The following is a 57,671-nucleotide window of genomic DNA, read 5'->3' on the forward strand; positions in this document are numbered from 1 at the left end:
CAGAGCCAGAGCCAGAGCCAGAGCCAGAGCCAGAGCCAGAGCCAGAGCCAGAGCCAGAGCCAGAGCCAGAGCCAGAGCCAGAGCCAGAGCCAAGCAATGAGCGTGACTATGAGTTTGACTCCTTCTCACTTGATGAGTTGGGCGAGTTTGGCGAGGATGACGCACTAAGCGCTGCGCTTGAAGAGCAGCGCGAGCTAGAATCTTATTTAGATGAGCAGCAAGAGGGTGACGCCGCCAAGGAAACGGAAACGCCTGAGCGTGATGAGCGAGATATCAGTGATCTCGACGATGACGATCACCAAGTGGGTGGCTTAAACATGGAGGCACTGCTCTCCGAGTCAGACGATGACACGCCACTGGATCTTTCCTCACTGTCCGATGAAGAAGCGGCAGTGTGGCAGGCTGATAATGAACCTGAGCCTGAAGCAGAGAGTGAAGACTGGAGTCAGCAACCCGCAATAGATCCTGCCTCACTGGAAACCTTTGAACTCGAAGAAGCCTTAGACGAGGATCTACTGGGTGAGGGGGAAGCAGAAAGTGAGCTGATTGGTGAAGAGCAAGAAGAAGATGACTACATCAGCATTGAAGAGCTTATGCGAGATGATGGTTCTACGCCAGATATCGATCCTGATAAAGCGGAAATGAACCTGAATGTGGGTTTAGATGAGTTTCCTGATGTGTTAGAAGATATTAGTGCCATTGATGTGGACGGTGATACTGCAAGTACTGAAGCATCAACGAATCTTGACCTCGCCAAAGCGTATTTGGAAATGAACGATGTCGATGGGGCGATTTCTTTGCTTGAAAAAGTGATGCAATCGGGCAACAAGACCTTGCAGCAAGAAGCGCGTCAGTTGTTAGAACAGCTGAGGTAGTGAAAAAAACAGGTAGCGAGAGCTGCCTGTTTCTTTATGACGGCAGTGATGGCGAAGCACGCGCTTTTAACCTGCAACTCGAAGGCTTTATGGGTATAATGCGGCGCCTTATAGACGAGTAACGAGAAGGCAGGGCATGAGATTCGCGTTAGGCATTGAGTATGATGGTGCTCAGTTTTACGGTTGGCAGAGGCAACGAGAAGTCACCAGTGTGCAGGAACACCTCGAGCGTGCTTTATCGACGGTTGCCAATCACCCTGTCGCCGTACAGTGTGCGGGACGTACCGACTCTGGCGTGCATGGAACAGGACAGGTGGTGCACTTTGACACTGACAATCAACGTCCTTTAAAAGCTTGGACGATGGGTGTCAATGCGAATTTGCCGGATCCGATTGCAGTGCGATGGGCTAAGCCCGTGACAGACGAGTTTCATGCCCGTTTTAGTGCCACTGCGCGACGCTATCGTTATGTGATTTATAATCATCCCTTGCGCCCGGCGATCTTAGCCAAGGGAGTCAGTCACTATCACGCTGAACTTGATGAAACCTTAATGCACCGAGCCGGTCAGTATCTACTTGGGGAGAATGATTTTTCCTCATTCCGTGCCGCTCAGTGTCAATCGAAATCCCCTTGGCGGAATTTGATGCATTTATCGGTCAACCGTCAAGGGCGCTTTATCGTGATTGATATTAAAGCCAATGCGTTTGTGCATCATATGGTGCGCAACATCGTGGGGAGTTTAATGGCGGTCGGTCGTCAAGAGCAGCCTCCTGAGTGGGTGGCTTGGCTGCTGGCACAAAAAGATCGAACCCAGGCTGCTGCGACCGCGAAAGCTGAAGGCTTGTATTTGGTTGAGGTGGACTACCCCGAAACATTTGGGTTGCCTCGCTCACCCATTGGCCCCTTGTTTTTGCCGGATTAGGTGATTGTGTCGGCAAGTACGCTGTACGCATACAGCACGGAGACAGAATAGGTAGTACCAGTTTTTTATCCCAAGTCTGACGGACTTGTGATTTAATTCGGTCTAATTTGTTACGAATCCAAGATAGCTGTCCGTTCGCGAGAGCTATCACTAAGTAAAGGTTGTCCATGAGCTGGCTAGAAAAAATATTAACCAAAAGTAATATTGGTTCATCACGCAAGGCGTCGATTCCAGAAGGTGTGTGGACCAAGTGTACGTCGTGTGATCAAGTCCTCTATCACGCTGATGTCGAGCGTAACTTGGAAGTCTGTCCAAAGTGTGAACACCATATGCGCATGCCAGCACGCCGCCGGCTCGACGTGTTTTTGGATAAAGACGGGCGTGAAGAGATTGCCAGTGAGCTTGAACCTAAAGATGTGTTGAAGTTTCGCGATTCGAAAAAGTACAAAGATCGCTTAGTGTCGGCGCAAAAAGCGAGTGGCGAAAAAGACGCCCTTGTGGTCATGAAAGGCAGTGTGTTCGATGTACCCGTGGTGGCCTGTGCCTTTGAATTTAAGTTTATGGGCGGTTCGATGGGAGCCGTTGTGGGCGCTCGCTTTGTGAAAGCGGTGGATGCTGCGATCGAAAATAACTGCGGTTTGGTGTGTTTTTCTGCCAGTGGCGGTGCGCGTATGCAGGAAGCGCTAATGTCACTGATGCAAATGGCAAAAACAAGTGCCGCATTGGAACGCCTTTCTCGCCACAACCTGCCGTTTATCTCGGTATTAACTGATCCGACATACGGTGGTGTGACGGCAAGTTTTGCCATGTTAGGTGATATCAATGTAGCCGAGCCTAAAGCGATTATCGGTTTCGCGGGGCGCCGAGTCATTGAACAGACCGTGCGTGAGAACCTCCCTGAAGATTTCCAAACCAGTGAGTTCTTGCTTGAGCATGGCGCGATTGACATGATTGTCGACCGCCGAGAAATGCGTCAACGCTTGGCGGGGCTGCTTGCCAAATTGAATAATATTCACTCACCGCTTGTGGTCGATGTAGAGCAAGACAAGCCTGATCTTGAGCCCGAAGCGGCACCGCCTTCTCAAGACCAATAATTGACCGTGTCCCACAGCGCTATCCTTGGTATCATTTGCCCATCATGGAGTAACTGACCAAGTCAATGTCTGAACTACAACATCCAACAGCCACGTCCTCTTTAACGACGTGGCTGTCTTATCTCGAAAGTATCCATACCAGTGCCATCGATCTTGGCCTTGAACGCGTCGCCGCTGTGGCTGACCGCGCGCAACTGACTAAGCCTGCGCCGACAGTGATTACCGTTGCGGGAACCAATGGTAAGGGCACAACCTGTGCGTTGCTGGAATCAATTTTGCGGCATGCGGGTTATCGCACGGGTGTCTATAGCTCCCCGCATCTCATTCACTATAATGAGCGAGTACGCATTAATGGCAAATGGCTAGACGATGCTGCGCACAGTAAAGCGTTCGCGACGATTGAAAAAGTGCGTGGTGAGACCAGCCTGAGCTTTTTCGAGTTCGGCACCTTGGCTGCATTGCAGCTGTTCAAGCAGCACGCACTGGACGTCGTGATTTTAGAAGTTGGCCTTGGTGGACGCCTTGATGCCACCAATGTGGTTGAGCATGACGTATCGGTGATCACCAGCCTTGCGCTCGATCACTGTGATTGGTTAGGTGATGATATTAACCAAATCGGCTACGAAAAAGCAGGTATCTTCCGAGCGGATAAACCTGCTGTTTGCGGTCAGCCTTTTCCACCGGCGAGTGTGGCTGCACACGCTGACAGTATTGGCGCCGAGCTACACCAGCTGGGTTATCAATATCACTATACGCTCACTGATGATACCTGGTGTTGGGCGGCAGGGGCGTTTGAACTGACTGCGTTGCCTATCCCTGCAATACCATTACAAAATGCCGCCACTGCATTGATGGCTTTGGGCGTTGCCGATTTGGAGATTGCAGACACGCACATCTCTGACGGGTTAGCCTCGGTGTCGGTACCGGGGCGAATGCAGGTTGTCGCCAAGGCGCCTTACACTGTGTTTGACGTTGCTCATAATCCGCACGCGGCCGCTTATTTGGCAGAGAAGTTGGCTGAGTGCAAAGCGGAACGCGGCGGGCACGTGCATGCGGTGGTGGCCATGTTATCCGATAAAGACATGGCGGGTACCTTAGCCTGCTTGGACGGTATCGTGGATCACTGGTATCCCGCATCGTTATCTGTGCCCCGAGGCGCCCCCGCCGACAGCTTGCCTGTATCGGCATCACAACAGTTTGCGTCACCCAGCGAGGCCTATCAGCATGCGTTAAAACACGCTGAACCTGCGCGAGACTGTGTGGTCGTATTTGGGTCGTTTCATACCGTTGGACAGGTAATGAGCGAGCTTAACTAAAACGGAGTCATTGTGGCCAGTAAGTTACAAAAAAGAATCGTTGGTACCTTGGTGTTGGTGTCTATCGGTGTGATAGTGCTGCCAGATGTGCTTGATGGCAAAAAAGAGCATTATCAAGAGAGCTATGAGAGTATCCCGCTACGGGATGATTTTGACAGTGAGGTGAGCCAAACACCGATTCAAGCACCACAAGTGGTTGAGGTGGAGGCGCCAGACACCAAGGTTAAAGAGCGTCAAACAAACGCAACGGACAGCGAGCCTGCGTCTAAACCGGTGTCTAGTGAAACAGCCTCTTCGTCAGTCAGTGACCAAAAAGGGGCGTGGATGATCCGGCTCGGTACCTTTCGTAACCAAGACAACGCACGACGTTTGGTCAAACAATTACGCGAAAAAGGTTACCAAGCACATATCTTACCCAAAGACATTCAGCCAGATGACTTAGCCAAGGTGGTCGTAGGGCCTCACGTCTCCAAATCGGCGCTAGAATCGCAACTGACTGATTTGCAATCTTTGACAGGATTGAAGGGTCAATTGCGTAAATTTGACCCACTCACTCAATAAGAAAACGTTTGCGTGAGCATTTTTTCTGTTAGAATGCGCACGTCTCGAGCAAGTGAATACGATGAATTGGATTGATTACCTCATTATTGGCGTCATTGGTTTTTCGGCGCTAGTTAGTGTGATTCGAGGCTTTGTTAAAGAAGCATTGTCATTAGTGATATGGTTTGGTGCGTTTTTTATCGCCAGTCAGTTTTATACGCAACTGGCGGTTTACCTGACCAATATCGAAGATGCCGTTATTCGTAATGGTAGCGCAATAGCCTTGTTGTTCATTGCCACCTTAATTGTGGGGGCGGTGGTCAATTATGTGATTGCTCAGTTGGTAGAGAAAACCGGGTTGTCTGGTACCGATAGGGTGCTGGGTATGGTGTTTGGGAGTGTGCGTGGTGTACTCATTATTGCCGCGATGCTCTTCTTTCTGGATGCCTTTACGTCGGTGGCTCACACCCAAGCATGGGGGCGGTCGCAACTTATTCCTAACTTTGCGGTAGTGATTGAATGGTTTTTCCACTATCTCGAGAACAGTTCCAGTTTCTTACCTGAGATCGCCGGATCTTAGGATGATATTCGCGTAACAAGGAATCGCTGACATGTGTGGTATTGTTGGAATCGTTGGTAACACCCCGGTCAATCAGTCCATTTATGATGCACTGACGGTGCTACAACACCGGGGACAGGATGCTGCCGGGATTGTCACTATTGACGACAATCGTTTCCGGCTTAGAAAAGCCAATGGCCTCGTAAAGGATGTGTTTCAACTTAAGCATATGCAGCGCTTACAAGGCCAAGTTGGCATTGGGCATGTGCGTTATCCAACCGCGGGGAGTTCGAGTGCGTCAGAAGCGCAGCCTTTTTATGTGAATTCTCCTTACGGTATTACCCTGGCGCACAATGGCAACCTCACCAACGCGCAAGACTTGCGTCAGTCGCTATTCGAGAAAGATCGTCGCCACCTTAATACCACCTCTGATTCTGAAATCCTTCTTAACGTCCTTGCCCACCAGTTATCAACCGCGACATCGCATCCATTAACGGTTGACGATATGTTTGCCGCGGTAGCGTCGGTGCATCGACAAGTGTCGGGGGCTTATGCGGTCGTGGCCATGGTCATTGGTCACGGTGTGATAGCGTTTCGTGATCCTAAGGGCATTCGGCCACTCTGTTTAGGTAAACGCGATACGGAGGCCGGCACTGAATACATGGTGGCGTCGGAGACAGTGGCGTTGGATGCGGTCGGGTTTGATTTTGTCCGTGATGTGGCACCCGGTGAAGCTATCTATATCACGCTGGATGGACAACTGCATACCAGTCAATGTGCGGATGCGCCGAGTTTAAACCCCTGCATCTTTGAATTTGTCTACTTCTCTCGCCCTGACTCCTTTATAGATAAGGTTTCCGTATACGGTGCACGCATCCGTATGGGACAAAAACTGGGGGCTAAAATCCAACGAGAGTGGGATGATGTTGATATTGATGTAGTGATCCCCATTCCAGAGACCTCCTGTGACATCGCCTTGGAGATTGCCCAAGTGCTCGGTAAGCCTTACCGCCAAGGCTTTGTCAAAAACCGTTATGTCGGTCGGACCTTTATTATGCCCGGGCAACAAATGCGTCGGAAATCGGTGCGCCGTAAACTCAATGCTATTCGTTCTGAATTTAAAGACAAACGCGTTCTGTTAGTCGATGATTCGATAGTCCGCGGCACCACCTCGGAGCAAATTATCGAAATGGCGCGCGAGGCCGGGGCAAAAGAAGTGTATATGGCATCAGCCGCCCCCGAAGTGCGTTTTCCTAATGTCTATGGCATCGACATGCCCAGCGTTAACGAGCTGATCGCCCATGGTCGTGAAGTCGATGAAATTGGTCAATTGATTGGTGCGGATGGCTTGGTCTACCAAGATCTTTCTGACTTGGTGGCAGCGGTTGGCGAAGCGAACCCGGCTATTGAGCGCTTTGAGACGTCCGTATTTAGCGGTGAATACGTCACTCAGGATGTCGATCAAGCTTACCTCGAGTATATACAAAGCTTGCGGAACGACGATGCAAAAACGGTACGCGAGCAGCAGCAAGAGCTGGCTAACTTAGAGATACATAACGAGGATTAATTGAAAACGCCGCGATATCTATCGCGGCGTTTTTCAGTGTTAGCCCGCTGAGTGTATGTCGATTAATGGGTAAAGACTGGGCCCATGCCGACATTCCAAAGGATGACAGAGGCAGCAAGGATCGCGACCAGCAGTACTAACCCGCAAGTGACGACAGAGCTCGCATAGATAAACCCTCGCTCTTCAGGGATCTCCATCAATATCGGTACCCCCGTGTAGAGGAGGTAGACAGAGTAGGCAATGCCAATCAAGCCGACGATCATCACAAACCAAACCACCGGGTAGAGCGTGGCCAATCCTACCATAAAAATGGGCGTCGCGGTATAGGCTGCCAGTTCAAGGCACTGAGTGTAAGTTGGGGCAGAACCGAACGTGCGACTCATCCACAATGTGAGATAGGCCAACGCGGCCACGCCACCCAATAACGCGAGATACATGGCACTGGCGATGAACAGTGCGCTTTGTGGGGTCATAAAGATGGGATCCCCTGCGCCGATCTGCCAGCCAATGTGGACGCTCGCGTAATAGGCACAAACAGGCGGGATTAACGCAAGTAACAACGCGTGACCAATGCTGTTTGAGGCGGCCTCGTGGCGCTCGCCAATCGCTTTCCATTCCTTTTTGGGATGGGTATATAACCCCAATAAATGACTTAATATCATAGTAACCCCGCTCGTTATTCCCTCAGTGAAGTCAGGTGCAACGGTCGGCGCACGACGCCTCAAGTAAAACGTCTTCTCTGCTGGCGTGCGGAGACAGATGCCGTATACACTCTCCTTTAATAAGGAATAGTTGTTGGTGTCTCAATTGGCAAGTTTTCCTCCCGACAAAAAATCGCCTTGCTGCGCTTTTCTGACTGGCTCGATATTTAGACAATACCGATATACATTCTTGTGATAGACATCATGTATTAATTGTTATAAGTCTTACTTTTAATACAGAGTGGCGTACTCTTATAGTGTCATTGATTTTCAAGCCTTTTTTATGCTGCCGATAAATGGCTTTGACGATTCACCTGCTTGAATGCTAAGAAAATTATTATTTTAAACAGCTGTTTATAGAGCGCTACTGAATTAAATCTCATTAGCGGTCACAGGTGTGTCTGAATTCAACTACGATTAGTGCAGTGAGAATGAAAACAGCCGCTGCTTTGCAGTCCTGGAGGAGAGCGTCGTGTTGCATAATAAAGAGATCTTAATCGTTGAAGATGATCCCGTCTTCAGTCGGATGATTGCGTCTTTTCTCGAAAGAGAGGGAGCGGTAGTACGTGAGGTTGAAAATGGTTTAGAAGGGTTGCAAGCGCTAAGACAGTCGATTCCTGACCTATTGATCAGTGACCTGTCGATGCCAGTGATGACAGGCTTAGAATTCGTTGAGGAGGTGAGCCTTGAATATCCAATGCTACCTATGATCGTGATCTCTGGCACTGGGGGGATGGCTGACGTCGCCCAAGCGCTTCGCTTTGGGGTGAAAGACTTTCTGATCAAACCGATTGAAGATATTAATGTGGTTAAAAAAGCCATCGAGGCGGTGGTTGATGATGCGAACGACGATGTTCACGCCAGCGATGATTTTAGTCAGCAATGGTTTAAAGTGAGCGAGGATACGGATCGCGGGGCATCAGAGACAGAGCTCAAGTGGCACCTTGATGCCTTACGCCATAACCCAGGCAGCGCACGTGAGTTATTAATGGGGCTGATGCCAGAGCCCGATTCGCAACAAGGTGCTTGGCGTCTTTCTTACCATTCACTGCAATCGGCAGATGCCAACCCCATTGTATTGGATTATGCGTGGTTGATGGGCGGGAAAATGGCCTTTTATGTGGTCGACTCTGCCTCCGCAGAGGAAGACGGCACCGCGACCACCTTGATGATCCGTGCGTTTTTTAATGATTTTGTCCGCTCAGGTGATGTCAATGAAAGGGGATTTCTCACCTTGGTAAAACGGATCGAGGATGCGATTCGAGCCTCAGCCTACACATCGCCGGTTCGTGCGATGTTCGGTGTATTAAACACCACCGATAATCAGCTTGATATTTTACCGGCGGGGATAAAAGCCACGGTCGATAGCTGTGGAGCGACAAGCCTTGTTCACAGTGATCATTGGTTGGGGCGCGATGCGTTCTCGAGCCAATTTCAAAGCGTCGATCTTCAATCAGGTGATGCACGTGTGTCGCTGAATGAAGTTGGCTTAAACAGTTTTAGCGTCGATATTCAAAAAATCGCCTAACGATTCAGCGGTACCATGTCGAATCGTTAACCCTAAGCAAAGGTGAGTGGCTTTGATTAGCGCTCGCCTTTGTTGCTGTGTGGGCCTAACATCCGTATACTCTCGTCGCTCTGGACAGGCTGCCACTGTCGATAGACATCAGGGACAGAACGACATGAAACATTGGTATTTACTTTATTGTAAGCGCGCGGAACAGCAACGCGCAGAGCAAAATTTGAAGCGCCAAGGCGTTGATTGTTACTACCCGACCGTGACGGTGGAAAAGTTGCGTCGAGGCAAGTGTCAGCAAGTTGAAGAGCCACTCTTCCCCAACTATGTGTTTGCCTGCTTTGATCCCGACCTTGTGCAGTATACAAGCGTTCGCTCCACGCGTGGTGTGGTTGATTTCGTTCGCCAAGGTGCGTACCCGGTCAAGGTCGACTTGGCGTTGATCCAACAGCTGATGATGATGGAAGACTGTGACGAACAACGTGACGCACTCTACCAAGGCTTCAAGCCTGGACAGTCGGTGATGATTGAGCAGGGGCAGTTTGCTGGAACGGAAGCGATCTTCAAAGAAAAAGACGGCGAGAAACGCTGCATTTTGCTGATAAATATACTTAGCAAGCAAACTGAACTTTGTATCAATAACTCCGATATCAGCGCCTCCAGTTAACACGCTCTCCCGGTTTGGCTGCTACACTCATCAAGGTATAGCTTTGAATGAGGGAGGCAGTCGTTGGAGTCGGTGCTTATCGTTGAAGACAGCCGGTCGTTTCGCATGCTGGCTGAACAACAGGTGAGAAAAGCGGGTTTTGCCACTGTGACCTGTACCTGCCTAGCAGAAACGAGGGATGTGCTAGATCACCACACAACCTTTCTCTGTGCGATCCTCGACTATAATTTGCCGGATGCTCACCACGGCGAAGTCATCGATCTCTGTTTAGCCGTCGGGCTTAAAGTGGTTGTCCTCACCGCCTCGCAAACAGAGAAAACGCGTGATGAGATACTATCAAAGCCCGTTATCGATTATATCCCCAAAGACAGTAGTCATTGTATTGATGCGGTTTGCCGACTCGTTAAGCGATTGGCTGACAATCAAGTGCACCGTGTGCTGGTGGTTGATGACTCTGCCTCGATACGTAAACGCATCTCTGCGTTGTTAGCGCGTCAGTATCTAACCGTATTGGAAGCTGAAAATGGTGAGCAGGCACTTGACGTGCTGGAAAAAACGCCAGATATATCGCTGATTATCACTGATTACGAAATGCCGAAAATGGATGGCCTTCAGCTTGTGTATGCGCTTCGTAAGAAAGATACCGAGTGCTCACAGGCGATCATAGGCTTGTCTGGACATAATGATAGTGCGCTAACGGCACGTTTTCTCAAAGCAGGGGCGAACGATTATCTGCCCAAACCGTTTAATCAGGAAGAGTTCTTCTGCCGCGTGCATAGCTGTTTGAATGCGATTGATACCGAATGGCGGTTATTTCTTTTAGCCAATACAGATTTTCTCACGCAGCTTTGGAATCGACGCTATTTTTTTGAGCGGGGTGACCAGCTTGCAAATGAAGCGCGTAAGCATTTGGCGATTATTGATATTGATTACTTTAAACGTATCAATGATGACTTTGGTCATCATATCGGTGACGATGTGTTGGTTGAGGTCGCGCAAATGCTGGCAGACGCCTTTCCGGAAGACACGGTCGCCCGATTGGGAGGAGAAGAGTTTTGTGTATTATCGCTTCGTGATTTGACGGTGTTTCAGCAATCGCTAGACTCTTATCGCCAGTCAGTCGCCGAACGCCCCGTACGAGTGTCAGATCAGACGCTGAAAGTAACGGTGAGCATTGGCGTGGACTCTCAAGCGGCCTCTCTCTCACGCCTTTTACACACTGCAGATCAAGCCTTGTATCAGGCAAAAGCATCTGGCCGGAATCAAATGGTGGTGCATCAAGGGTAAATGTCTATTTTGTCTAAAAAGTGACACGAAATAACGCATAAAGTGTGCGATCGGTTGTTGGTGTTGCGTCAAATATCTGCGAGATGTGTGTCATTGTTGAGAAATTTGCGCAATTTCTGTCTACACGCACTCAATTGCCCTTACCCTGTACCGCTTCTTGCCCCGTTGCGTGCATTGTCGCGCAAAATTAACGTGAAGACGTGGTGCGTTGCAGATGGAATATAAAGTGTTGGTTGTGGAAGATAGTCGACCTTTCAGGCGGTTACTTGAAGCCGAGATACGAAAGGCCGGATACATCCCATGTATAGCAAACTCAATCGAACAAGCAGAGACGATCCTCAACCAAGAGACCGACTTTCTTTGTGCTATCCTCGACTACTGCCTGCCTGATGGGCAGGACGGTGAAATCATTGACGTATGTTTGTCGTTGGACATAAAAGTGATTGTACTCACTGCGATGATGGATGCTCGGACTCGGGAACGTGTGCTAGCCAAAACCGTGATTGATTACATCCCCAAAGATAGTCCCTCGTGCGTGTCATCGATAGCGCCGTTACTCAACCGCCTAGAAAAGAACCATCAGCACCATGTGTTAGTTGTGGATGATTCGCTGACAGCCCGTCGTTACGTGCGCAGCTTATTAGAGCGGCAATACCTCAATGTCCTTGAGGCCCAAAATGGCCAAGAGGCATTGGCTATGGTGCGGCGCGATAAGCGAATTTCTTTGGTGATTACCGATTACACCATGCCAGAAATGGATGGAGTGAGTGTGGTTAAGGCATTACGCAAACTGAAAACAGACGGCCAGTTGGCGATTATAGGCTTATCGGGTGAGGAAGATCCCAGCTTAACGGCGCGGTTTTTAAAAGCGGGTGCGAATGACTTTTTGGCCAAACCGTTTAACCAAGAGGAATTTTATTGTCGCTTGCACAGCACACTGAATGCGCTCGATACCGAGCGTCGCCTATTCAATATGGCCAATACGGATTATTTAACCCAAGTGTGGAATCGACGTTACTTTTTCGAGCACCCTCACACACGCTCACACAAGGGACCGAGGAGTTTGGCGCTGGTCGACGTCGATCATTTTAAAAAGATCAATGATCAATTTGGGCATCATATCGGCGATATTACGCTGATTGAGCTGGCAAAGATGATGAAACGCTATTTTCCGGAGGACATGGTCGCTCGCTTCGGTGGGGAGGAATTCTGTATCCTCTACGGCAATGACGAGCAGAGCTTTGTGCGCCGGCTTGAGGCGATGCGAGAAGAATTGGAAAAGACCGTTTGGTCACCCTATGATAAGGCGTTTTCAATCACCATCAGTATAGGGATGGTCCATGCCGATGCCCGTATTGATGAACTTGTTCAGCGCGCAGATAGGTGTTTGTACCAAGCCAAGGCAGGGGGACGAAATCAGCTCATCCAAGATGGACAAACGGATTTAGTATCCTGAAAAAAAGAGGGCCAGTTTGACCCTCTCTCATGCTAGTGACCATCGTGGTATTGCTCACAGGCCATGAGCGTATTTTCAATCAAGGTCGCGACAGTCATGGGGCCCACGCCACCTGGGACAGGGGTAATATGGCTAGCCTTTTCATAGGCGAGCTCATATTCGATGTCGCCGATAAGCTTGCCGTTTTCCATGCGGTTAATGCCCACATCAATCACAATAGCGCCGGGCTTGATCCAGTCGCCAGGAATAAACTTAGGCTTACCGACCGCGACAACCAGCACATCGGCTTGTCGAACATGGGCTTCTAAATCCTGGGTAAACCGGTGGCACGTTGTGGTTGTACAGCCCGCCAATAGCAGTTCTAACGTCATCGGGCGGCCAACAATATTGGAGGCACCCACGATCACCGCATGTTTACCACGAAGAGGGACATTGTAGCGGTCTAGGAGGGTAATAATCCCTTTTGGTGTGCAAGAACGCAGGGTTGGCATGCGTTGACACAAGCGACCGACATTGTAGGGATGAAACCCATCGACATCTTTGTCTGGGCGGATGCGCTCCAATACGGACGTGGCATCAATCCCTGCAGGTAAGGGCAGTTGGACGAGAATGCCATCAATGCTGTCATCCGCATTTAAGGTGTCAATGAGTGAGAGTAACTCTTGTTGAGAGCACGAAGCCGGGAGGTCGTAAGACCTTGACACAAAACCGACTTCATCGCAGACACGACGTTTACTGCCAACATAAACCTGGGAGGCAGGATCGTCTCCGACCAGAATTACCGCCAATCCGGGGGCTCTACGTCCCGCTTGAGTGCGAGCGGAAACGCGGGCGGCAACCTCTCGACGCACGGTTTGCGCGATCAGCTTTCCATCAATGAGTTGTGCGGCCATAACTATCCTTCGGCTAAAGCAATGTTGGCAATAGTGTGACAAAAAACGCACCTAAAAGCTATTACGCAAACGTTTGCTAATGCAGTTTAATGAGGGGGAAGGCAAAAAAAAGCACTCAGCCGATCATGCTCGCACGATGCTTGACGAGACTGAAACACGAAAAGCATCAATTTCGCGTTCTCGGCTCACCGCGTCGCATGAATACATAGCCAGTAAATGATGTGGTTTTGAGCAACCACGTCAATATTTTAGGGAAAAGCGTTGACGACGCCTAACGTCGCTTTATAATCCACGCTGCGTAAAGACAGTGCGCCCTTAGCTCAGTTGGATAGAGCAACGGCCTTCTAAGCCGTGGGTCACAGGTTCGAATCCTGTAGGGCGCGCCATTCTGCTTTCTTCCCTGTTTGTCTCACCGAACTGCTCTGAAAATAACCAAACACACATAAAACCGTAAAAAGTGTGATCCTACGCGGTTGAATTGTGAGATATCACCCCAATTTTGATATTGAAACGCCATCGGTCGCCCCTTGTCTCGACTCAGTTGACGGGTGCCGCTATAATAGCGCGTCTTAATTTTCAGTCTCGGATGAGATAGCTCGATACGCCATTTGCGTGTATCCGGATTCGCAGGGGCTATGACGGATTCATAGCTCAGATGATGCCACCAGTAAAACTGGTAAACATCACTCAGTACCCCTGAGTAAATTTGAGGTTAAATTTATAATGCAAGTTACCGTTGAAACCACCGAAGGCCTTAAGCGCCAAATGACCATCACAGTGCCTGCTGCCAACATCGATGACGCAGTCACTAAAGAGCTACGCAATATCGCTAAGAATCGTCGTTTTGATGGTTTCCGTAAAGGTAAAGTTCCATTGAAGATGGTGTCACGCATGTACGGTGACACAGTACGCCAAGACGTGCTGGGCGAAGTGATGCAGCGTCACTTCATCGAAGCCATGATTCAAGAAAAAGTGAACCCAGCAGGGGCGCCAAGCTTTACACCCGTTGAAAACGAAGCGGGTAAAGATTTGGTCTTTAAAGCTGACTTTGAAGTGTACCCAGAGGTTGAGCTTCAAGGCCTAGATGCTATCAGCGTTGAGAAGCCAAAAGCAGATGTTCAAGAAAGTGATGTGGACGAGATGCTTGATACCCTGCGCAAGCAACAAGCGAGCTGGGTTGAAGCAGAGGGTGAAGCGAAAGAAAACAGCCGTGTCACCTTGGATTTTGTTGGTACCATCGACGGTGAAGAGTTTGAAGGTGGTAAAGCTGAAGGCTTCCAACTAGAAATGGGCCAAGGTCGTATGATCCCAGGCTTTGAAGACGGCCTAGTGGGTAAAAAAGCGGGTGAAGAATTCACTATCGATGTGAACTTCCCAGACGACTACCACGCTGAGAACCTAAAAGGTAAAGCGGCGCAGTTTGCGATTAAACTGCACAAGGTGGAAGAGCAAGAGCTGCCTGAGCTGACAGAAGAGTTCGTACAGCGCTTTGGTATTGCCGATGGCAGCGTAGAAGGCCTGAAAGCGGAAGTGCGTAAAAACATGGATCGCGAGCTCAAGCAAGCGATCAAGAACAAGGTGAAAGAGCAGGTACTTGACGGCTTAGTTGAGCAAAACCAAATCGACGTACCGTCTGCGCTGATTGAGCAAGAAATTGGCACCTTGCGTCAGCAAGCGGCACAACGCTTTGGCGGCAACATGGATAGCGCTTCTCAGCTACCACGTGAGCTGTTCGAAGAGCAAGCTAAACGCCGTGTAAGCGTCGGTCTTCTGCTTGGGGAAGTGATCAAGTCAGAAGAGCTTGAAGCTGATGATGAGCGTGTTAAAGCACTGATCGAAGAAATGGCATCTGCGTATGAAGATCCATCAGAAGTTGTCGCTTACTACGAGAAAGACGAGAAGCTGATGGAAAACATGCGCAACGTCGCGCTAGAAGAGCAAGCGATTGATGCGCTACTGGCAAAAGCCACTGTCACCGAAGCTGAAGTCGGCTTTAGTGACTTGATGAACGCTTCTCAGCAAGCTTAATCAAGGTTAAAAAACGTTTGTGTCGCATTGACACTGCGTAAATGGATTTGCTTACAATGGCCCTAATGACTTGTCATTTGGGCCATTTTTTCCATCTACTGAGTCGCTATATTGGCCGCTTAACCGTCAAGAGTGCGAGACGTTTTAGCCATAAAAAACCTCGCTGGATCATTAAGCTGCGTGCATCGATTTAAGATTTTAGTGACCTGTTACAGCGTTTTGTGCTAAACCTTGGTTAAGGCAAGAGTTATAACGAATTCGATTAGGGATATTACGCTATGAGCCAACAACACAATAATGCCATGCCGCCAATTATGGACGCCCTTGTTCCTATGGTGGTGGAACAAACCTCGCGCGGCGAGCGCTCTTACGATATATACTCTCGCCTGCTAAAAGAACGCATCATCTTCCTCACTGGGCAAGTGGAAGATCAAATGGCAAATTTAATTGTGGCGCAGATGCTGTTCTTAGAGTCAGAAAACCCAGAAAAAGACATTTATTTGTACATCAACTCGCCAGGTGGCGTGGTCACGGCAGGCATGGCGATCTATGACACCATGCAGTTTATCAAGCCTGATGTCAGCACCCTGTGTACTGGCCAAGCGTGCTCAATGGGATCGTTCCTGTTGGCGGGTGGAGCCAAAGGCAAACGTTATTGCCTACCGAATTCACGGGTCATGATTCACCAGCCGCTGGGGGGCTTCCAAGGCCAAGCGTCTGATATTGAAATTCATGCCCAAGAAATGATCAAAACCAAGCACCGCCTCAACACCCTGTTGGCTGAGCACACAGGCCAGCCGATGGAAGTGATTGAACGTGACACCGACCGTGATAACTTCATGGCGGCACAGGAAGCGGTGGACTATGGCTTGGTTGACGCCGTATTAAGTCAACGAGACTAAACCCAACATGCCTTAGGGCGTTGAAATCAAGCAAGCTGCGTGAACAAGCGCAAAGCTTGTCAGTGGTTGGGTCGGAAAAAGTGGCCGATTTGTTGTAAACTCAACATAAGGCAACGACGGGCAAATGCCCCAAAGAGGTTAGCGAATGACAGACAAGCGAAAAGACGGTGGAAGCGGAAAGCTGCTTTACTGCTCATTCTGTGGTAAGAGCCAACACGAAGTTCGTAAGTTAATTGCCGGGCCATCGGTCTACATTTGTGATGAGTGTGTTGACCTGTGTAATGACATTATCCGTGAAGAAATTAAAGAAGTGATGCCAAAGCGCGAGGGAGATAGCTTACCCGCGCCGAGTGAAATTCGTGCACACCTTGACGATTATGTCATTGGCCAAGAGCAAGCGAAAAAAGTGCTCTCGGTTGCAGTCTACAACCACTACAAACGCTTGCGAAACGGTGACAAAAGCGCAGATGGTGTGGAGCTGGGCAAGAGTAACATCTTGCTGATCGGCCCTACCGGTAGTGGTAAAACATTACTGGCCGAAACGCTTGCGCGCTTTTTGGATGTGCCATTTACCATGGCAGACGCCACCACATTGACCGAGGCCGGTTATGTCGGTGAAGACGTGGAAAACATTATCCAGAAGCTGTTGCAAAAGTGCGATTATGATGTCGCCAAAGCGGAGCGTGGTATCGTCTATATCGATGAGATTGACAAGGTCTCTCGTAAATCCGACAACCCATCTATTACCCGAGACGTTTCTGGGGAAGGGGTGCAACAAGCACTGCTTAAATTGGTAGAAGGGACAGTCGCGTCGATTCCTCCTCAGGGAGGACGTAAGCATCCACAGCAGGAATTTTTGCAAGTGGACACGTCGAAAATCCTGTTTATCTGTGGCGGTGCGTTTGCGGGGCTAGATAAAGTGGTTGAGCAGCGTGTCGATACAGGCTCTGGCATTGGCTTTGGTGCGCAGGTTAAAGGCGCCACGGACCGTTCAGCCGATGAGTTCTTCGGCAAAGTTGAGCCCGAGGACATGGTGAAGTATGGCCTGATCCCTGAATTTATTGGCCGTCTACCCGTCACCGCGGTGTTGAGAGAGCTTGACGAAGATGCCTTGGTGCAAATTCTGCGCGAGCCGAAAAACGCGTTGACCAAGCAGTATGGCGCGTTGCTTGAACTCGACGGGGTGGAGCTGGAGTTTCGAGACGACGCACTGCGTGCTATCGCCAAAAAAGCGATGGAGCGTAAAACGGGTGCACGTGGCCTACGCTCGATTGTCGAAGCTGTCTTGTTGGATACCATGTACGACTTACCGTCAATGAAAGACGTGAGCAAAGTGGTGATTGACGATTCAGTGATCCGAGGCGAATCTGCACCTCTACTGATGTATGAACACACGGATAACCAAGCGGCGGGTGGCGAGTAATATCGTTACACAAGGTTATCAGTGATATAGAAAAAGGGAGTGACAACTCCCTTTTTTATTTTCTGACGGTTGAGCCGTTGAAACCTGTCCAACAGACCCCATATACTCATAATCAGATTGAACGGAAGAGAGAAGCATATGAACTTGGAGCGTTCCGAGCGCATTGACATTCCGGTGCTGCCACTTCGGGATGTGGTGGTTTATCCTCACATGGTGATCCCGCTTTTTGTGGGAAGGGAAAAGTCGATACGCTGCCTTGAAGCGGCGATGGACAACGACAAACAGATTCTACTGGTTGCGCAAAAAGATGCCGCCACTGATGATCCAAGTATCTCAGATTTATACACCGTTGGGACGGTGGCAACCATTCTCCAGCTTCTTAAACTTCCAGATGGCACGGTGAAAGTGCTGGTTGAAGGGATGCAGCGTGCGCGCATCGATCAGTTTAGTGAAGATGATTTCTTCACTGCGCAGGCCGAGTATTTGACCACGCCAAGCTTGGATGAGCGTGAGCAGGAAGTGTTGGTTCGCACGGCGATCAGCCAGTTTGAAGGCTTTATCAAGCTCAACAAAAAGATCCCGCCAGAAGTACTGACATCCTTAAATGGCATTGAAGAGGCGGCGCGTCTTGCTGATACCATTGCTGCCCACATGCCGCTTAAGCTTGAAGACAAGCAAAACGTGTTGGAAATCGTTGATATTTCCGAGCGTCTCGAATACCTGATGACCATGATGGAGTCTGAGATTGACTTGCTTCAGGTTGAGAAGCGCATTCGTGGACGCGTTAAAAAGCAAATGGAAAAGAGCCAGCGCGAGTACTACCTCAATGAGCAAATGAAAGCCATTCAGAAAGAGCTGGGTGAGCTGGATGATGCGCCGGACGAGTTTGAAGCGCTGAAGCAGAAAATCGAAGAATCAAAAATGCCGCAGGAGGCGCGGGAAAAAACCGAGCAAGAACTGCAAAAGCTGAAAATGATGTCTCCGATGTCGGCGGAAGCCACCGTGGTACGCAGCTATATCGATTGGATGATTAGTGTGCCATGGGCAAAACGCTCAAAAGTGAAAAAGAATTTAGCCCGCGCGGAAGAAGTGCTCAATGCCGACCACTATGGCCTTGAGCGCGTCAAAGACCGTATTTTGGAATACCTCGCGGTACAAAATCGGATGAAGAAGCTGAAAGGCCCGATTCTTTGCTTAGTGGGACCGCCAGGGGTGGGGAAAACCTCGCTAGGGCAGTCTATTGCTCGCGCCACTGGGCGTAAATATACCCGTATGGCGTTGGGTGGCGTACGTGATGAAGCGGAAATCCGTGGCCATCGTCGCACCTATATCGGCTCATTGCCCGGCAAGCTTATCCAGAAGATGTCGAAAGTGGGCGTCCGTAACCCGCTGTTCCTGCTCGATGAAATCGATAAGGTGTCGTCTGACATGCGTGGCGATCCCTCATCGGCGCTGCTTGAGGTGCTTGATCCTGAGCAAAACAATGCGTTTAACGATCATTATCTAGAGGTTGACTACGATCTCTCGGATGTGATGTTCGTGGCCACATCTAACTCGATGAATATCCCCGGCCCACTGCTGGATCGGATGGAAGTGATCCGCCTGTCTGGTTACACCGAGGACGAGAAGCTCAACATTGCTAAGCAGCATTTGATTGACAAGCAAGTGGCTCGTAATGGCTTGAAACCGCATGAGATCACGATTGAAGACTCGGCCATTGTCGGCATTATTCGTTACTACACACGCGAAGCGGGCGTGCGTAACCTTGAGCGCGAGATTTCTAAACTTTGTCGCAAGACGGTCAAAGAAATTCTGCTTAATAGCGAGCTCAAGCAAGTGACGGTGACGGATGAGAACTTGCAAGATTACTTAGGCGTCCGCCGCTTTGATTATGGTAAAGCGGATGAGCAAAACCGGGTGGGCCAAGTGACTGGGCTTGCTTGGACCGAAGTGGGTGGTGACTTGCTCACTATCGAGACGGAAGCGATGCCAGGTAAAGGCAAACTGACGCACACAGGCTCGCTGGGCGATGTGATGCAAGAATCAGTGCAGGCTGCTATGACCGTGGTGCGCAGCCGTGCTGAGAAGCTGGGTATCAACAGCGACTTTTACGAGAAGCGTGATATTCATGTCCACGTCCCAGAAGGCGCAACGCCCAAAGATGGCCCAAGTGCGGGCATCGCGATGTGTACTGCCTTGGTTTCAAGCTTAACCGGTAACTCAGTGCGGTCCGATGTCGCGATGACGGGAGAAATCACCTTACGCGGTGAAGTGCTCCCGATTGGTGGCTTGAAAGAAAAGCTACTCGCGGCACGTCGCGGCGGCATAAAAACGGTGGTTATCCCAAAAGAAAACGAGCGTGATTTAGAGGATATTCCTGCCAACGTCAAAGAGGACTTATCTATTCACCCTGTGCGTTGGATTGATGATGTTTTGACCATTGCGCTAGAGAATAATCCGCTCGGAATTGAGCTGGTTAACGCCGAAAAGAGTGACATGCAGCAAAATTAAGCAACGTAAAACGCTGACAGGCAGTAAAAGGCTTGTCAGCGTTTTTTTTGCTCGCTAACGTTGCTTTGACGCATTGCCTGCATGGGGCGGGCAAGCGCGCTTTCAACGTCTTTCGTCGACAAAGCGTCTGTTATTGAATACCGCAACATTGATAGGTTTGCGGAGATGTAATCTAAGGGGATGAAAAAGTGAATAAGTCGGAACTGATTGATCATATTGCAGAAGGTGCGGATATTTCTAAGGCCTCAGCAAACCGTGCATTGGATGCCTTCGTAGAGGCGGTGTCTGACACATTGAAGTCAGGCGACCAGGTCGCGTTAGTGGGCTTTGGCACCTTCTCTGTACGCGAACGCGCTGCACGCAAGGGCCGTAACCCACAAACGGGCGCTGAAATTGATATCGCGGCGGCCAAAGTACCAGGCTTTAAAGCGGGTAAAGCGTTAAAAGACGCCGTTAACGAGTAATCCTCGTGACTCGCTGCCGAATTATTCGCGTTTGACGGGGCGCTAGAGCTGCAAAGCCACTAACAACCGCGTATAATTCGGCGCACAAGAGCGTAAAGGCGCATCACATGATGCGCCTTTTTAGTTGAAAGACAACCAGCCCAAACCAGTTGGAGTACCGGCCAGTTATGATGGAACGTATACGCGAAGGCACCAATAGTCTTGCGGTGAAGATCATTTTAAGCCTTATCATCTTTTCCTTTGCTTTTGCCGGTGTCGGCAGCTATCTGGCAGGCGGTTCCAACCCGCCCGCTGCAACCGTCGGTGATAAAGAAATCAGCCGTGCAGAGCTCGATCGAGCTTATCAAAACGAACGTGCTCGTATGCAGCAACAAGCCGGAGAGCAGTTTAACCAACTGCTGGGCAACCCAGAGTATGTGAAGCGTTTTCGTCAAAACATCTTAGATCGAATGATCAATGACTTGCTGTTAGAGCAGGCGGCTAGCGAACTCGGTTTGCGTGTGAGTGATGCGCAGGTCAAAGCAGCGATTAGAGCGATGCCACAGTTCCGTCAAGGCGGGCAGTTTAATAACGATCGTTATCAGGCCGCTCTGCGCCAAACGGGCATGAGTGCCGATGAATTTGCCAACTATATGCGCACAGACTTAATGCGTCAGCAGCTGGTTAATGGCCTACAAGGCTCAGGCTTTGTCTTGCCCAGTGAGTTAGAGAATCTGTATCGCTTAGAGGCGCAAAGCCGCCAAGTGCGCACCATCACGCTCCCAGTGGCTGATTTTGCAGAGCAGGTATCGCTAACGGACGACGAGCTGGAAGCATACTATCAAGCTAACCGAGACGATTATATCCAGCCTCGCATGGTCAAAGTCGCTTATGTAGAGCTCACGGGAGAGGGACTGGCTAATGAGGTTCAGATCTCGGATGAAGCCATCGCGACTTATTACCAAGAGAATCAGTCTCAGTATGGCTCACAAGAACGTCGTAAAGTGAGCCACATCCTGATTGAAGGGACAGGTGATGAGGCTAAAGCCAAAGCCCAGCAAGCGCTAGAGCGCCTGAATCAAGGCGCCGCATTTGCTGCTTTAGCGAAGGAAATGTCTGATGACACCTTCAGTGCTGAGCAGGGTGGGTCGCTGGACTGGATTGAACCTGATGTGATGGATCCGGCGTTCGAGAAAGCGGCGTATGCGCTGTCAGAGAAAGGCGATGTCTCTGGGCTCGTTCAATCTGACTTTGGCTATCATATTATCCGTTTAGACGATATTGATCCGGCGGATGTGACACCGCTTGCAGAGGTAAAAGACGATATCCGTACCGAATTGCAACAAGCGCGCGCGGCGGATCGTTTCTACGCGCAGTCTACCACACTGGCTGAAGTCGCTTTTGAAGAGGCGAATGGTTTGGAGCCTGCGGCTGATGCGGTGAACAGCAAGGTGCAGTATACCGATTATTTTGCGTTAGACGCGGCGACTGGCTTGATGGCTCGTCCTCAGATCCAGCAAGCACTTGACAGCTATGACGTACGTGAAAACGGGCTTAACTCAGAGTTGATTGAGTTGTCGGGTGAGCATGCGATTGTTGTGCGCCTTGATGATGTGAAGCCGGAAAAACAGCTTAGTTTTGCGGAAGTGAAAGACCAAGTTCGCGAAACGCTCGCCGCCGAGAAAGGCCAAGAGCAAGCAAAAGAAACCGCCGGTGACTTGATTGCCCAACTCGAAGAAAGCGGTGAGATAACGGGGAGCGATTACACCTTCAGTGCCCCCATCACACTCAACCGTGTTTCTCAGCAACAAGCCGTCGCTGAGCTGGCGTTTTCTCTGCCACAGCCAGCATCTGACAACGCCAGCTATGGCGTGACGCAAAACCGTCAAGGTGATGTGGTGGTTGTCGCACTGGATAAGGTGATGGTGCCTGAGGTGCCAGATATCAGCCCGCAAAGCCAAATGGCGGCGCGTGTTCAACGCGCGATGAGTAACATGTCACTGTCTGCGACCTTACAAGCGTTGCGCGAAGAGGTGGATGTGACTTACGCGGAGTCAGATACCCAGTAAGCGAGTGGGCAGCAGGAGTTCGATCTCTCTCGCACCCTCTTTGCTTGAGTAAGAAAAACGGCGCTAGGACTTTGTCCTGCGTCGTTTTTCTTTTATCGTTCACATGCAAATAGGCGAGCGCGGACTTAGGGTAAGGCTGACATTTCTACAAGGAGTGAAATCATGAAACACCTTTTATCCTGTCTGTTCTTTGCCCTTGCGTTGGTGACGGCGCCGGTGAGTTGGAGTGCTGATGAAAACGCCGCTCAAGCGACTGAGCAAGTTGAACGTCTTTCCGTTAACATCAATACCGCGAGTGAGCAGCAATTATCAGAGCAACTCAAGGGGATTGGCCCGGCGAAGGCCAAGGCCATTATTGAGTATCGCCAAGCCCACGGTGAATTTAGCTCGCCAGACGCACTGATGGAGGTCAAAGGCATTGGTCCCTCAACATTGGATAAAAACCGAGACCTCATAAAGGTGTAACCACGCTCGCGCAAAGTGGTGTTTGGCGCTTTGCGCGAATAATACTTGTGTCTGCTGGCTTGAATGCACACAATGACAGCGATGTGTAGCATGGTAGCAGGATGCGATGACTCAAAAACAAAGCCACTTTTTTGCCCACCTTGCGCGAATGAAGCTGATTTATCGTTGGCCACTGATGCGCAATGTTTCCGCCGAAAATATCTCTGAACATAGTTTACAGGTTGCCTTTGTGGCGCATGCGTTAGCGTTAATCAATAACAAACGCTTCAATGGTCACTATCAACCCGAGCGTATCGCAGTATTAGCGATGTTCCATGACTGCAGCGAAGTGATCACGGGTGACTTGCCTACCCCAGTAAAGTACTTCAATCCATCCATTGCGGGGGAGTATAAAAAAATAGAGAAAATGGCTGAGAAAAAGCTTATCGCGATGCTGCCGCCTGAGTTACAAGAGGAATATAGCGGGCTAATAGACTCAGACCACATCGCGCCGGATGATTACCAACTGGTGAAACAGGCCGACACCTTATGTGCTTATTTAAAATGCCTGGAAGAGATTGCTGCAGGGAACCATGAGTTTGAGCAAGCGAAGAAGCGGCTGGAAGCCTCGTTAGAGAAAAGGCGCTCTCCGGCGAGCGATTACTTTATGGCCACTTTTGTGGATAGTTTTACACTGTCGTTGGATGAGATCAGTGATGATGGATTTTGACCTATCTGACGCCTGGCAAATTCGCCAGATGACAAATGAGCAGAAAAAGCGTCGTCATGATAAACGCACGGCGTACCAACGCGATCGTGCGCGGATTCTGCACTCAGCTGCCTTTCGACGCTTGCAAGCAAAAACCCAGGTGCTCGGTGCCGAGCACAGCGACTTTTATCGGACTCGGTTAACCCATTCACTTGAGGTCTCGCAAATTGGTACCGGCATCGTCGCGCAGCTCAAAGAGAAACAACCAGCATTTCGCCCACTACTTCCGTCGACCGGTTTGATGGAAAGCCTCTGTTTGGCTCACGATATCGGTCATCCTCCTTACGGTCATGGCGGCGAAATCGCACTGAATTACATGATGCGCAATGGCGGAGGGTTTGAGGGCAATGCGCAAACCTTTCGCATTGTCACGCTGCTTGAGCCCTATACACAAGAGCATGGGATGAACTTGGCACGTCGCACCTTGCTTGGTGTGATGAAGTACCCCGCATTGATCAGTGCCGCTCACAATGGCAATCAGCCTGCCTCCGTTAACGACTTTCGCCATCTCAAAGCGCGGGAGTGGCAACCCGCCAAGGGCATTTATGATGATGATAAAGCGCGGCGAGATTGGGTGCTCGCGCCATTAAATGAGGCGGATCGCGCGTTATTTTTAGCGTTTCGCGATCACACGGCCACGGATCAACACCGCAAAACACGTTATAAATCACTCGATTGCTCCATCATGGAGCTGGCCGATGATATCGCTTATGGCGTCCATGACTTGGAAGATGCCATCGTGATGGGCCTAGTGACGAGGGAGCAATGGCAAGAGTCAGTAGCAAGCTATTTGGCAGAGTGTGGTGACCCATGGCTCGAGGCCAACATTGGTGAGCTAAGTGAGCAAATGTTTGGCCCTCCGTACGAGCGTAAGGACGCGATTGGCGCTCTGGTCAATACGTTATTGACCTCAGTGGAGATCGCGCCGACCAATCAAGATGGCACCCACAGTTTTACCTCTCCGCTATTGGCGTGGAATGCCTATTTGACTGAGGTCATGGCCGGTGTTTTGGAGGTGCTAAAGCGCTTTGTCAGTGAATTTGTGGTTAAACAGCCAGAGCTTCAGGTGGTGGAGTACAAGGGCCAACAGTTGGTCATGGAGTTGTTTGATGCCTTTGCCTCTGATCCCGAGCGTTTGTTGCCGACGGATTATCGACGCGATTGGCTGGCCGCCCGAGCGAGCGGCCAATCAGGAATGCGAGTGATTGCCGATTACCTGTCGTCGATGACTGACAGCTTTGCGCAAAAGCTCCACAGCACCATGTTTACCGCCGCCAGTAATGGTCCGTTGTACGCGATTCGCTAGCGATCGGGGACGAGCGTGGGTGATGACGCCCTCAGTGTGCGGGACAATAAGCCAGTCGCTCGTTCAGTCGTGGCGCTTGCTCGCATTGGGTATAAAGGCGAGCTGGCGCTGAACGAGAAGGTCAAAACTGTCTAGCAACGGCTGATAGGGTGTGGGGTCTCCACTGAGTTGACTCAGTGCCATATAGCCGGCCTCGAGGGTGGACAGGGCACCCGGCTTCCGACTTTTACGAATCTGATACTGGCTTGGCGCACAGGCGTCAATACGGATACTCGGAAGTGCCTGTAAATTGGTCGACAACTGATACATTTTGTAGGCTTTTTTCCAGGTCCCATCCAGCAAAATAACCCCTTGTTTGGCACTCGCACCTTGGGCCGTCATCTCACTGAGTACCATCGCGTTTTCACCGGGGTAGAGCACGGCATAAGTAATGTCCGGGTCCGCCAATAACGCATTCAGCGGGGAATGCTGGCTAAAATCTTCTCCGACGAAGGTCACGCTATGTTGTAGCGAAAGGCTCAGCAGGCAGGCACTGTTCTTTGGGTGCGAGACTTCATCAGGGTGCTGAAGCAGGATCACGGGATTGGGATTATCAATCTTGGTGATGGCATCGCAAATGCAAATGGCGTGGGCTTTATAGCAGCGAGAGCAGTATCGAGACATACAAATAAGGGCGTTATAAACGGAATACGGTGATCAATAACATAACGCAAGCCGTGTCGCACGTGCTTGCGTTATCGACAGGTAACACCCACTAGCTCTTTTGGCTGTACCCGCTGAGAAAGCGTTCAAAGCGACTGATAGCCATCTCCAAGTCATCGACGCGCGGCAAGGTGACAAGCCGGAAATGGTCGGGTTGGTGCCAATTAAAGCCCGTTCCATGCACCATGAGCACTTTCTCTTGCAATAAAAAGTCGAGCATTAACTTTTCATCGTTATGAATGTTATACCGTTTGGTGTCGATTTTCGGGAAGAGATAGAGCGCGCCTTTCGGCTTTTTACAGCTCACCCCTGGAATTTGGTTGATAAGCTCATAGGCTTTGTCGCGCTGCTCCAGCAACCGACCGCCGGGTAAGATAAGCTCGTTGATGCTCTGGTATCCCCCCAACGCCGTTTGAATCGCATGCTGCATCGGGACATTGGCACAAAGCCGCATCGATGCCAGCATCTCAAGGCCTTCTATGTAACCGCGTGCATGTTGTTTCGGCCCTGTGACCAGCATCCAGCCGGCGCGAAAGCCACAGACTCGGTAGGCCTTGGATAAGCCATTAAAGGTCAAGCACAGTACATCCGGTGCTAAGGTGGCGATAGAGTAGTGCTGCGCCCCGTCGTAGAGAATTTTATCATAGATCTCGTCCGCAAAAATGATCAGATTATGCTGGCGCGCGATCTCCACCACTTGCAACAAAAAGTCGCGGCTATAGACAGCCCCTGTCGGGTTATTGGGATTAATCAGGACAATCCCCCGGGTGCTGGGCGTGATTTTACGTTTGATATCGTCTAAGTCTGGATACCAGTCCGACTCTTCATCGCAAAGGTAATGGACAGGCTTGCCCCCTGATAAAGATGCCGCCGCCGTCCAAAGTGGATAGTCAGGTGAGGGCACCAGTAACTCGTCACCATTATTAAGCAGGGCTTGCATGGCCATCACGATAAGCTCGGAGGCACCGTTGCCCAAATAGACGTCTTCAACGTCTAAGTCCATCAAGCCGCGCTTTTGGTAGTGTTGCACCACGGCTTTACGGGCGGAGTAGAGCCCTTTTGAATCGCAATATCCTTGCGAGGTGGGGAGGTTGCGGATCACATCCACCAAGATTTCATCGGGGGCATCAAAACCGAACGGGGCGGGATTACCGATATTCAGCTTAAGAATGCGGTGGCCCTCTTCTTCGAGGCGTTTCGCTTCTTTCATCACTGGACCGCGAATGTCGTAGCAGACATCATCCAGCTTGGCGGACATTCCAATAGGTTGCATTAACGTTCCTGTAAATAAAAAGGTGAAAATTGTTATTAGGCTTTTTTGGTAACTTACACTATTTGTTTGCCAATTCGAAAGACTTGGGCAGATAAAGTTTCACTGCCAGGAATGGCGCAAAAAAATCGACCAAGTTTGACAGATAACTGATCTAGCGCATATTTGTAAAAGACGCTCACAGGTAGACTGATAAGCAAGAATAACGTGCTACATAAAAGAGTACGGATTGACTTGCAAAGAGCACTGCCGCCTAGGCGGTTGGAGGATGTCGTGACTACCTTGATTCAAGCGGCTAATCATTTACAAAGCCAAGTAGCGATCAGTCAAGCGCCTGCACAATTGACCATGGCGTTTACTTGGCCAGGTGATTTGTCGCCCGTTGCTTGGTTGGATGCACAGCCTATTTACCCGAAAACCTACTGGCAATCACGCGATGGTCGTGAAGAGGTATTGGCACTGGGCGCTAGCCATCAGTTTTCTCAGCTACAAGCGGCCCAAGCCAGTCTGTTGCCTGACCAGCGCATTTGGGGCTGTGTGGCCTTTGATGATGCACCCGGCTGTGGTGATTTTTTCTTGCCAGTGGTTGAGCTCGTCAGGCGTGACCAGCAATGGCAGCTGAGTATTAATCTCACCACGGCGTGTGACAGCCAAGCGGTACTTAATCAGGTGATTTGGCAAGGCTGTCCTTTGGCAGCAGGGCAAGCGGTTGTCCGTGAAGAGACACATACCCCCAACCACGCTCAGTGGTGTCAATCTGTCCGTTGTGCGTTGACACACATGGAGCAGACCGCACTACAAAAAGTGGTGCTGGCACGTCAAACGCGTCTGTCGCTCAATGCGCCGATCAGTGCCGGCCAGCTGTTACAGCATAGCCAACAGCACAATGTCGAGAGTTTTCACTTCCTTTTTGCAACCGGCCCTGATGACGCTTTTGTTGGCTCAACCCCAGAGCGGCTATACCGCCGTCGCGATTGTCGTGTGACCACAGAAGCGGTGGCAGGGACAGTTCGTCGTGGCGCAAGCTTTAGTGAAGATCACCATCTTGGCGAGTGGCTATTAAGTGACACGAAAAACGTGCACGAGAATCAGCTGGTGGTGGACGATATTTTCGCCGGACTTCGCCGTCATGCGTTAACCATGACGGTTGACCCTGAACCGCATCTGATTGTGCTTCGCCATCTTCAGCATTTACGTCGTCGAATCAGCGCCATCATCGGGCCTGGTGTTGATGATACTGTGCTGCTCAGTGCCTTACAGCCCACCGCCGCGGTGGCCGGGTTGCCCCGTGAAAATGCGCGTACCTTTTTAGCCGAGCAAGGCATTGCACGTGGCCGTTATAGCGGTGCGGTCGGTTATCTTTCTCAGCGTGAAAGCCAGTTTTGTGTGGCAATACGCAGTGCACAAGTGACAGAGAATACCGTGGACTTATATGCCGGCGCCGGTATTGTCCCTGGCTCGGATCCGGATGCTGAGTGGCAAGAGCTGAACAATAAGCTCACGACTCTCCGTCAGTGTTTGCCTGCTTGCACGGTGCCTGAAAAAGACGCCATCAGACTCGGAGCCTGCTAATGTCGCTTTCTCTCACACACACCTGGGCAGAGGTTGTGATAGAAGAGCTATCGCGCCTAGGCATCAGGCATATTTGTGTCGCGCCCGGTTCACGCTCCACACCCTTGACGCTGGCCGCGGTGAAACAAAGTCAGCATCCCCAGCGTCCGGTGACAATCCACCGTCACTTTGATGAGCGCGGGCTGGGTTACCTTGCCCTTGGTTTGGCCAAGAGTATCTGTGAGCCTGTCGCGGTGATTGTGACCTCAGGCACTGCGGTGGCAAATTTGCTGCCTGCCGTGGTAGAGAGTGGCTTAACCGGTGAACCGTTAGTGATTCTTTCTGCTGACCGCCCGTTTGAATTAATGGATTGTGGCGCGAACCAAGCGATTACCCAATCAGGCCTGTTTTCTTCTCATGTGACCGCTGAATTGGCGCTTCCGGCGCCGACCGCTGAGATCCCTTTGCCGGCGTTACTCACCAAAGTGGATCAGCTACTTGCACGTCAGGCTGAGCAAGGGGGGAGCGTCCACATTAACTGTCCGTTTCGTGAGCCTTTTTATGGCAATCGCGATGAGACAGAGGAGGAAAAGCTTCGCGAGTCTGTTGCCCACTGGTGGCAAAGCGGCCAGCGTTATACCCGCCACCATCAAGCTCGCTGTTCTGCGATGCCTGAATGGCCGCCTTGGTGGACGCCGACTGATGGAGGACCACGAACGGTAATTGTACTTGGTGCCGTGCCAGAGGGGCTGTCCGAGGCCGTGGAGCGGTTAGCGAGTGCGCTTCATGCCATTATCTTGGCCGATCCGCAGGCAGGGGTGGCGAGCAGTGCACCTGGCTACGATCTGTGGCTTAACCATCCCGATCTTTTCCAGCAATTGAATCAAGCCCAATGGGTAATTCAGCTCGGTGGGCGGTTGGTGTCTAAACGCCTTGGCCAATGGCTGGCGCAAACGCAAGCTCACTACTGGCTGATCAGCGAACACACACAGTCACTTGCCCCTCATCATTTGTCTGTCGAACAGTTTGTCGTGCCGCCGTCCCAGTGGCGGTTATGGTTAAACGCATTGACTGATGCTGTCGACAGTGCACATTCTGACGCGATAGCTGATTCGACGCATGTGAGCGCGTGGCAATGCGCCCTGGTCAACGGTGCCAAGTATCAAATGCAACTGGCGGCCGCCGCCATACCGACTTCCCCTTTGTCGGAACACAATGTCTTTCAAACTCTGCCGGCGATGTTGCCTCACCACGCGGATGTTTTTATCGGTAATAGCTTGGCGATCCGCTTAGCGGATATTTGGTCTCACCTTGCTCACCATCGGGTATTTGCCAACCGTGGCGCCTCGGGCATTGATGGTTTACTCGCCTGTGCCGCTGGGGTGCAGCGATACCGCGCTCAGCCTATGTTAGTGGTGTTGGGTGATACCAGTGCACTTTACGATCTTAATAGCCTTGCATTATGGCGGGAGACGTGTGCGCCGGCCGCCATCCTTATCTTGAATAACAATGGCGGTGGCATTTTTGATGCGCTGCCGGTTGATCAAACCCTTTGTGATACCTACTACCGAATGCCGCATAATCTTGGTTTTGAACACATCGCGGCGCAATTCTCTTTGGGTTTCCATCAACCCGCGACCCCAGATGATCTCGTGCGAAGCGTGAATCAGGCACTCACCACCCCTGGGGCTGATGTGATTGAAGTGGTGACACCGGCCGGAGAAGCGGGACAGGTACTCAGCGAGTGCTTAGCTGCCATGGCAGCCAGGGGGACACATGCTTAGTTACCAACAAGGCGGCGATCGGCATGGAAAGAAAGTGGTGTTTCTCCATGGTTTTTTAGGTAGCGGAGAAGATTGGCGTACGGTGACCGATAAAATGCACCATTGTCATTGGCTGTGCATTGATTTGCCTGGTCATGGTAGCAGTGTGAGCTATCAAGCCGTTGACTTTGCCACGACAGTCGCAGCAATACGACAAACGTGTTACCAGGTGTGGGGGCATCAAAAGGCATGTTTAGTCGGATACTCGCTCGGCGCGCGCCTTGCCATGCATCTTGTCTGCACTCACCCCAGTCTTTGGCGCGCGGTCTTCTTGGAAGCGGGTCACCCAGGTTTGGCGGATAGCCATCAACGACGCAAGCGGCTGGCACAAGATAGCCAGTGGGCGGCGCGCTTTGCGCATCAAACCCTGTCAGAGGTGTTAAACGATTGGTACCAGCAAACCGTCTTCCAGTCACTCACGTCTGACCAGCGTACCGCTTTAGTGCTTGAGCGGGGAAATAATCACGGCCCCGCCGTGGCGAAAATGCTGTTGGCGACCTCTTTGGGCCGACAGGCGAATTTACGCGCGGGGCTGGGTGAAGCCTTTCGACAAGGCGTCACGATTGACTACCTTTGTGGAGAGCACGACAACAAATTTACCTCACTTGCACATTCACTATGGCAACACACCGGGATCCCCGCCACGCCGATAGAAGGGGCAGGGCACAACAGCCATGTTGAAAATCCAGATAGGTTTGTGCAGGTACTCACGCAAAGTCACGCACTCGCTTGACTTTTGATCTTTATGACGGGCTTTGTCCCAAGCAACCGAGGAAGGGGAGACACTATGGCTGTCACGCCGGGAATGACAGAAAAAGAGCTTTACGCGCCGATTGAGTGGGAACCGACTGAGCATGCGTTTAGCGATATCCTATACCATAAATCCACCGACGGTATCGCTCGGATCACCATTAACCGCCCTCAGGTACGCAATGCATTCCGGCCTCAAACGGTAAAAGAAATGATGCAAGCGTTGGCTGATGCGCGCTATGACAGCCGAGTGGGCGTGATTATCCTCACTGGGCTGGGAGAGAAGGCGTTTTGTTCCGGCGGCGATCAGTCCGTGCGGGGCGACTACGGCGGATATCAAGATGATGAAGGCACGCACCATTTGAACGTGCTGGACTTTCAGCGTCAGATCCGCACCTGCCCCAAACCCGTCATTGCCGCTGTTGCAGGCTATGCCGTCGGTGGTGGCCACGTATTGCATATGATGTGTGATTTAACCATCGCCGCCGACAACGCCCAGTTTGGGCAAACGGGTCCCAAGGTCGGCAGCTTTGACGGTGGCTGGGGGGCGTCTTATATGGCACGGATTGTGGGTCAGAAAAAAGCCCGTGAAATCTGGTTCTTGTGCCGTTTCTACAATGCGCAAGAAGCCGTAGACATGGGATTGGTGAACACCGTTGTGCCACTGGATGAGCTTGAGCGAGAGACAGTGCGTTGGTGCCGGGAAGTGCTCCAACACAGCCCCATGGCGTTGCGCTGCTTAAAAGCGGCGTTGAATGCAGACTGCGATGGGCAGGCAGGTCTACAAGAACTGGCCGGTAACGCCACCATGATGTTTTACATGACCGATGAGGGGCAAGAAGGGCGCAATGCCTTTAATGAAAAACGCCGCCCTGAATTTGATCGTTTCCCACGTAATCCATAGAGGTCACTATGAGACAGGCACGGATTTATCACTACACCTTGCCAGTCAATGCCGGTTTATTTGTCCGTGATCAGCCGTTAACGGAGAGAGAGGGCTTGGTGGTTGAATTAAGCGAGGGAGCACAACGTGGTTGGGGCGAAGTAGCGCCGCTCCCCGGTTTTAGCCAAGAAACCTTTGCTGAGGCACGTCATGCGTTAATTGCTGCCACCGCGGTTTGGTGTGATCATCGTAATATTGCCATGCCACAACTGCCTCCTTCTGTGGCATGGGGGCTAAGTATCGCGCAAGCCGAGTTAGACAAGCATTTGCCCACTCAGTCAGGCTTTCGTCATGTGCCCGTGTGTACGGGGGATCCTGATGCCTTGTTGGTGACGCTGGGGCAACAACCGGCGGGCCAGCCTTATGAGGCAAAAATTAAAGTGGGGGAGTATGAGGTCGCCCGCGATCGGTTAATGATAGCGACCATGTTAGAGGCGTTGCCGGATTTGAGGCTGCGCCTTGACGCGAACCGTCGTTGGCAACCTGAGCAACTTGCCAGCTTTTGGAATGGGCTCAGTGAAGCCCACCAAGCGCGAATTCACTGGATTGAAGAGCCTTGTCGCGATCCTAACCAATCGCTCGTACAGGCACAGGCATTAGGCTACCCCCTGGCGTGGGACGAGAGCTTAATCGATAGCCAAGATATGGCGTTGCTTGAAAACGATCGGGTCTCGACCTGGGTGATTAAGCCCAGTTTACTCGGCGATCTGGCCACCATTGAGCAATGGGTGAGCCGGGCGCATGCGTTGGGCAAAACGGCAGTGATTAGCTCGGCATTAGAAACCAGTTTGGGCTTAACGCAATTATCACGATTGGCCGATTGGTTGACCCCAGGTGTCGTGCCAGGACTTGATACATTGGGGATTTATCAGCATCAACTCGATCGCACTTGGCCAGGGGCGTCGCAGCCCTTGATCCCGCTCCACGACCAGCCACTCGTGTGGATAAACACCTTGTGAGTCAACGCATGTTTGGGTTTGATACGTGGCCATGGCGCCATTGGGCGGCTGTAGCACCGAACGCGAAAGCGATTGATAGCGAGATGCCGCTCACATGGGGTGCACTCAGTACGCTCGTGGATGGCCAGCAAGCTCGACTGGGTGAGGCGCCCATTGTGGTGCTCGACAGCGCATTGTCACTAAGGGAACTGATTGTGGGGATGCTCGCGGCTTGGCAGGCGGGGAAAAAAACGCTGGTATTGAATCAAGCTTTAAGTGACGAGGTGCAAGCCTCCGTGCTGAGTCAACTTGGCGTCTATCAATTTTTGCCTGACCGCTCGCGCCAACCGCGTGTCAATGTGCTGCCCATTGCCACCCATTGGCAACCCGATAAGCCTCTGACGTTAACCTTAACTTCCGGGTCAACCGGTACGCCTAAGGTGATTGCTCACGCGGCTCATCAGCATCTCGCCAGTGCTGCCGGTTTAACCCAAATGCTGCCTTTTTTGGGCTTGGCGGATAAGACGACCTCTCTAGAAAACCGCGTCGATCGTTGGCTCTTATCGTTGCCACTGTTTCATATATCCGGCTTAGCCATTGTATGGCGTTGGTTGTATAAAGGCGCACAGCTGGCTATCTATCCATGTCGTGGGGAAAGCATGGCATCGGCGCTCACACATGTTAGCCACGCCTCGTTAGTGCCCACGCAGCTCTATCGCGTGTTGCCTGCACTGAGAAAATGCCCAGATACTTCCACCTTATCTCACGTGTTGCTCGGTGGCGCTGCGATTTCAAGTGCACTGACGGAGCAGGCAGAACAACAAGGGATAAGCTGTTGGTGTGGGTATGGGATGACGGAAACGGCATCGACGGTCACCTTAAAGCGAGCCGATGTACAGGATGATGTGGGCACCATCTTGCCCTATCGCGATGTGATGGTGGCGGATGACGGTGAGGTAATCCACCGCGGGGAGACGTTAGCCTTAGGGGTTTGGCAAGCGGGCGCATTGCAACCGCTTGATGCGTCCAAAGGACTGGCCTCGCGCGATTTAGCGAGTTGGTGTACAGACGTTCACCCGCCGACGCTACGTATCATCGGGCGTAAGGATAATCAATTTATCTGCGGTGGGGAGAACGTTCAGCCCGAGGTGATTGAGGCACACTTGCAACAGTGTGCCGAGATCCGTCAGGCCATGGTCGTTCCGGTTGACGATCGCGAATTCGGGGCGCGTCCGTTGGCGATTATCCAGAGTCGGTGCCTTCTCAACGCCCAGCAGCTGGCTGACTATTGTCGGCGCTTGCCCGCTTATCAACGCCCGGTCGCGTTTTTACCTTGGCCATCTTTATCACCCGAGGCGGGGATTAAACCGTCTCGAGCGCAATTAACCCAATGGGCTCAACGCCAAGCGATTGACTAAGGTCGGTCGGCGCGCAGGCGAATGACTTCATTGCGCATATGCTCTGAGGTCGCTTGCTCAGGCTCAACGGCTGGACCGGCGACGACGGTGACTTTAGACCAAAACCGCTTGGGCAGTTTTAACATGGCTTTCCCGCCATGACGGCTAAAATAGCTGCCCCAAAGGCCCTGTAACGCCATCGGTACCACAGGCACCGGAGAGCGTTGCAAAATCATATCCATCCCGCGGCGGAATTGGTCGATTTCGCCGTCATAACTAAGATGCCCTTCTGGGAAAATCAGTACCACTTCGCCATTATCAAGCGCCTTTTGAATCTCGTTCATGGCGGCCCGGATCGTGCGGCCCCGATGGCTAATGGGGATCACTTTTGAGGTACGGAAGAACCAATGTAGCACGGGTAATTGATATAAATCTTCAAACATTACAAAGCGGATAGGGCGATGACACGCGCCAGCTAACAAGAGCGCGTCCATATAGCTGACATGGTTACAAATCAGCAAGGCACCGCCTTTTTCAGGAATATGGTGTAAGTCTTGGTGTTTTACTCGATACAGGGTATGGGTGACCATCCAGGTAAAAAAGCGCAAGGCGAAAATCGGTACCAGCTTGCTGACATAGATAGCCACCAAGAAGTTGAGCACCGCCAATACTAAGAAGAATTCCGCGATAGATAACTCAACCACGACCAAGAGAGTGATACCGAGTATCGCACTGACCACCATAAACAAGGCATTGAAAATATTGTTGGCGGCAATCACACGCGCACGCGCGGCTTTATCGGCGCGTTGTTGCATCAGGCTGTACAGTGGCACAATAAAAATCCCGCCACACACGCCAATCATCAATAGGTCGATAAACACCCAGGTCAGGGCTGGATCAGTGATAAAAGCAAGCAGGTTGCTATGAAGGGTCGGGGCCGCCGGCGTGGCAAAAAACAAATGTAAGCCAAAGCCGGTTAATCCTAAACTGCCCAAGGGGACAATGCCGGGCTCGATACGATGACCAGAAAGCTTATCACACAGCAATGCTCCCACAGCGATGCCAACAGAAAACAAGGTGAGCAGAAATGATACGCCAATTTCACCGCCACCGATCGAGGCGGTGAATTTGGGAAACTGGGTTAAATAGCTGGCACCTAGAAACCAAAACCAGCTGATCCCGAGAATCGCTTGTAAGGTGACCTTGTCTTTACGCGCGAAACGCAGCGTTTGTCGCATTAAAGCAACGGGTCGGTAACGTAAATTGAGTCCAGGGTTACCCGCGGGGGCGGGAGGGATGGCATGGGCAGACATGACGCCGAGCAACGCAAAACTAAATACGGCTATCCCAGATATCAGGTTAGAGTCAGGGTGATGGGCAATAAAGCCCGCCAGCAAGGTACCGAGCAGAATCGATAAAAAGGTGCCGGTTTCCACCAAGGCATTGCCTGAAACAAGCTCTTTGTCATTGAGCGTTTGTGGTAGTAATGCGTATTTCACCGGGCCAAAAAAAGCCGATTGGGTGCCCATCAAAAAAAGTAAGCCGAGTAACACATTCCAAGCGTGAAAATACAGCGCGACAGCGGCACTCGACATGATCACCACTTCTAACCATTTCACCCGTCGCATAATAAGGGCTTTGTCGTATTTGTCTGCAAGCTCGCCAGCAAAGGCAGAAAACAAGAAAAAAGGCAGAATAAACAGCCCAGCAGCGGCGTTGATAAACAGCGTGGCATCCATCGGCAGTTGATCGGCCGAGGCGAACGCGACCATGATCACCAACACATTCTTATAGACGTTATCGTTAAACGCGCCCAATGCCTGGGTAATGAAATAAGGCAAAAAACGTCGCTCGCGTAAAAGCTGAAACTGTTGGCTCATTTAGGCAGATCCATTTCGCGTTGCAATAAGCGACTTATACTAGCAGCGAGCGAGGTATGCGCAACCTTGAATACGTTGCGCATCATTCAGTTAGTTGTTAAACAAGGAGGACTAAGAGAATTTTTGCATGTTTTTAATCGACACTTGCTCATTGAGTGTCCAAAAATCATACAGCACACCAATTAAGAAAAAGCCACCGGTAAATAGGTAAATAAAGCCGGTGATCCATTTACCCATGTACATACGGTGAATGCCAAACACACCCAGAAAGGTCAGTAATAGCCAGGCAATGGTAAAATCCGTGGGGCCACTGCGAAAACGGAGATCGGCTTCTTTATCCATGGAAGGAATCAAGAACAAATCCACAATCCAGCCAACGAAGAACAGGCCTAGGGTGAAAAACCAGAGGGTGCCAGTTACTGGTTTTCCATAGTAAAACCGGTGGGATCCGAGAAAACCAAAGATCCAGAGTAAGTAACCAACAAATTTACTGTGGGTATCATTCATGGCTTGGTCCTATTGCAGTGAAAAGAATACTAATGGCTTGGAGTGCCTGCGTGGCAAATGGTTCCTACTGACGCCAAAACAGTGGTGTTTGGATGACGTTTGGTAACAATTATTCCCGCTCTGCCAATTGACTTCACCACCAGAGACTCTAGCATGATAACGGTCTTAAACCACAGATGATGCGATGATGAAAAAATTACTCTCTGTTGCAGCCTTGATGGTTGTCTTTGTTGTGACAGCGCCTTACGCAGAAGCGAAACGCTTCGGCGGCGGCAAGTCTTTTGGTAAAAGCTTTAAAACCGCGCCTGCGCCAAAAAATACCACCACTAATACCAACACCCTCAAACAGAATACCTCGAAAACAAGTAAAAAAGGGCTCGCCGGTGGTTTACTCGGCGGTTTGCTCGCCGGTGGTTTGTTGGCCGCATTCTTCGGCGGGGCGTTTGAGGGTATCCAATTTATGGATATCTTGATTCTGGGCCTGATCGCCTACTTTGCCATGAAGTTTCTCCGCGGGCTCACCCAAGCCAAAGCAGGGGCTCAGGCGCAAGGGCCGGCCTACGCGGGGCAACACAAAGGTTATTACCATGAAAAGCCTCATGCATTTCGACAAAACGCGGCAGGCACAGGCGCGACGTCAGGTGGGTTTGGGGGCATGCAAAACGATGTGCCATTTAACTTTCCGCCTCAGTTCGACATGCAAAGTTTCTTGAGCGGAGCCCGTGAGCATTATCGGATTTTGCAAGGAGCATGGAACCATAACGAGCTTGAGAAAATTCAAGAGTATGTGACGCCTGAGCTTTATAACGATCTCGCGGCCGAGCGTGCACGATTGGGCAGTGAACAACACACTGAAGTCATGTATGTGGATGCCGAGATTGTTCGCGCCGATTATGACAGCCGCAGGGCACAATTGAGCTTAAAATTCACCGGTCGTTATTGTGACCGCGTGGAGGGGATCGAAGAAGATATTACGGATATCTGGCACTTAGAACGTGACTTAAGCCAGCCCAATGCGCCTTGGTTGATTGTGGGGATCCAAAGCTAACAGCTCGTGGTGAAACACGGTGATACACAAAGCGCTGGCTAAGGTAAGCCAGCGTTTTTTATGTCGCCGCTTCCAGATAAATAAGGTTATCGAGCGCTTGCTGGTACGTATCACCACATACCTCGGGATCTGCATCGAATGCGGCACACACCTCGGGGCGGTCGTCGGATCCAAACAGCTGACAGAGGTTGCGTTCATCCAGCTGTACACAACGGGTATTAGCAGGTTTACCGTTTGGCATACCGGGGATCGGTGACGAAATGCTAGGCGCGATACAGCAAGCGCCGCAGCCAAGACGGCACGAAAATGGCGATGAAGTTGGCATCATCATAGCCTCCGTCAACGTGCAAAGTCGGGCACTCTACCACTCACTTTTGGACTATCCAACCCACGCAAAGGCTTGCTTGCACTTTACGGCTATGATGGTTATAACAAGCGCGCAATGTCGTTGCCGTGAAAAGGCGGCAATAAAAAAAGAGATTAAACATCATGAGCACGCCTTTTTGGCAACAAAAAACCTTGGCACAAATGAGTGATGAGGAGTGGGAGTCACTCTGTGACGGCTGTGGCCGCTGCTGCCTACACAAATTGATTGATGAAGAGACAGACGAGCTTTACTACACCAATGTCGCCTGTAGTTTGCTCGATGATAAAACCTGTTCGTGCAAAGATTATCCCAACCGCTTTTCGTATGAAGAGTCATGTTTGAAGCTTACCCGCGATAAGATTGATGAGTTTTATTGGTTGCCGGAAACCTGTGCCTATCGCTTGCTGGCTGAACATAAACCCTTACCCGAGTGGCATCCGCTGATCACAGGATTAAAGGCGGCGATGCATAAAGCGGGGATCTCGGTAAAAGACAGCGTGGTGTATGAAATCGATGTGATTGATTGGGAAGATCATATCCAGCTGACTCAGCAACGGCGATAACCCCAGCACGATAACCCCAGCACATTGTCACCCTATGGCGCAGACTCCCCCATTGTTTAATTTCTGTTGTTGGGCATAATGATGGCCAACTCGACAGGAGGTGACATGCAAAGGTACACGCGTCGTTCAAAAGCTGGCTGGGCCCTCGCCATTGCGCTTTGGGTACTGGCGGTGTGTGCTTTGCAAAACCAACTGAGTTGGCAATCAGGGGTACAAGCGACTTGCCAAGCAGTCAATATTAGTGACGTAGAGGGAGCAAAAAGCGCACTGGATAAAAAATGTGCGCTTTCCGAGCAATTAATGCATCCTTCTGCGTTGGCGTTAGACTGGCTACCATCACCGCTTTGGTGGCTGATTGTGTTACTTGCGGTGATGGCAACGTTCCGCCTCTTGGTGGTGTTACCCACCCATGACCCGCCTACCTATCGACGACGGCACCTTTGCTTATGTGTGTTCCGAGAATAAAGCGCCTTTTTCTCAATGGCGTCTTTATTTTTAACAAGGAACAGACTTATGAATCGACTCAATGACTATTGGCACGCTTTTAAACACGGTCATGTTTGGCAAGGCGTTGCTTTACTGCCGCTTTTGTTTTTGTGCTTACTGCTACTCAGCCCGGCGGTACGGGCCACTGCGCCTGATACAGGTTGGCTCAGTAACCCCGACCATCCACCCGTTAAGGCGCGCCTCGCCTTAACCGGACAAGGTCATCCACAGACTCAGCACCTCGATGGGTTGCTCTCTATCCGTTTACAAGGCGACTGGAAAACCTATTGGCGCTCGCCAGGTGAGGGCGGAGTCGCACCGGAACTTATCATCAACGACAGCCAAAACCTGGGTGATATTACCTGGCACTGGCCGGCGCCTAGTCGCCATGAGCTACTTGGCCTGACCATGCTGGGCTACAAAGGGCAGGTGACTTTCCCGCTGACCTTTGAGGTTGAAACCTGGCAACAGCCGGTTTCGCTCGATGCCACCTTGCGCTTGTCCTCGTGCACCAGTGTGTGTGTGATCACTGATTATCCTATCTCGCTCGACTTTACCCCGAGCACGCTTGAGGCGGATGGCGAGCGGATGTATCAGTTCAACCAAGCGATGAGTCAGGTGCCTAAGCCACTTCCCAGTGTGCAAATTGAATCCGCGGTGTGGGATGCCAACCAGCAACAGCTCGCGGTCACTGTGACTGGGAGCCAAGCTTGGCAGCAACCCGATATGCTGGTGGATGGTGATGCCGTTATCGATGATACCTTTGGCGTGCCCAGTATCCACCGTGATGGCGATACCTTGACCGCGACCTTTGATGTCACCAATTGGATTGAGCCCCCCAACCTTACCGATAAACCCATTCATGTGACTGTCATGGATAAGCAGCTGCTGGCTGAGCACAGCATTACCGTGCGGGCGGGGAGTGTGGTTTCGCAAACCGGATTCTCGATCTGGATGATTGGCGGTATCGCACTTTTGGGTGGATTGATCCTTAACGTGATGCCCTGTGTGCTCCCGGTGCTGGGCCTTAAGCTCAACAGTATCGTTGCCAACCCAGATGCGACACGTGGCACCATTCGTGGTCAGTTTTTGGCGTCAGCCGCTGGGATTCTGGTGTCCTTTTGGGCGATTGCTGGGCTGTTAATGATCTTAAAACTGACGGGACAAGCCGTGGGTTGGGGGATCCAGTTCCAAAGCCCGATATTTATTGGGGTGATGACGCTGGTGATTTGGCTGTTCGCCCTGAGCTTATTTGATGTGCTGCGTATTGATTTACCGCCCAGTTGGCAGACGTGGCTAGCGACACGTGGTGGTCACACCCGTAGCGGGCATTTTGTTCAAGGCGTGTTTGCCACATTACTGGCCACACCGTGTTCGGCCCCTTTCCTCGGCACGGCCGTGGCGTACGCGCTGGGTGGGTCGTTGACGGCGCTTTGGCTGATCTTTACCGCGCTCGCGGTTGGTATGGCGCTACCGTGGCTGCTGGTCGCCGCTTTTCCAGGGCTGACGCGCGCATTACCCAAGCCTGGCCCGTGGATGAATCATGTCAAACGGGTCTTTGCGCTGTTGCTGGCCGGCACCACGGTGTGGCTATTCTGGCTGTGGATGCCGTACCTCGGTGTGTTAGGCGCAATCTTAATGGGGACGCTGTTGCTGGCTGCCAGTATCTGGCTGACGTATCGTGCCCTCGGCAAGATGGCTGCAATTAAAGGCGCGGCAGGACTGCTGCTGGTCATCGTGCTGGGGCTTATCGGCGCATCATTGACAGCACAGCGGTGGGCAACGCCGCTCAATCCTGACCCGGATTGGGTGAGTCTGGATGAAGCCGCGATCGATCAAGCGGTGGATCAGGGCAAAGTGGTGTTTGTTGATGTGACGGCGGATTGGTGCATTACCTGTCATGCCAACAAAGTGGGAGTGATTCTACAATCCCCCGTGTATGACGCCATCACCGCGCCGAATGTGGTGACGATGCAAGGAGATTGGACCCGTCCGAGTGATAGCGTGACTCAGTATTTGCAAAAGCACCAGCGTTATGGTGTGCCGTTTAACATTGTCTACGGCCCCGGTGCACCAGAAGGGATCCCCTTACCCGTCATTTTGACTGACAAGGCGGTGATGGCGGCCATTGAGCAGGCGAAAACGCCATGACGGCCAAGCAAACAAAACGGTCTTGGCGTATGCGGGTCAAACGCGGTGCGCGTGACCTGTGCTGGCTCACCGTGTTTGTACTGATATCTAGCACCACAGTGGATTGGTGGCGAAGCCGCGATATCGATACCAGTGAGGTCCCCGTCGCGTCAATGCGTCTGCTGGATGGCCGCCAACAGGATTTGGTGGCGATGTCGCAAGACGAACCCGTGCTTGTCTATGTATGGGCAACCTGGTGCGGGGTATGCCGTTTTGTGACCCCCTCGGTAGATTGGTTAAGTGGTCATGCGCAGGTGGTCTCGATCGCGTTACGCTCAGGCTCAAACAAACACATTGCCGGATACCTTGCGCATCATGGTTATGATTTTCCTGTCGTGAACGATCAAAGCGGGGCGCTTTCTAACGCATTTGCGGTGAAAGTGACGCCGACCGTGATGGTGGTCGAGCAAGGAGAAATCACATCAATAACAACAGGCTTCACAACACCGTTTGGCCTATGGTTAAGGCTGGTGTTATGAATTTACATTTATCAAAAGGAAACCCAATGTCCTTATCTCGCTATATCGCCCCACTGTGGGCTCTACTGCTTTTAGCGCTGCCGGTCAGTGCCCACGCGTTGTCGGATACGGAGCAAGCACAACTGGATGAGATTGTCAGCTTGTTAGAAGAGAACCCCAAACTGATCGCCAACCTCAACCAGAGTTTGCAAAAGTTTGTTGAACAGCAAAAAACGTTAAAGGAAAACCTTGCCGCACGTCGTGACTGGTTTGAATCGGACACCCACAGCTGGATTGGTGCTGAGAACCCTGAGGTCACCGTGGTGAACTTTATGGATTACAACTGCCCATACTGTAAAAAACTGGAAGAAGAATTGCAGAAACTGGTGGCCGCGCATGACGATGTCAAGGTGATTAATATTGCTGTACCACTCAAACAGCAGAGTATCGAATCGCTCGGCACTAATTCCGCGGTGTATGCGATGAACGTGTGGCTAGAACAGCCACAGACATTTGCGCAGGTCCATGAATTATTGATGAAAAAGCGCGGTATGCATGATGCGCGCTCGTTAGAGAAAATCGCGCAGAAAACCGGTACCGAAGCATTGCTTGCCGGCAAAGAAATGACCGGAAAAGCGGTTGCAGAGAACTATCGCGCGTTTGTTGAGCTAGGGCTAAGAGGTACGCCCGCGATGATCATTGGCGATCAGGTCGCGCCCGGCTATTTGCCGTACCCACAGCTCGAAGCCATGGTTGAAGCGGCGAGAGCCGAAGGCTAAGCCCTTATCGGCGTCGCTAACGCGTTGAAAGCCAGTCCTATTGCGACTGGCTTTTTTTGTTAGCTGCGCTTTGGTGTAAAAGCTGGCAAAATAGCGCGCCTTAACGGTAAAGGTACGGCATGAGTCACACGAATTATCAATCCCCACGCATTGTATTAGGCCCGATGGAAGGTGTCCTCGACCCCTTAATGCGCAAGTTGCTCACGGAGATTAATCACTACAGCCTCTGTGTCACTGAGTTTGTGCGCGTGGTTGACCAACGCTTGCCGGAAAAAGTCTTTCATCGCTTTTGTCCTGAGTTAGCGCATGGGGGCACCACGACGGCGGGGACCCCGGTTCGTGTACAGCTATTGGGCCAAGATCCAACGGCGATGGCGAGTAATGCCGTCCGCGCGATCCAACTTGGCTCGCAAGGTATTGATATCAATTTTGGTTGTCCGTCGAAAACGGTGAATGGCAACCGTGGGGGCGCGGCGTTGCTCAAAACCCCGGAGCACATGTTTGATGTGGTTAAAGCAGTGCGCGATACGGTGGATCCTGCCTATACGGTGAGCGCCAAAATACGTCTTGGCTTTAATGATCTTGATGATTACTTGTTCATTGCCGAGGCCGTGGCAAAGGCAGGCGCTGATGAGTTAGTGGTTCACGGACGTACCAAGCGCGATGGTTACAAAGCGGGTACCATTCGTTGGGATTTAATTGCTGACATTAATCAACACGTGCCCATCCCAGTGACGGCCAATGGCGATATTTGTCACCGTGAGGATGCACTGCGCTGCCAAGCAATGACCGGCTGCGATACCTTAATGGTGTGCCGTGGGGCGTTAAACATGCCCAATTTGGGCCAGCATATCCGTGATGGCGTTGCACCGATGCCTTGGCCTGCGGTGCTAGCATTGCTGGTTCGCTATACCGAGCAAGAACGCCAAGGTGATAAGGCGCAGTATTTCCCCAATCGCATCAAGCAATGGTTCAAGTATTTGCGCCAATATTATCCCCAGGCAGATGCCTGCTTTAAGGTGATTCGCGTTCTTAATCGCGCCGATGAGATAGTGCGTGCACTCGATAAAGCACGTGAACAAACAGAATTGATGACACAGGAAAGTTTATGTCAACACTAATGACGCTCTCTGAGCACTGGGACGGTATGCCTGCCAGCTTTGTGGAAGGAGCACTGCTGGCCGCGAACATTTGTCCGGCTCCTTTAGACCCTGACACTTGGCTGTCGGTGTTAGTGACCGCTGGGGTAGAAGACGACGAGGAGACGGCCGGTCTCCATCCAGACGATAAACAGTCAGTGCTGGCGCACCTCGAGCAGCAATATCACGCCTTGATGCGTAATGATTATGTATTGCCGGATAGCTTAATGTTGTCGATGCGCGGTGAGCACGCCCAAGCTTTCGCCGAGGGTTTTTTAGCGGTGTGGCCCTATGTTGAGCCGCACTGGCACGATGTGAGCATGAATGATGGCAGTCGCCGGATGCTATCCGCCTTAGTCACTAGCATGCTGCTGCTACACGATGAAGCAGGCACGTTAGCGCAGATGAAAGAGGTTGGTATTGATGTTGAGCCGGGCCAATATATGGATCAACTGGATTTAATGATCCAAGACGTGGCGAAAGCGGCGGATGAAGCACAACAAGGCACGCATGGTGCGCACCAGGTTAACCCATTTAAGTCGATAGGTCGCAACGATCCTTGCCCATGTGGCAGTGGTGCCAAGTTCAAAAAGTGCTGTGGGCGTTAATGACATGAAATCGTTAAAACAATCCTCGCCAATACGCGTTGTGGCCGGCGTTGCCATGCGCGACAAGCAAGTGCTGGTGGCCCAACGGCAGCCAGATGCGCAGTTTATTAGTTGGTGGGAATTTCCCGGCGGCAAAGTCGAGCAAGACGAGACTGACCAGCAGGCTCTCAAACGCGAGTGGCGTGAAGAATTTGGGGTAGAGATCCATGTCGGGGCACCGATTGTGGAAACCGAATTCAACTACGGCGACAAGGTGATCTTATTGTGCAGTTTTTGGTGTGACATCCTTGATGGACCACCTGTGCTACACCAACATCAGGCCATCTATTGGTGTGAGCCTCATCGCCTTGATGCTGGGGTTTTTAGTGGCGCAGATCGCCCCTTAATCAAGTTGCTTTGTGAGCGGTTCAACCGCGTCGCAAGGAGCGAAAGCGCCGATGAAGCCGACGCTATCTTGCACGATCCGTCACCCGCCATTATGAAAAAATGCGGCGTGGAGGGCGGCCAATAAACTGGGCAATTACCACTAGCGCCCAGACAACCAACATCGCGGAAAAGATCCCCACTAGCCATTGGGGCATCGACCAGCCTAGCCACTGCCACACCACTTTGCTGCAATCACCGTATGCTTCGAAGACGGATGGCAGCCATTGGTTGAGTGGCGCCCAAGTAGGGAAGTTCACCGCCACATCGCAGGTGGCACCGAACAGCTGGTTCGGATCAGGAAATTGATAACTGACGTGCTCTAATGAGAGCTTGAGCGCCCACCCAGCTGTGACGCCATAGCCAAGCAAGCCGAGAGTACGCCAAAAAGGGTCGTTGGGCGCGATTAAACCCAGCAAGGCAGCCAAGCCAATTCCAAATAGGGCAACGCGTTCATAAATACACATCACACAAGGTGCCAGCCCTTGATAATGTTGAAAGTAAAGCGCGGTGGCTTCCAGCCCCACAACGCATAGAAGCAACAACAGCCAGGACGCTCGGCTGCGAGAAAACTGGTTTAAGGCGCGCCACATAACTCACTCCTGATAAAAAACAAGGCCCTATATTGAGAGCCTTGCTATTCAATCGTTTGTTGAGACGAAGGTCAATGATAGAAGTGCGTTAGTGAGCGCTCGGTATGGCTTGCTGGCCCATATGGATGGTTTCGGAAATCCAACCTTGGTGTAGCATCCACTCGGTAGCGGGCACCAAGAAAAACTCAATGCCAATCACGCCCAATACGCCCATGACAATGGTATAAGGCAAAGCCATATATACCATGCGCCCGTAAGAAAGGCGCAGCAGCGGCGCGAGGGTTGAGGTGAGTAAGAATAAGAAAGCCGCTTGGCCATTGGGCGTGGCGACCGAGGGTAAGTTGGTGCCTGTGTTAATCGCAACGGCTAACATATCGAACTGCTCGCGGCCAATCACGCCATTGAGCAGGGCGGTTTTCACCTCGTTGATATACACGGTGCCGACAAACACGTTATCTGACACCATAGAAAGCAGGCCATTGGCGATATAAAACATGGTCAATTGCAAATGCCCGTCCAGTGACAACACGAGATCAATCACCGGTGTAAATAAGTGCTGGTCAATGATTACTGCGACCACAGAGAAAAAGACCGCCAATAGCGCGGTGAATGGCAGCGCTTCTTCAAAGGCTTTACCGATATGGTGCTCATCGACGACGCCCGTAAACGCGGTGGCAAGGATAATGATACTTAAGCCAATTAAACCGACGGCGGCCAAATGTAAAGCCAATGCAGTGATCAGCCAAACAGCAATGAGTGCTTGTACCACCAACTTGGCGACATCCTGTGGTGTGCGTTTGGCCCGCTGTGCGTTATCGTATCCCACCAAAATTTTTAATACGTTTTGCGGTAGGTGTGCGCCATAGCCAAACCAGCCAAACTTTTCGACAAGGGCACAGGTCAGCAAGCCGGCAAAGAAAACCGGTAGCGTGACCGGAGACATGCGTAAAATAAACTCGCCAAAATGCCAGCCAGCTTGGTCAGCTATGATCAGGTTTTGCGGCTCGCCGACCATGGTCATCACCCCGCCTAGTGCGGTACCCACGCCGGCATGCATTAGTAGGCTGCGCAAAAACGCTCGATAGTTTTCCAAATCGTTGCGACTAAGCTCGTCGCTTAAGCTTTCATCCGAGGTATGATCATGGTTAGCGCCGAACTCTTTTCCGGACGCGACGCGGTGGTAAATGGAGTAAAAGCCCACGGCGACACTGATCACCACGGCAATTACGGTTAAGGCATCCAAAAAGGCAGAGAGCGCCGCCGCCGCGCCACAAAAGGCCAATGATAAGGCGATTTTCGATCGGATGCCCAACAGGATTTTGGTGAAAATAAACAGCAGTAGCTGTTTCATAAAATAGATCCCGGCCACCATAAAGACGAGGAGTAGCAGAACCTCAACGTTGGCCACTAATTCATGTTTGACTTGTGCGGGACTGGTCATGCCGATGGCGACCGCTTCAATCGCCAATAAGCCACCGGGTTGCAGCGGGTAGCATTTCAGAGCCATCGCGAGGGTGAAAATAAACTCGACCACCAGTAGCCAGCCAGCGATAAAAGGGTCGATCGCGAAAACAATTGGGTTAAGGATCAAAAAGCCAACAATGGCTAGTTTGTACCAATCAGGTGCTTTGCCGAGAAAATTCTTAAGAAACGCAGTTCTGAGTGTCATGGTCTTCGCCATAGTGAAAGTCTCATTGTTATCTATGCCTACCTAGCGCGCGGATGGGCGAGTAACGTGCACCGACACAAACGCCCAATCGGCGAATGGATGCATGGGCACAGTAAGAGGGTGACAGATATCAGTGACGAAGGGTTATCGGGACGCGTGGTTTAACCACAATACGTAGATGGATAGCTTCGTCACGCATAAGTGTGCGCTAGTTTGCCTCAGACATATTTTGTTACATCTTGTGTGGATCAGTTTTGCGATTTATGCCCAGTTTTTCATTGATCTGGTACAAAAAGATAGCAGATGTCACGCGATATCCGGTGATCTCACTCAGCGGTTTCTGCCGGTGGCGTCTAGTGGTATGATGAGTTATTAATCAAAGCAAGAAGCAAATTGGAATTTAGATTCAATGGTTATAAAGGCGGATAGCCCAGCAACATTTGCTGAAAAATATATAATTGAAAGTATTTGGAATAATCACTTTCCTAAAGGCTCCATTTTACCTGCAGAGCGTGAACTGTCTGAACTGATTGGGGTCACTCGCACCACCTTACGTGAAGTGTTGCAGCGCCTGGCGCGTGATGGCTGGTTAACCATTCAACATGGCAAACCAACACGCGTAAATGATTATATGCGTACGTCAGGACTGAGCATTCTTGATACGCTAGTCACCCTAGAGGGGCAAGATGTGCATGGTGTGCTTGAGGACTTACTCGCGGCGCGCACCGACATCAGTGGCGTGTACATGCGTTATGCAGCGAAAAACCGAGCTGATGACTGCTTAAACCTTATTGACCATGTGATTAAACGTTGTGAGCAAGTGCTTGAGTGCGAAAGCTTTGAGCAGTTCTTGGGACTTATCGATGAACAAGGTGAAGTCTTAAAAGACGTTAAAAAGATCCAGGACAAATACGGTAAGCAAGATCCCGCCTTGTGCGAGCGCATTTGTATGGGGCGCGCGTTTAATCACTTTGACTATCGTTTGTTCCAAGGGATGGCGCATTTTTCTGGCAACAAGGTGTATGTGTTAACCATCAATGGCATGCGTCAGATTTATTCGCGTGTGGGCGGATATTACTTTATGGATCGCCGCGCCTGTGAAAATGCATTGAGCTTTTACAATGACTTACGTGATATGATAGCCAATAATCAGCACCCAATGATTGGCGATCGAGTCAAACAATACGGACGTGAGTGCGGTGGCTTGTGGTTTAGTAACCGTGAAACGATTGCGGCACATATGGCTGAAGAAGAAGCCTAACGCGATCCAATGAGTGAAACCATGTGTATCAAGAAAAGCCGCCATGCTGATGACCATGGCGGCTTTTTCTATGGATGGCTCGACAAGGTTAGTGGCTGCCCATCAAGATGTCAGGATCAAACTGCGGCCGCTTGGGGCAGCTACTCAGTATTTTTCCGCGTCCTTCACTGGTTTCCTCTTCGAGGATCACTTCAAACCCCCACAGCCGATGGACGTGCTTGAGCACCTCTTCATAAGACTTCGCGAGTGGGATCCGGTTATGAGGGACATAGCGAAGCGTGAGTGAACGGTTGCCACGTAAATCGACATCGAAGACTTGAATATTCGGTTCGCGATTACTGAGATTGTACTGCGCGGAGAGATCTTCACGTAATTGGCGATAACCTTGTTCATTATGAATACTGGTCACTTCAATGTAGCTTTGCCGGTCATCGTCATTGACGGCAAAAAACTTCATATCCCGCATTACTTTAGGCGAGAGAAACTGACTGATGAAACTTTCATCTTTAAAGTTGGCCATCGCAAAATGAACGGTGTCGAGCCAGTCTTTCCCGGCGATATCAGGAAACCAGTACTTATCCTCCTCAGTGGGATTTTCGCAAATGCGACGAATATCTTGGAACATGGCAAATCCGAGTGCGTAGGGGTTAATGCCGGAATAGAACTGACTGTTGTAAGGCGGTTGTGCCACCACATTGGTGTGGCTATGTAAAAACTCCATAATAAAGCTATCAGTCACCAACCCCTCATCATAAAGGTGATTCAGGATGGTGTAGTGCCAAAATGTCGCCCAGCCTTCGTTCATCACCTGAGTTTGCTTTTGCGGGTAAAAATACTGGCTGACCTTGCGCACTATCCGCACGATTTCTCGCTGCCATGGCTCAAGCAGTGGAGAGTGCTTTTCAAAAAAATACAACAGGTTCTCTTGTGGCTCGGCAGGGAAACGGCGTTTTTCTTCTTCTTGCTCTTTTTGGCCACTCGGGATGGTACGCCAGAGTTCATTGACTTGCGTTTGCAGGTAGTCTTCTCGGGCTTTTTGGCGTGCTTTTTCTTCAGCAAGAGAGATCTTTTGTGGCCGCTTATAGCGATCGACCCCATAGTTCATCAGGGCATGGCAGGAGTCGATCAGGTTTTCTACTTCTGCTAGGCCGTACTTTTCTTCACATTCACTGATGTAATTTTTTGCAAACAGCAGGTAATCAATAATGGAGCCTGCGTCTGTCCAAGTTTGAAACAGGTAATTGCCTTTGAAAAAGGAATTGTGGCCATAACAGGCGTGTGCCATCACCAGCGCTTGCATGGTGATGGTGTTTTCTTCCATCAAATAAGAAATACACGGATTGGAGTTAATCACTATCTCGTACGCGAGCCCCATGTACCCGTGTTTGTAGTTGCGTTCGGTCTCGATAAATTTTTTACCAAACGACCAATGATTGTAATTGATGGGCATCCCGACGCTTGAGTAAGCATCCATCATTTGCTCAGCGGCAATGATTTCGATTTGGTTTGGATAAGTATCCAGCTTGTAGTGTTCAGCGACGCGTTTGATTTCCTTGTGATACTGCTCGAGCAGGTCAAAGGTCCAATCGGGTCCATCATGAAGTGGAGTGTTACGTTTACCTTTGGTGACAGCCATACCATGTCTCCCTGATAAAATACGTCTATGCCGGTATGGCGTCAGGCTTCGACCTGACGCTTAAACAATTCGCGGAACACGGGGAAAATTTCCTCCGCTGAGCGAATGTTTTGCATTGCAAAGTTGTCATGGCTTTGCGCCAACGCCTCATATTCACGCCACAGTGTTTGATGCGCGCGGCGGGTGATTTCGATATAGGCGTAATAACGGCTGACCGGCAACAGAGTGTTTTGCAGTAGTTCTCGGCAACCGGGTGAGTCATCGGCCCAATTATCGCCATCCGAGGCTTGTGCCGCATAGACGTTCCATTCTGTCGGGTCATACCTATCTTTGATGATTTCATCCATCAGACGTAGGGCACTGGATACAATGGTGCCGCCGGTCTCCTGTGAGTAAAAAAACTCGTGCTCATCGACTTCTTTCGCCTGCGTGTGGTGGCGAATAAAGACCACCTCTACGTTTTTATAGGTGCGTGTAAGGAAAAGATAAAGCAGGATATAAAACCGTTTCGCGATATCTTTGGTCGCTTGATCCATCGAGCCGGACACATCCATTAAGCAAAACATTACGGCTTGGCTACTTGGCTGTGGCCGCTTTTCGTAGTTTTTATACCGTAAGTCAAAGGTATCGATGAACGGAACCGCGGCGATTTTACGCTTCAATGCCGTGATTTCTTCTTCGAGTCGTTTCACTTCAAGCGGTTGTGCAGGCTCGGCCTCGCGCACGCGCTCAAGCGCCTCTTCAAGCTCTGCCAGCTCTCGGCGTTTGCCGGCTGACATCGCCGTGCGTCGTGCCAGTGAGTTTTGTAGTGAACGTACAATGGCAATATTCGAGGGCACCCCATTTGAGGTGTACCCCGCGCGATGCGTTTTGTACTCCACCATTTTATTCATTTGGTTTTTCTTCAGGTTCGGAAGCTCAAGATCCTCGAACAAGAGATCCAAATATTCGTCTTTTGATATTTGAAAGACGAACTCATCTTGACCTTCGCCATCAGGACTGGCTTGTCCTTCTCCGGCACCGCCCCCTTCGCCACCAGGGGGACGAGCGATACGATCCCCTGGGCTAAACTGATCATTACCAGGGTGGACAGCATCACGCTGTCCCCCTTTGCCTTGGTGGAAAGTCGGTTCACGAATGTCACGAGAAGGAATAGAAATATCCTCTCCACTTTCAACATCCGTGATCGAGCGGTTGTTGACGGCGTCAGCAATGGACTCTTTAATTTGCCGCTTGTGTCGGCGTAAAAAGCGTTGTCGATTGACAGTGCTTTTATTTTTGCCATTGAGACGACGATCAATAAAATGCGCCATATCTCTCTCCCGTCATCTGCGTCAGCCCGAGGGCTACGATGATTTACGCACGCGCAAATACCACTCTGCGAGCAAGCGAACTTGCTTGCGGGTATAGCCTTTTTCCATCATACGAGCGACAAAGTCGTCGTGTTTCTTCTGCTCTTCGCTCGACGTTTTGGTATTGAAGGAAATCACTGGAAGCAAATCTTCGGTATTGGAGAACATCTTCTTCTCAATGACGGTTTTCAACTTCTCATAGCTGGTCCAAGCTGGGTTTTTGCCTTCGTTATTGGCGCGCGCGCGGAGGACAAAGTTGACGATTTCGTTGCGGAAATCTTTTGGATTACTGATACCAGCGGGCTTCTCGATTTTTTCCAGTTCCGCATTGAGCGCTGAGCGATCAAACAATTGACCTGTGTCTGGATCGCGAAACTCTTGGTCTTGAATCCAGAAATCAGCATAGGTGACATAGCGGTCAAAAATATTTTGCCCGTACTCTGAGTAGGACTCGAGATACGCGGTTTGAATTTCTTTGCCGATAAACTCGATATATTTGGGGATCAAGTAGCCTTTGAGGTGCTCAAGATAGCGTTCAGCGATCTCTTGCGGAAACTGCTCACGTTCAATTTGCTGTTCCAGCACATAAAAAAGATGCACGGGGTTTGCGGCGACTTCTGCGTGGTCAAAGTTAAAGACTCGCGACAAGATCTTGAACGCAAAGCGTGTCGAGAGCCCGTCCATCCCTTCATCGACCCCAGCAAAATCGCGATACTCCTGATAGGACTTGGCTTTGGGATCCGTATCTTTCAAGGTTTCGCCATCATACACGCGCATTTTTGAATAAATGCTAGAGTTTTCAGGATCTTTTAGCCGTGAAAGCACAGAGAAGCGCGCCAATATATCCAGTGTGCTGGGTGAGCAAGGCGCATGGCGTAGCTCACTCGAAGACAGCAGCTTATTGTAGATTCGAATTTCGTCTGACACGCGCAAGCAATAGGGCACTTTGACGATATAGACACGGTCGAGGAAGGCTTCGTTGTTTTTGTTGTTGCGGAACGATTGCCACTCGGACTCGTTTGAGTGTGCGAGAATGATGCCATCAAATGGCAGAGCCGATAGGCCTTCTGTCCCGTTATAGTTGCCTTCTTGGGTGGCGGTCAATAACGGGTGGAGCACCTTTATAGGCGCCTTGAACATTTCGACGAATTCCATCATCCCTTGGTTGGCGCGACACAGCGCACCAGAGTACGAGTAGGCATCAGGATCGTCTTGTGAATAGTGTTCAAGCTGACGGATATCAACTTTACCCACCAGTGAAGAAATATCTTGGTTGTTTTCATCCCCAGGTTCTGTTTTGGCCACCCCGACTTGGTTGAGAATCGATGGGCGCAGTTTCACCACTTTAAACTGGCTAATGTCCCCACCAAACTCTTTCAACCGCTTCGCCGCCCAAGGTGACATAATATGGCGAATATAACGATGGGGAATATCGTACTCTTTCTCGAGTAGATGGCCGTCTTCCTCGGCATCAAACAGACAAAATGGGTGATCGTTCACAGGACTACGTTCGCCGTTCGCCGTCAACACGTAGATAGGCATTTGCTGCATCAAGCTTTTCAGTTTTTCAGCCAAGGACGACTTACCGCCCCCGACCGGGCCCAGCAAATAGAGAATTTGTTTGCGCTCTTCCAACCCTTGGGCGGCGTGCTTGAGGTAAGAGACGATTTGCTCAATCGAGTCTTCCATGCCATAAAAGTCTTCAAAGGTTTTATAGCGGGAAATCACTCGGTTGGAAAAAATACGGCTGAGTCGAGGATCAAGCGAGGTATCAATCTTTTCAGGTTCGCCAATTGCCATCAGCAAACGCTCTGCCGCGTTGGCATACGCGCCGCGATCCTCTCGGCAAAGATCCAAGAATTCCTGAAGGCTCATTTCCTCGTCTTTCGCTTCTTCGTAACGCTGACGATAGTGATCGAAAATAGTCATGGTCCTGCCCCCTAAATCGTCTAATAACTCAAAAAGAAAAGGTGCAAAATTGGCTGAATGGTTCCTTTCCTTTTAATAAGGTTAGACCTGATTTGCCGATTTTGCGTGAAAGAATTGTTTGTTTTTTCGATAATTTTTGTTGCCGTATCCGTACACTTGTCTTGTCAAGATATTGACAGCTGGCGTTCAAGCGAGTGAGGTATGCTAACGGTGATAGTTTTATCCGTTAGGGCGATTAGGCTGACGGTTGCCAGCCGTCAAACAAGAAGGGAATAGATGATGAACATAGCGAGAGAAACGGCTTGGGTCGCTTGCGCCTTTATGCTAGCCACCGGCAGTGCTTACGCGGAGACGCGTGTTTCTGCTGGTGTGATAGGCGCATTTTCACCTCAGGTCTATAAAGACACGGATACCGACCCGCTTGTGGTCCCCACGGTCAATGTTGATACCGACCATTTTTATTTTCGCGGGCTGACGGCAGGTGCAAGGCTAGCCCCGAAAGATTCAACACACAATCTTGTTTTATCAGCGACCTATGATCCACGCCGTTTTGACCCCGCCGATACCGATGATCCGCAACTGAGCCAGCTCGACAAACGTGATACGTCGATTGTGGCGGCGTTAGCTTATCAGTACCACTCGCCGATAGGTCGTTTCCAGGTGCTGGCTGGGGAAGGCGTCACGCATGACAGAGACGGGGTGTATGGCGAAGTAAGCTGGAAATATGGCTTTAATCACGCTCGTTGGGGCGTATCACCGGAAGTGGGTTACTCCTATAACAGCCATGAGCTCAATCAGCACTTGTATGGGATCAGCGAAGACGAAGCGGCACGGTCGGGGTTATCTGCTTATGAGCCGGGCTCGGCTGGCCATTATTTTATTGGTGCCAGTGGTTATTTTATGCTGACCGAGCGTATTCAGCTAATGGGTGGTGTGCGCTACACCAATTTGGATGATGATATTGCCGATAGCCCAATGGTGGATCAATCTACCGCCGCGTCGGGTTACTTGGGGGTAAACTATATTTTTATGTAGTTTTACCCATTAAAACAGGCCGCTTGGGTGTGAAGCGGCCTGTGACGCGCGCTTAGCTTGAGTGGCGCTCATCCATTAACCTGGTTGCTAACGTGTAGCTTTGTCCTGGATGGACAACTTGTGTGGGCTGTTCAATCGCCGCTTCAACACAGACAAATTTGAGGTATCCGTTATCGTCCATATCCGCCATCTGAATGGACGCCGCTTGGCCTGGATTCCAGACGACGGCGCTCGTTGCCCCTTGGTTGTTGACCTTGAGACGGCGGTTTCCCACTGGATCGGTTAAGGTGAGGGTGTCGTTAGCCCCCGTATAAATCCTATCAACTGGCTCCTCGAAGGTCACTTTCCCCGTCGCTGGCACGGCGTTGCCTGCCGCAAAGTTGTCAAGATACTGACAACCGAGCCCTTCCACGTTGGCTTGCTCGCTATCTTCTACCGCAAGGTAGCTGTGCAAGGCGCCACCCATGGTCCAAGGGTGTTGGTCTGTATTGGTCACGGTTAAGGCGATGTCGGCGTGATGAGTGAGCGTAAAGGTCACTGTCGCCTGAAAACAATGTGGCCATAGTGCTCGCGAAGCGTCTGAGTCGGATAACTGCAGTTGAATGGTGACGCCTTTCGCTGTTTCTTCAATGTTCGCTAACTGCCACATTTGACGACGAGCAAAGCCATGAGAAGGTTGCCCGGTGTGACCAAACCATGGCCAGCAAATGGGTACACCACCTCGTAAGGGGGTGTTGGCATCATAGATAGCGTTATCACTCATCCAAGTCAGTGACTTTTCACCTGCAGGAGCAAACGTGATGAGGTGTCCGCCGAATAGGCTAATAGTGGCTGAACACCCAGGGTGAGTAACACGAAGAATCGGAACGGACTGGCGATAGCACAGATCGACAGATGCAGAAAGTTGACGCTCAACATGCAGAGTGGGAGAAGTCATAGCCTGATCCTCTTGGGTAAGTGTTCCTTAATCAGTTATCGAAGACAAGTTCACAGAAAGCGCGGTCCCGAGTCATGGGACCTGATAAACAAAAGGCGGCCAATGGCCGCCTTTACGTTGGATAGGGTTACATGCGCATTACTTAGCGATGTGTGCAACCAGATCCAATACTTTGTTTGAGTAGCCGATTTCGTTGTCGTACCAAGAAACCACTTTCACGAAGTTGTCAGTCAGTGCGATACCTGCTTTGGCATCAAATACTGATGTTTGTACTTCGCCGATGAAGTCTTGAGAAACCACGGCATCTTCGGTGTAACCTAGAACACCTTTCAGCTCACCTTCAGACGCTTCTTTCATCGCCGCACAGATTTGGTCGTAAGACGCTGCTTTGTCAAGGTTTACAGTCAGGTCAACAACAGACACGTTGGCAGTTGGTACGCGGAACGCCATACCAGTCAGTTTGCCGTCTAGTACTGGCAATACTTTACCAACCGCTTTTGCAGCACCGGTTGAAGATGGGATGATGTTCTGAGAAGCACCACGGCCGCCGCGCCAGTCTTTCGCAGACGGACCATCAACGGTTTTTTGCGTCGCAGTCGTGGCGTGAACGGTGGTCATCAGGCCAGATACGATACCGAACTTGTCGTTCAGTACTTTCGCGACAGGTGCTAGGCAGTTGGTGGTGCAAGAAGCGTTAGAAACGATGTCTTGACCCGCGTAGTCGTTGTGGTTAACACCCATAACGAACATTGGCGTCGCATCTTTAGATGGGCCGGTTAGAACGACTTTCTTCGCACCCGCTTGGATGTGTTGACGTGCGGTTTCGTCAGTTAGGAAGATACCGGTTGCTTCAGCAACAACGTCAACACCCACTTCATCCCACTTAAGGTCTGCTGGGTTGCGCTCTGCAGTGACGCGTACGGTTTTACCGTTAACGATAAGGTTACCACCTTCTACTTCAACTGTGCCGTTGAAGCGACCGTGGGTTGAATCGTACTTCAGCATGTAAGCCATGTACTCAACGTCGATAAGATCGTTGATTGCTACCACGTCGATGTCGTTACGCTCGACAGATGCACGGAATACGAAACGACCGATACGGCCAAAACCGTTAATACCTACTTTGATAGTCATTATGTTGCTCCACAACTTAATTTCTAGTGAGATGAAACTGGTAGTAAAATTACAGAATAGGACCCCGCCATGCAAGGGTAATCGCAGCCAAAATTGTTTAAAGTCAAAAAAAAGTACGGATTTTTTTTACATCGACTAAACATTTGACGCCCTTGCGGCCATGTCTGTATGCGCTTTAACCGCGAGCGATTAACGCATCGGCTGCAGACACGGAGCGACTGCTGGTAATTGTTAGCGTAGAAGTAGAACCGCGATCGTGAAAGTTAAACTGGTATGACAAGCGATAGTCGGGAACAAAGGCGGCCTCATCCGTGCAGCATGCGGGTACAAGGGCTGCACGGAAGTGGTGAGGCTAGCTGTCTACGAGGATGCTTGAGTCTCTTTGTCTATTGCTTGTAGCAAGGTTGCTTCGAACTCACCGTCTTCGATGGCGGCGGCGATCTCGAACGCCAGACGTTGTAGCGATTTTTGCTGCTGCTCTGTCAATGGATAGAGCCGAGCGAGGCGATCACCGCGCGCAATCGGAAGATTGTAACTTTCCCCCACTTTTGCCCACAAGTAAGCATGTTCAAAGCGTTTTAGCGCATGATTAGTGGTCGCCAGTGACTTAATTGCTTCTGGGATCACCTCTTTGCGAACCGTGTCATTCTCACCGTCATAAAGCGACAATGCATGGAGTAGGATCTCTACCGTTTTCGCTTTGTTGCGTGACACATAATAGGTAGCAAGTCCGAGCTGCAATTGTGGCGTTTCGAGGTGGCGTGTTCCCTCTAGCTTTAAAAACTGTGGTAACGCACTGTTATCGCCTTGAGACCAGCGATAGTAAATCACGGGCGGTTGGTAAGATTTTTTCAGTTCGTTCTCTAGTCGCTCAATGGCGTCGTAAGCATGATATACCGCCTCGGTACGCTTAGTTTTGCGTTCTTTTAAGGTGGTGGGCTCAATTTCTGCCACCAGTTCCATGCAGCGCAGGTAGACTTTGGTTTGTTTAAGCTCGGCCAGCTTGTTCATATCG

52 protein-coding genes and 1 tRNA gene (1 of these 53 running past the window's edge) are annotated in these 57,671 nt (G+C 50.9%); 38 read left to right on the plus strand and 15 right to left on the minus strand.

Annotated features, from left to right (window positions below; translation table 11 throughout):
- From BZG25_RS07730 to purF, 7 genes are all read left to right on the plus strand, one after another.
- A partial coding sequence (locus BZG25_RS07730) for a FimV/HubP family polar landmark protein (RefSeq protein ID WP_305794079.1) occupies positions 1-875 on the plus strand: 875 nt, incomplete at its 5' end.
- A 136-nt stretch (positions 876-1,011) separates the two neighbouring features.
- Positions 1,012-1,797, plus strand: coding sequence for a tRNA pseudouridine(38-40) synthase TruA (gene truA, locus BZG25_RS07735; RefSeq protein ID WP_077638778.1), 786 nt, complete (start codon positions 1,012-1,014; stop codon positions 1,795-1,797).
- Positions 1,798-1,964: 167 nt separating this feature from the next.
- On the plus strand, positions 1,965-2,891 hold the full coding sequence (accD, locus tag BZG25_RS07740; RefSeq protein ID WP_046075243.1) for an acetyl-CoA carboxylase, carboxyltransferase subunit beta: 927 nt from the start codon (positions 1,965-1,967) through the stop codon (positions 2,889-2,891).
- 65 nt (positions 2,892-2,956) lie between these two features.
- The gene (folC, locus tag BZG25_RS07745) at positions 2,957-4,207 is read left to right on the plus strand and encodes a bifunctional tetrahydrofolate synthase/dihydrofolate synthase (RefSeq protein ID WP_077638779.1); all 1,251 of its coding nucleotides are present in this window, start codon (positions 2,957-2,959) and stop codon (positions 4,205-4,207) included.
- Between the two features lie 12 nt (positions 4,208-4,219).
- Positions 4,220-4,768, plus strand: coding sequence for an SPOR domain-containing protein (locus tag BZG25_RS07750; RefSeq protein ID WP_077578036.1), 549 nt, complete (start codon positions 4,220-4,222; stop codon positions 4,766-4,768).
- Positions 4,769-4,829: 61 nt separating this feature from the next.
- Positions 4,830-5,327 (plus strand): CvpA family protein, encoded by a 498-nt coding sequence (locus BZG25_RS07755; RefSeq protein ID WP_046075246.1) that lies wholly within the window; start codon positions 4,830-4,832, stop codon positions 5,325-5,327.
- A 31-nt stretch (positions 5,328-5,358) separates the two neighbouring features.
- The gene (gene purF / locus BZG25_RS07760; RefSeq protein WP_046075247.1) at positions 5,359-6,873 is read left to right on the plus strand and encodes an amidophosphoribosyltransferase; all 1,515 of its coding nucleotides are present in this window, start codon (positions 5,359-5,361) and stop codon (positions 6,871-6,873) included.
- A gap of 62 nt (positions 6,874-6,935) precedes the next feature.
- On the opposite strand, the gene BZG25_RS07765 is transcribed toward purF, so the two are convergent.
- Positions 6,936-7,535: a Yip1 family protein gene (locus BZG25_RS07765; RefSeq protein ID WP_046075248.1), complete on the minus strand. Its 600-nt coding sequence runs from the start codon at positions 7,533-7,535 to the stop codon at positions 6,936-6,938.
- 511 nt (positions 7,536-8,046) lie between these two features.
- On the opposite strand from BZG25_RS07765, the gene BZG25_RS07770 reads away from it, so the two are divergent.
- The 4 genes from BZG25_RS07770 (at position 8,047) to BZG25_RS07785 (ending at position 12,500) form a co-directional block, all read left to right on the plus strand.
- Complete coding sequence (locus BZG25_RS07770) at positions 8,047-9,102, plus strand: response regulator (protein WP_077638780.1); 1,056 nt, start codon at positions 8,047-8,049, stop codon at positions 9,100-9,102.
- A gap of 154 nt (positions 9,103-9,256) precedes the next feature.
- Positions 9,257-9,757 (plus strand): transcription/translation regulatory transformer protein RfaH, encoded by a 501-nt coding sequence (gene rfaH / locus BZG25_RS07775; RefSeq protein ID WP_077578038.1) that lies wholly within the window; start codon positions 9,257-9,259, stop codon positions 9,755-9,757.
- Positions 9,758-9,829: 72 nt separating this feature from the next.
- Positions 9,830-11,044, plus strand: a complete 1,215-nt coding sequence (locus tag BZG25_RS07780) for a response regulator (RefSeq protein ID WP_241828676.1) — start codon at positions 9,830-9,832, stop codon at positions 11,042-11,044.
- Positions 11,045-11,258: 214 nt separating this feature from the next.
- Complete coding sequence (locus BZG25_RS07785; protein WP_046075251.1) at positions 11,259-12,500, plus strand: response regulator; 1,242 nt, start codon at positions 11,259-11,261, stop codon at positions 12,498-12,500.
- 32 nt (positions 12,501-12,532) lie between these two features.
- On the opposite strand, the gene folD is transcribed toward BZG25_RS07785, so the two are convergent.
- On the minus strand, positions 12,533-13,393 hold the full coding sequence (folD, locus tag BZG25_RS07790) for a bifunctional methylenetetrahydrofolate dehydrogenase/methenyltetrahydrofolate cyclohydrolase FolD (protein ID WP_046075252.1): 861 nt from the start codon (positions 13,391-13,393) through the stop codon (positions 12,533-12,535).
- A 309-nt stretch (positions 13,394-13,702) separates the two neighbouring features.
- Between folD and BZG25_RS07795 the strand changes: the two genes are divergently transcribed.
- From BZG25_RS07795 to BZG25_RS07840, 10 genes are all read left to right on the plus strand, one after another.
- Positions 13,703-13,779: transfer RNA gene (locus tag BZG25_RS07795), tRNA-Arg, on the plus strand.
- 337 nt (positions 13,780-14,116) lie between these two features.
- Positions 14,117-15,421: a trigger factor gene (gene tig, locus BZG25_RS07800; protein ID WP_046075253.1), complete on the plus strand. Its 1,305-nt coding sequence runs from the start codon at positions 14,117-14,119 to the stop codon at positions 15,419-15,421.
- A 278-nt stretch (positions 15,422-15,699) separates the two neighbouring features.
- Complete coding sequence (gene clpP / locus BZG25_RS07805; RefSeq protein ID WP_046075254.1) at positions 15,700-16,323, plus strand: ATP-dependent Clp endopeptidase proteolytic subunit ClpP; 624 nt, start codon at positions 15,700-15,702, stop codon at positions 16,321-16,323.
- A gap of 145 nt (positions 16,324-16,468) precedes the next feature.
- Positions 16,469-17,746, plus strand: a complete 1,278-nt coding sequence (gene clpX, locus BZG25_RS07810; protein ID WP_046075255.1) for an ATP-dependent protease ATP-binding subunit ClpX — start codon at positions 16,469-16,471, stop codon at positions 17,744-17,746.
- Between the two features lie 138 nt (positions 17,747-17,884).
- Complete coding sequence (gene lon / locus BZG25_RS07815) at positions 17,885-20,257, plus strand: endopeptidase La (protein ID WP_046075256.1); 2,373 nt, start codon at positions 17,885-17,887, stop codon at positions 20,255-20,257.
- Between the two features lie 188 nt (positions 20,258-20,445).
- Entirely contained in the window at positions 20,446-20,721 is a 276-nt protein-coding gene (locus BZG25_RS07820) for an HU family DNA-binding protein (protein WP_046075257.1), read from the plus strand.
- Between the two features lie 167 nt (positions 20,722-20,888).
- A complete protein-coding gene (ppiD, locus tag BZG25_RS07825; protein WP_077638781.1) occupies positions 20,889-22,769 on the plus strand; it encodes a peptidylprolyl isomerase in 1,881 nt (626 codons plus the stop codon).
- Positions 22,770-22,931: 162 nt separating this feature from the next.
- Positions 22,932-23,234, plus strand: coding sequence for a helix-hairpin-helix domain-containing protein (locus BZG25_RS07830; protein WP_108744016.1), 303 nt, complete (start codon positions 22,932-22,934; stop codon positions 23,232-23,234).
- A gap of 106 nt (positions 23,235-23,340) precedes the next feature.
- Positions 23,341-23,943 carry a 5'-deoxynucleotidase gene (gene yfbR / locus BZG25_RS07835; RefSeq protein WP_046075260.1) on the plus strand — a complete coding sequence of 201 codons (603 nt, stop codon included), beginning with the start codon at positions 23,341-23,343 and terminating at the stop codon, positions 23,941-23,943.
- The gene (locus BZG25_RS07840) at positions 23,930-25,288 is read left to right on the plus strand and encodes an anti-phage deoxyguanosine triphosphatase (RefSeq protein WP_077638783.1); all 1,359 of its coding nucleotides are present in this window, start codon (positions 23,930-23,932) and stop codon (positions 25,286-25,288) included. The genes yfbR and BZG25_RS07840 overlap by 14 nt, the downstream gene beginning before the upstream one ends.
- Positions 25,289-25,351: 63 nt before the next feature.
- On the opposite strand, the gene BZG25_RS07845 is transcribed toward BZG25_RS07840, so the two are convergent.
- Positions 25,352-25,951: a tRNA-uridine aminocarboxypropyltransferase gene (locus tag BZG25_RS07845; RefSeq protein ID WP_077638784.1), complete on the minus strand. Its 600-nt coding sequence runs from the start codon at positions 25,949-25,951 to the stop codon at positions 25,352-25,354.
- Between the two features lie 91 nt (positions 25,952-26,042).
- A complete protein-coding gene (locus BZG25_RS07850; RefSeq protein ID WP_077638785.1) occupies positions 26,043-27,263 on the minus strand; it encodes a pyridoxal phosphate-dependent aminotransferase in 1,221 nt (406 codons plus the stop codon).
- Between the two features lie 270 nt (positions 27,264-27,533).
- Between BZG25_RS07850 and BZG25_RS07855 the strand changes: the two genes are divergently transcribed.
- The 6 genes from BZG25_RS07855 to BZG25_RS07880 are packed head-to-tail and all read left to right on the plus strand — an operon-like array spanning position 27,534 to position 34,683.
- Positions 27,534-28,832: an isochorismate synthase MenF gene (locus BZG25_RS07855; protein ID WP_077638786.1), complete on the plus strand. Its 1,299-nt coding sequence runs from the start codon at positions 27,534-27,536 to the stop codon at positions 28,830-28,832.
- On the plus strand, positions 28,832-30,595 hold the full coding sequence (gene menD / locus BZG25_RS07860) for a 2-succinyl-5-enolpyruvyl-6-hydroxy-3-cyclohexene-1-carboxylic-acid synthase (protein WP_077638787.1): 1,764 nt from the start codon (positions 28,832-28,834) through the stop codon (positions 30,593-30,595). The genes BZG25_RS07855 and menD overlap by 1 nt, the downstream gene beginning before the upstream one ends.
- Positions 30,588-31,367 carry a 2-succinyl-6-hydroxy-2,4-cyclohexadiene-1-carboxylate synthase gene (gene menH / locus BZG25_RS07865; RefSeq protein WP_077638788.1) on the plus strand — a complete coding sequence of 260 codons (780 nt, stop codon included), beginning with the start codon at positions 30,588-30,590 and terminating at the stop codon, positions 31,365-31,367. The genes menD and menH overlap by 8 nt, the downstream gene beginning before the upstream one ends.
- Positions 31,368-31,421: 54 nt before the next feature.
- Entirely contained in the window at positions 31,422-32,288 is an 867-nt protein-coding gene (menB, locus tag BZG25_RS07870; protein WP_077638789.1) for a 1,4-dihydroxy-2-naphthoyl-CoA synthase, read from the plus strand.
- Positions 32,289-32,296: 8 nt separating this feature from the next.
- Entirely contained in the window at positions 32,297-33,286 is a 990-nt protein-coding gene (menC, locus tag BZG25_RS07875; protein WP_077578048.1) for an o-succinylbenzoate synthase, read from the plus strand.
- Entirely contained in the window at positions 33,283-34,683 is a 1,401-nt protein-coding gene (locus BZG25_RS07880; RefSeq protein ID WP_131826105.1) for an AMP-binding protein, read from the plus strand. The genes menC and BZG25_RS07880 overlap by 4 nt, the downstream gene beginning before the upstream one ends.
- On the opposite strand, the gene BZG25_RS07885 is transcribed toward BZG25_RS07880, so the two are convergent.
- Positions 34,680-36,542 carry an MFS transporter gene (locus BZG25_RS07885; RefSeq protein WP_046075270.1) on the minus strand — a complete coding sequence of 621 codons (1,863 nt, stop codon included), beginning with the start codon at positions 36,540-36,542 and terminating at the stop codon, positions 34,680-34,682. The genes BZG25_RS07880 and BZG25_RS07885 overlap by 4 nt on opposite strands.
- A gap of 111 nt (positions 36,543-36,653) precedes the next feature.
- Positions 36,654-37,049, minus strand: a complete 396-nt coding sequence (locus BZG25_RS07890) for a TM2 domain-containing protein (protein ID WP_046075271.1) — start codon at positions 37,047-37,049, stop codon at positions 36,654-36,656.
- A gap of 187 nt (positions 37,050-37,236) precedes the next feature.
- Here BZG25_RS07890 and BZG25_RS07895 point away from each other — a divergent pair, with 187 nt between their 5' ends.
- Positions 37,237-38,097 (plus strand): Tim44 domain-containing protein, encoded by an 861-nt coding sequence (locus tag BZG25_RS07895; RefSeq protein WP_046075272.1) that lies wholly within the window; start codon positions 37,237-37,239, stop codon positions 38,095-38,097.
- Between the two features lie 58 nt (positions 38,098-38,155).
- On the opposite strand, the gene BZG25_RS07900 is transcribed toward BZG25_RS07895, so the two are convergent.
- On the minus strand, positions 38,156-38,422 hold the full coding sequence (locus BZG25_RS07900) for a YkgJ family cysteine cluster protein (RefSeq protein ID WP_077638845.1): 267 nt from the start codon (positions 38,420-38,422) through the stop codon (positions 38,156-38,158).
- A 164-nt stretch (positions 38,423-38,586) separates the two neighbouring features.
- Here BZG25_RS07900 and BZG25_RS07905 point away from each other — a divergent pair, with 164 nt between their 5' ends.
- The 8 genes from BZG25_RS07905 to BZG25_RS07940 all read left to right on the plus strand — a co-directional run bounded on the left by BZG25_RS07905 (position 38,587) and on the right by BZG25_RS07940 (position 45,198).
- Entirely contained in the window at positions 38,587-39,027 is a 441-nt protein-coding gene (locus tag BZG25_RS07905) for a YcgN family cysteine cluster protein (RefSeq protein ID WP_077638791.1), read from the plus strand.
- Positions 39,028-39,132: 105 nt separating this feature from the next.
- A complete protein-coding gene (locus tag BZG25_RS07910; RefSeq protein ID WP_046075275.1) occupies positions 39,133-39,492 on the plus strand; it encodes a hypothetical protein in 360 nt (119 codons plus the stop codon).
- 48 nt (positions 39,493-39,540) lie between these two features.
- A complete protein-coding gene (locus BZG25_RS07915) occupies positions 39,541-41,664 on the plus strand; it encodes a protein-disulfide reductase DsbD (RefSeq protein ID WP_077638792.1) in 2,124 nt (707 codons plus the stop codon).
- On the plus strand, positions 41,661-42,182 hold the full coding sequence (locus tag BZG25_RS07920; protein WP_046075277.1) for a protein disulfide oxidoreductase: 522 nt from the start codon (positions 41,661-41,663) through the stop codon (positions 42,180-42,182). Before BZG25_RS07915 ends, BZG25_RS07920 begins: the two co-directional genes overlap by 4 nt.
- 26 nt (positions 42,183-42,208) lie before the next feature.
- A complete protein-coding gene (locus BZG25_RS07925; RefSeq protein WP_046075278.1) occupies positions 42,209-42,940 on the plus strand; it encodes a DsbA family protein in 732 nt (243 codons plus the stop codon).
- A gap of 119 nt (positions 42,941-43,059) precedes the next feature.
- On the plus strand, positions 43,060-44,061 hold the full coding sequence (locus BZG25_RS07930; protein WP_241828674.1) for a tRNA-dihydrouridine synthase: 1,002 nt from the start codon (positions 43,060-43,062) through the stop codon (positions 44,059-44,061).
- Positions 44,049-44,687: an SEC-C metal-binding domain-containing protein gene (locus tag BZG25_RS07935; protein WP_077638793.1), complete on the plus strand. Its 639-nt coding sequence runs from the start codon at positions 44,049-44,051 to the stop codon at positions 44,685-44,687. Before BZG25_RS07930 ends, BZG25_RS07935 begins: the two co-directional genes overlap by 13 nt.
- A 4-nt stretch (positions 44,688-44,691) precedes the next feature.
- Positions 44,692-45,198 carry a (deoxy)nucleoside triphosphate pyrophosphohydrolase gene (locus BZG25_RS07940; protein ID WP_077638794.1) on the plus strand — a complete coding sequence of 169 codons (507 nt, stop codon included), beginning with the start codon at positions 44,692-44,694 and terminating at the stop codon, positions 45,196-45,198.
- Here BZG25_RS07940 and dsbB read toward each other — a convergent pair.
- Positions 45,164-45,703, minus strand: a complete 540-nt coding sequence (gene dsbB, locus BZG25_RS07945) for a disulfide bond formation protein DsbB (protein ID WP_077638795.1) — start codon at positions 45,701-45,703, stop codon at positions 45,164-45,166. The genes BZG25_RS07940 and dsbB overlap by 35 nt on opposite strands.
- Positions 45,704-45,791: 88 nt before the next feature.
- Positions 45,792-47,372 carry a Na(+)/H(+) antiporter NhaB gene (gene nhaB / locus BZG25_RS07950; RefSeq protein WP_077638847.1) on the minus strand — a complete coding sequence of 527 codons (1,581 nt, stop codon included), beginning with the start codon at positions 47,370-47,372 and terminating at the stop codon, positions 45,792-45,794.
- Between the two features lie 409 nt (positions 47,373-47,781).
- Between nhaB and fadR the strand changes: the two genes are divergently transcribed.
- On the plus strand, positions 47,782-48,633 hold the full coding sequence (gene fadR, locus BZG25_RS07955) for a fatty acid metabolism transcriptional regulator FadR (RefSeq protein ID WP_046075282.1): 852 nt from the start codon (positions 47,782-47,784) through the stop codon (positions 48,631-48,633).
- Positions 48,634-48,721: 88 nt separating this feature from the next.
- On the opposite strand, the gene BZG25_RS07960 is transcribed toward fadR, so the two are convergent.
- From BZG25_RS07960 to BZG25_RS07970, 3 genes are read right to left on the minus strand one after another with little or no spacing between them, the layout of a single operon-like run.
- Complete coding sequence (locus BZG25_RS07960; protein ID WP_046075283.1) at positions 48,722-50,269, minus strand: SpoVR family protein; 1,548 nt, start codon at positions 50,267-50,269, stop codon at positions 48,722-48,724.
- 41 nt (positions 50,270-50,310) lie between these two features.
- On the minus strand, positions 50,311-51,582 hold the full coding sequence (locus BZG25_RS07965) for a YeaH/YhbH family protein (RefSeq protein ID WP_046075284.1): 1,272 nt from the start codon (positions 51,580-51,582) through the stop codon (positions 50,311-50,313).
- A gap of 33 nt (positions 51,583-51,615) precedes the next feature.
- Positions 51,616-53,550, minus strand: coding sequence for a PrkA family serine protein kinase (locus BZG25_RS07970; RefSeq protein ID WP_046075285.1), 1,935 nt, complete (start codon positions 53,548-53,550; stop codon positions 51,616-51,618).
- Positions 53,551-53,826: 276 nt separating this feature from the next.
- On the opposite strand from BZG25_RS07970, the gene BZG25_RS07975 reads away from it, so the two are divergent.
- Positions 53,827-54,585, plus strand: coding sequence for a MipA/OmpV family protein (locus BZG25_RS07975; RefSeq protein WP_046075286.1), 759 nt, complete (start codon positions 53,827-53,829; stop codon positions 54,583-54,585).
- A 52-nt stretch (positions 54,586-54,637) separates the two neighbouring features.
- Here the strand turns inward: BZG25_RS07975 and BZG25_RS07980 are convergent, their stop codons facing one another.
- From BZG25_RS07980 to BZG25_RS07990, 3 genes are all read right to left on the minus strand, one after another.
- The gene (locus tag BZG25_RS07980) at positions 54,638-55,522 is read right to left on the minus strand and encodes a D-hexose-6-phosphate mutarotase (RefSeq protein ID WP_077638796.1); all 885 of its coding nucleotides are present in this window, start codon (positions 55,520-55,522) and stop codon (positions 54,638-54,640) included.
- A gap of 138 nt (positions 55,523-55,660) precedes the next feature.
- Positions 55,661-56,656 (minus strand): type I glyceraldehyde-3-phosphate dehydrogenase, encoded by a 996-nt coding sequence (gap, locus tag BZG25_RS07985; protein ID WP_046075288.1) that lies wholly within the window; start codon positions 56,654-56,656, stop codon positions 55,661-55,663.
- 360 nt (positions 56,657-57,016) lie between these two features.
- Positions 57,017-57,671: the 3' portion of a DUF2989 domain-containing protein gene (locus BZG25_RS07990; RefSeq protein WP_077638797.1), read on the minus strand. Its footprint extends 212 nt past the window's final position; 655 of the gene's 867 nt are visible here — the last part of the coding sequence; its start codon lies off the right edge, out of view; the stop codon is at positions 57,017-57,019.

This window comes from Salinivibrio sp. ML198 (assembly GCF_001996015.1).
Classification (GTDB): domain Bacteria; phylum Pseudomonadota; class Gammaproteobacteria; order Enterobacterales; family Vibrionaceae; genus Salinivibrio; species Salinivibrio siamensis.

Coding starts and splice junctions, on each gene's coding strand:
- truA (WP_077638778.1), top strand. CDS start 1,012: ATGAGATTCGCGTTAGGCATTGAGTATGATGGTGCTCAGTTTTACGGT.
- accD (WP_046075243.1), top strand. CDS start 1,965: ATGAGCTGGCTAGAAAAAATATTAACCAAAAGTAATATTGGTTCATCA.
- folC (WP_077638779.1), top strand. CDS start 2,957: ATGTCTGAACTACAACATCCAACAGCCACGTCCTCTTTAACGACGTGG.
- BZG25_RS07755 (WP_046075246.1), top strand. CDS start 4,830: ATGAATTGGATTGATTACCTCATTATTGGCGTCATTGGTTTTTCGGCG.
- purF (WP_046075247.1), top strand. CDS start 5,359: ATGTGTGGTATTGTTGGAATCGTTGGTAACACCCCGGTCAATCAGTCC.
- BZG25_RS07765 (WP_046075248.1), bottom strand. CDS start 7,535: ATGATATTAAGTCATTTATTGGGGTTATATACCCATCCCAAAAAGGAA.
- rfaH (WP_077578038.1), top strand. CDS start 9,257: ATGAAACATTGGTATTTACTTTATTGTAAGCGCGCGGAACAGCAACGC.
- BZG25_RS07785 (WP_046075251.1), top strand. CDS start 11,259: ATGGAATATAAAGTGTTGGTTGTGGAAGATAGTCGACCTTTCAGGCGG.
- folD (WP_046075252.1), bottom strand. CDS start 13,393: ATGGCCGCACAACTCATTGATGGAAAGCTGATCGCGCAAACCGTGCGT.
- tig (WP_046075253.1), top strand. CDS start 14,117: ATGCAAGTTACCGTTGAAACCACCGAAGGCCTTAAGCGCCAAATGACC.
- clpP (WP_046075254.1), top strand. CDS start 15,700: ATGAGCCAACAACACAATAATGCCATGCCGCCAATTATGGACGCCCTT.
- clpX (WP_046075255.1), top strand. CDS start 16,469: ATGACAGACAAGCGAAAAGACGGTGGAAGCGGAAAGCTGCTTTACTGC.
- lon (WP_046075256.1), top strand. CDS start 17,885: ATGAACTTGGAGCGTTCCGAGCGCATTGACATTCCGGTGCTGCCACTT.
- ppiD (WP_077638781.1), top strand. CDS start 20,889: ATGATGGAACGTATACGCGAAGGCACCAATAGTCTTGCGGTGAAGATC.
- BZG25_RS07830 (WP_108744016.1), top strand. CDS start 22,932: ATGAAACACCTTTTATCCTGTCTGTTCTTTGCCCTTGCGTTGGTGACG.
- yfbR (WP_046075260.1), top strand. CDS start 23,341: ATGACTCAAAAACAAAGCCACTTTTTTGCCCACCTTGCGCGAATGAAG.
- BZG25_RS07840 (WP_077638783.1), top strand. CDS start 23,930: ATGATGGATTTTGACCTATCTGACGCCTGGCAAATTCGCCAGATGACA.
- BZG25_RS07845 (WP_077638784.1), bottom strand. CDS start 25,951: ATGTCTCGATACTGCTCTCGCTGCTATAAAGCCCACGCCATTTGCATT.
- BZG25_RS07850 (WP_077638785.1), bottom strand. CDS start 27,263: ATGCAACCTATTGGAATGTCCGCCAAGCTGGATGATGTCTGCTACGAC.
- menD (WP_077638787.1), top strand. CDS start 28,832: ATGTCGCTTTCTCTCACACACACCTGGGCAGAGGTTGTGATAGAAGAG.
- menH (WP_077638788.1), top strand. CDS start 30,588: ATGCTTAGTTACCAACAAGGCGGCGATCGGCATGGAAAGAAAGTGGTG.
- menB (WP_077638789.1), top strand. CDS start 31,422: ATGGCTGTCACGCCGGGAATGACAGAAAAAGAGCTTTACGCGCCGATT.
- menC (WP_077578048.1), top strand. CDS start 32,297: ATGAGACAGGCACGGATTTATCACTACACCTTGCCAGTCAATGCCGGT.
- BZG25_RS07885 (WP_046075270.1), bottom strand. CDS start 36,542: ATGAGCCAACAGTTTCAGCTTTTACGCGAGCGACGTTTTTTGCCTTAT.
- BZG25_RS07890 (WP_046075271.1), bottom strand. CDS start 37,049: ATGAATGATACCCACAGTAAATTTGTTGGTTACTTACTCTGGATCTTT.
- BZG25_RS07895 (WP_046075272.1), top strand. CDS start 37,237: ATGAAAAAATTACTCTCTGTTGCAGCCTTGATGGTTGTCTTTGTTGTG.
- BZG25_RS07900 (WP_077638845.1), bottom strand. CDS start 38,422: ATGCCAACTTCATCGCCATTTTCGTGCCGTCTTGGCTGCGGCGCTTGC.
- BZG25_RS07905 (WP_077638791.1), top strand. CDS start 38,587: ATGAGCACGCCTTTTTGGCAACAAAAAACCTTGGCACAAATGAGTGAT.
- BZG25_RS07910 (WP_046075275.1), top strand. CDS start 39,133: ATGCAAAGGTACACGCGTCGTTCAAAAGCTGGCTGGGCCCTCGCCATT.
- BZG25_RS07915 (WP_077638792.1), top strand. CDS start 39,541: ATGAATCGACTCAATGACTATTGGCACGCTTTTAAACACGGTCATGTT.
- BZG25_RS07920 (WP_046075277.1), top strand. CDS start 41,661: ATGACGGCCAAGCAAACAAAACGGTCTTGGCGTATGCGGGTCAAACGC.
- BZG25_RS07925 (WP_046075278.1), top strand. CDS start 42,209: ATGTCCTTATCTCGCTATATCGCCCCACTGTGGGCTCTACTGCTTTTA.
- BZG25_RS07930 (WP_241828674.1), top strand. CDS start 43,060: ATGAGTCACACGAATTATCAATCCCCACGCATTGTATTAGGCCCGATG.
- BZG25_RS07935 (WP_077638793.1), top strand. CDS start 44,049: ATGTCAACACTAATGACGCTCTCTGAGCACTGGGACGGTATGCCTGCC.
- BZG25_RS07940 (WP_077638794.1), top strand. CDS start 44,692: ATGAAATCGTTAAAACAATCCTCGCCAATACGCGTTGTGGCCGGCGTT.
- dsbB (WP_077638795.1), bottom strand. CDS start 45,703: ATGTGGCGCGCCTTAAACCAGTTTTCTCGCAGCCGAGCGTCCTGGCTG.
- nhaB (WP_077638847.1), bottom strand. CDS start 47,372: ATGACACTCAGAACTGCGTTTCTTAAGAATTTTCTCGGCAAAGCACCT.
- fadR (WP_046075282.1), top strand. CDS start 47,782: ATGGTTATAAAGGCGGATAGCCCAGCAACATTTGCTGAAAAATATATA.
- BZG25_RS07960 (WP_046075283.1), bottom strand. CDS start 50,269: ATGGCTGTCACCAAAGGTAAACGTAACACTCCACTTCATGATGGACCC.
- BZG25_RS07965 (WP_046075284.1), bottom strand. CDS start 51,582: ATGGCGCATTTTATTGATCGTCGTCTCAATGGCAAAAATAAAAGCACT.
- BZG25_RS07970 (WP_046075285.1), bottom strand. CDS start 53,550: ATGACTATTTTCGATCACTATCGTCAGCGTTACGAAGAAGCGAAAGAC.
- BZG25_RS07975 (WP_046075286.1), top strand. CDS start 53,827: ATGATGAACATAGCGAGAGAAACGGCTTGGGTCGCTTGCGCCTTTATG.
- BZG25_RS07980 (WP_077638796.1), bottom strand. CDS start 55,522: ATGACTTCTCCCACTCTGCATGTTGAGCGTCAACTTTCTGCATCTGTC.
- gap (WP_046075288.1), bottom strand. CDS start 56,656: ATGACTATCAAAGTAGGTATTAACGGTTTTGGCCGTATCGGTCGTTTC.